Below are 57,671 nucleotides of genomic sequence, written 5' to 3'. Positions count from 1 at the left end.
ATCGAACTTTTTCGTACTTATGTAAGTAATTCATTCGTAATGAGGTAATAAATTTACGCTGATAATGTAAAATTATGCAATTGCGGTCTTGGTTATCATTTTATAATGTCATTATACCAATGCCTGTCTATTTACCACACCAGAACTAGTCACTATCATTATTGAATGATTTGTATATTTTGGGGGCGATAATTATTTAGATAGATTAATCACTAATTGATATACCACCCTAATTCAAATCGATGACATATCAACAGTGCTTAAGTAGACAGAAGCACGAAAAAAAACATAAATTTTTCTTATTGATTAGTGTGCTTAGTGTGCTAGCAATATATTAAAATGAATACAGAATTTATAACTCAATCACTTAACAGTTGTTTGATTACTCGATTTTCATGAGCTTCAAAATAATTAATTATCAATTAAATCAATTAATTTCACTTAAATTAATTTGGTGAACTTTATACGTTCAGCCGGTTTTTTATTGAATGTACATGGTAGAGTTAAACAATACTGATGTAATTATTGCCAATAAATAATTTATGATTAATATGTTAAAATAGACAAAAAGTAACAAAATGTAACTATTTTTTATTTCTTTTCCAAAACTGGACTTTATATCTTTAATTTAATCATTATTTGTTTCTTATTAGATTTAATCGCCATCTTAATTTAATTATCCGATAGTGATTTTTATGTGCAATTATTTGTTTATTAAAAAAAATTTTTAATTATTATCTAAATGTAACTAGATAAGAGAAAAATGATTGGAATTCATATTATATTTGACGCTTACAAATATATTTAGTTAGAATGTACTCATATTTTGCGTCATTTGTTTTCTGAATGTTTACATTTTACATATACTAATCTAGTAATGAATGAAATTATTTTTAGATTAAAATTAAATAATCAATAGTTTTAAACGAGTTGCATCTAATGTTTATATAATATATAACAAGTACTGTTATGATTGAAGTTGATTTTATGGGTGAATTTGATTTATTTCATAATTTACATTGATTTACAACATTAAAGCTCAGATATCGACGATCATTAACTGATGATTGATCGAGATAACCTATCACAATAGGCTATCTCGATCAGAACTAACAGTTTTACTTAAATCAAATCCTTAATTATTATCACCATAATATTTATCTTTTTGATGCAATCGGAATTAGAGGTTATTATTTTGATTAATTATTTATTGATGAATGAAAATAATAACTTTCAATCTTCATTTTATATATTAAATATAATATCTATTTGTTTGTAATAAAAATTAGTCACGATAATCAAGGGCGCGCGGATCAGCAATTAGGGATTACTGGGCGATTACTTGATAATGCTTTGACCTACCAATTAACGGCGAGTGGGGATAATCAGGCTCAACACCACAACAGCACGCTAAATCTGGGTTATCAAGGTGACAATGTGTATTTGGGGGGGCGGCTACAGTTATGGTAGTGAAAGTCAATCTTTGAACCTCAACGCGAATGGGGGACTCATTGCTCATGCCCACGGGGTGACATTTAGCCGCTTTATGGGGACCTCAATGGCAGTAGTTGAAGCACCTGATACTGTAGGAAGCACATTAAACGGAGGAATAGCGACGGTTGACTCTGGTGGGTATACGGTGGTGCCTTATTTGATTGATTACAGTAAGAATACCGTGAATTTAGACGTGAATACGCTTCTTGAAAATATCACAACGGAAGAGACTTCCATCAATCTTTACCCCACTAAAGGAGCAATTGTGAAAGCCCATTTTCAAACGAAAAATGGGTATTAAGCCTTAATGACATTAAAAATGTGAGGCCATGATACCGTTGGGAGCGACAGTGGTTGTCCATAGTGACAACGACTCTGCTGAACAAAACACCAGTATTGTTGGGGATGGTGGTCAGGTGTACTTATCCGGTCTATCTGAGATAGGGTACCTTGATGTAAAATGGGGAAATACTGATGTTCAGCGTTGTCGGGCTGAATTTAATTTGGCAGAAGCTGCAGAGAACCCGTATTCGTCACTCCGTCAATTGAGCATTCCTGGCTCCACTTATTCCAATTCATTACGTTAAGGTGTTATTCCATGAAATTACTATTGCAGTTGATATTTTGTTTTCACCACTATATCAAAATATGCTGGGCTGGATTAATTTTAATGGGCTATTTGCCTTATGCATACAGTTATGATTCTTTTGTAGTGCAAAATGGCCGAGGCTTAGTGGGAGTGATGAGGGAATCATTTTCAGTCAGACTCTATGGAAATACGCTTAATGAGGTTAGTTTTCTTCCTAGTGCCTACGTACAATTGACTTTTTATGGAGGTAATACTGCTTGCAGACTCGGTGAGTCAGATTTAATGGAAATTGATGGAGTTATGGGGGTACCGCTCAATTCTCAAAAAACACTGATGTTAGTCCCTGAGGTTATATATACGGATAATCGCAGTTGGAATATAAGGGGTAATAGCTTCCAAGATACGGTGACCGCGATATTTAATGGCTATGGGTCTACAACCAGCCAACACTTAGGAAATCCGAATGGATGTATCTGGCTTCCCAATCAATCTACTCCGAATAATGGGAAAGATGGTTTTTCAGTCTATCATAATGTCAGTGCTACAGGGCGTGTCTTAATATATGGGACAGGCGAGCAACGGTCAGGTTGGATAAATTTACCAAATCCTTTGCAACTATTGCTTCGAGATCCTCGTAGTCCAGGTCCCTTCCCAACAGGAGTGGTAATGCCAGCGGGGCGCTATAATGTTGATGTTAGTGATTTGGGGTGCACATTGATGGTTCCTACGTCGATTGACTTTGGCCCACAACCCGCAAATTCAAGTGCAGGTCAATTATTAGCGACGAAATCAGGTGGCAACTTATTAGTAAATTGTCAACAAAAAACGGAGCCTATATCGGCAACCTTATCATTATCTGCCGGTATTAACGTCCTTTATTATTCCGGCAATGAATATGAAGTCAATTTACTCAACAGTGAAAATAAAGCGGGAGCTTATGTCACGATGTCCATTGATATTGATGGTAGGCCAACAAATATTCCGTTTAATCGAGAATTCATTAATATCGGCAATATTAATGCAAACCAATCAAATACGAATTTTAGCTATCCGATTACATATAATCTCTATTCACGAGGAACGGATATCACCGGTAAAATTAAAGGAAGTGCTGAGCTATCTATTGTATTGAGATGATTGTTATTCAATATTAACAATTCGTAGTGTTATTTTTAAGTATTATCACACCAATAAAGAGTGAAATATAATATTATGATGAAGAATAAAGGCTATCCGGTGAGTATATTAATTGGAAAAAAAATACATTGTATTCGGAAGGAAAAAGGCATCGCAGGTGAGAAACTAGCGAGAATGTTAAACATTAGCCAACAACAAGTGTCTCGTTATGAGCGAGGGGTCAACAAAATTACAGTTGATTTTTTATTTGAAATCAGTGAAATTTTAGGTGTTACACTGTTTGATTTATTGGTTATAGATAAGGAAGAACTGCCTTTTGAATATTTATGTCACCATGTAAGTTCATCGATAATAAAAAAATCATAGTCATGATATGCCTATGTGTAAAATACGAGTGATTTACAAAATATAATTGATTTTTCATTATGGCTATACGATATGTATCATAATTTAAATCAAATAGATGAATGATGAATTAATAATTCAATATAACTCTATTTATTGTTTAAAGTAGATTAATTAAAAACAATAATAACTATTTTACATGATTGGTTTAAAGAATGTTTTGATTTACTGTTATTTGTGCTTAAGTTGAACCTGCAGATAATTTAGTGTAAGTTTCTCATGTATTATTTACAGGTGATTCTTGTTATGAACATTGACATGGGGCATAGAGAGCTCATTGCTGAACACAGCCCTGTAAATAATTCTTTGCATTTATCTTTCATTTAAAGGTGACCGTCTAGGCGGTCACCAAACGTTATAATAAAACGACTGATTGCCTATTTCCAGTTTTGTATTGACATACTCCATTTTTCAGACACCGATTCAATCTCTAAATAAATTACTATCTGCACAAATCCTCGTTGAGGAATACCTTACTTTTTTCAATTAAATAACGAATGACTCTGTTGAGCGATTCAATAGTATTAGTTCTATAAATAGCTTTGCAGATATCATTAGGATAAGCAAAAAATGTATTTAAGTTCCCCCAATGCGCGAACCAGCTTTAGGTAATTTGTGGGGCTTATCGCCAAAAATTACCTAAATGATAAGGTTATTAATTGCCTCATTAGGATAAATTCATGTCACTAAACGAGTTCAATTGTAAACATTTTATACCCACTATCATCACTCAGTTTTTGCGTAGACATGGATTTACATGTATTTGACCCTATATTTCCAGACACTTTATATCACTTATTTCATTATGAATTCGACACCGCAGATATTCTCGCGGAGAACGATAACTCAGTGCACTGTGAGGATGCGATTCATTATAATTCTCGAAGGCTGCCGCAAGATTCTTTACTGCCGTTAATCCGTTAGGTTTTGACATGAGGCTTATGTAATCACGCTTCATGATTTTTACAAAGCTTTCTGCTATTCCATTACTTTGTGAACTCCGCACCGCCGTATGTCTAGAGGGGATAAACCAACTTGTTTAGCGAACCACCTTGTTTCATGGGCTCGATACGCTGAGCCATTGTCTGTCAACCACTCAACTGACTTTGAAGGCAACCCGTTACCGAAACGATGCTCCACTGCACCTAACATGTCATTTTGCACGGTTTCACTGTCGAAGCCTCCCGTGCTGGCTGCCCAATGAAGGGCTTCGCGATCAAAACAGTCTAAAGCGAACGTAACGCGCAGTTTCTCTGCCATTATCACATCGGAACTCAAAACCATCTGAACACCAACGTTGGTTGCTTTCACTCACCGACACTTTTCCTGTATGAGCTCGCGTTGAGACTGGGATTTCAGGTTTACGTTCCAATAATAATGCGGATTGCTTCATAATTCGGTAAACGCGTTTGGCATTTATAATCGCGATACCTTCATTTTCAGATTGCCGACGAAGTATTGCCCAGACACGGCGATAGCCATACGTTGGCAGCTTATCAATCACATTGTGTATACGTGCAAGGGCATCATTATCACCTTGAGGGTACCGTCCTCGTCCATCTTTACAATCGCTTTTTCGTTTTACTAGAACGTATAACTGCGCTCGTGACACTCGTAGCGTTCGGCTCACTAAACTTATTTTCCATCCTTGGGTAATAAGGGCGCGAGCGCAGTCCGCTTTTTTTGCGGTCATACTCGACAGCTTCTTTAAGAAGTTCATTTTCCATTGTTTTTTGGCCGAGTAAACGCTGTAGCTCTTTAATTTGCTTTATTGCGGAGGCTAGCTCAGAGGCAGAAACAACTTGTTCACCTGCGGTCACTGTGTGTCACCTCAGTCAGGCTTACTTCTTGATACTGCTTACGCCAAAGGAAAAGCTGGCTTGCAGCAACACCATGTTGGCGAGCAACCATGGAAACACTCATACCCGACTCAAAGCTTTGCTGAAAAATGCGATTTTTTCTTGTGGGGAACGTCGTTTTCTGCCTTCAGGACCTAATATATCGATCATGTTATCTCCAAGAACTAGTCTAAAAACTAGTATTAAGATTATCACTAATTTAAGTGACTCCAACTATCTGGAGATCTAAGGTGCCAGTCTACTACACCGTTAAGCTATACAACATCAGTGATTGTTCTACGCAACAAAATGAGGTCATGCATTCAATATGGAGATCACTTCAATAAACGCTCTATGAAGGTGCAAATTATCAAGCGGCAAAGATGTTATCCGCCTCGGCAAGAGTATTTTAACAGACGAACAAGCAAATTGATGCTGATATGAAGGGCTCTATCAGTATCACAAATACTGGCATTATTCTTCGTAAGATAAATAATTTTATCTTTAGTACCGGGAGTTGGCCGGTTCGATATTCATAATCCGCTTGGAAGCTTCAGCATCAATTTTAGCAGCAATAACGTTGATGTCGTGTTCTCCCTACACCATATTTTTTCACTGAAGGAGTTCGTTGACAAAATGGGCACCTTACATAGACCTAGGTTATAAATACTCACCATAAATTACCGTATATTACAGATTCCACACCAGATTGAATACATAACCGGATATTTTCTGTTTTCTAAGTAGCTCTCAGGAATATACAATTATAGAACATACATTTTACGAAAAACAGGAAGTATATTATTCTATAATTAATAGAATAATAAATTTATTAACATTAACTTACAAGTGAAAATGGTTTTTAATTATATTTTATCCGCAAATACACTTATAATAAGTATAAATCAATTACCTTGGACACAAATATGAAAAAATTATTACCGCTCCTTATTTCTTCTACAATGGCTTTATCATTTACAGCTTCAGCCATAAATGTTGGCTCTATTGATATTAGCGTAACAGGTCGAATTGACCCCGCAGCTTGTGAATTAGATATTGCGGGTGGTGGGAATATCGATTATGGCCTAATCGATCCTGACACATTATCATTTGAAGACGGCGCTTTTGGCGGGAAATTTGCTGCATTACCAATACAAGAAGCTAGTTTTACAATTCGCTGCTCAGCTAATGCACCCGTTAAATTATCAGCCGTGAGTAAACGTTTAGGTACCGTTGCTGGTTCAACTGAAAATTCTCGAGGATTTGCAGCTCTTCCTATTAAATTATTAGGAATTGGCGCAGGAAATGCTTCAAATGGCGTGGCTGGATTAGGTAAAACCTCAACAGGCATAAATATTGGTGGATATATTGTCCGTTACAAAGCTAATAGCTTGAACATTAGTTCCTTGGGCGAAAATAATACGCTAACCACGCTTTCAGGCAATAAAGTTCAGAATATTTATTATAATACAATAAGCAATATGTGGTTGCTTTCAGGTGGGAACCTATTTTCAAACAGTATGGATTTAGAAACGTCTTTTGCAAAAGCAAATGAAACAACTCCTATTGAAGCCAGCATTTATGACGGAATTTTACAAGTTCAAGCGTATGTAAGTCAAGAAGCTGCAGAGTTTGGTAAAAATAAACCAGTATTACTCAATGGCTTATCAACAATTGAATTAAATTATATCTAAATTTTAGAGGTAACTAAGTTAAATTAATTTAGTTACCTTATTTAAATGATACCGCTAAAATGAAAATAAAAACATACTTATTACTAATAGGCTCATTATTAACCCCTCTTCTATCATTCGCTTCAGGTATACTGCCTGCAACATCCGTTGCTATTGTTAATGAAAAAAGTCAAGATGGTGAGATAGTAGTGACTAATACAGATAACTATCCTGTCCTATTAACAACAGAATTAGTAAATGTCGATCCTGAATATCAAGATCTAATTATTGCGACCCCGCAACTTATCCGGGTTGAGCCTAAAGCTAAACAATTAATCCGCTTTATGCTCACTAGTAATTCAGAGTTAAAACATGAAGTATTGATGAGAGTTATTTTTGAAGGGATTCCACCTCAAGCAAATCCCGATGCCGATCAGGTTAAGTTTACTATTCGCCAAAACCTTCCTCTTATTATAAAACCTAAAAATCTACCAGAAAATGATACGCCTTGGGAGTTGTTAAAGTGGAAGTATGAAAAAAACGTATTAATCGCAACCAACCCTAGTCCTTATATCGTCAGGTTAAGCAATAGTGTTGTGAGTTTGCCTGGAAATATTCAGTGGATCTTGCCATCCAATTATATTTTGCCTAATCAATCTATAGAGTTAACGACAACTCAACACCTTCCCACACTAATCGATGAAGTCACGATACAACCGTTTACTCAGTGGGGATATTCAACCACTCAAAAATACACTATAAAGATAAATAACCAGCAAAATGATTAGAAAAAAGAAGCTTAAAATTGTTACAATTTTACTATTTCTAGCGACTTATTCATACGCAGAAGAAGTCATTTTCGATCAAGATGTTCTAAAACATAAAGGTATACCAACTGATGTTGCGAAGTTGTACAGTGAAAAGGCGCATTTTCCTCAAGGTGAAAGTATTGTTAGTGTTTTCTTGAATGATAATTATATTGGTCAAAGCTCTTTTTTATTTAATGTTAAAGGAGAGCTTTGTCTTAATACTCAGTTTATTGACACTACAGATATTGCTCTATCCAAAAGTAAATCAACGTGTCCAACAATAAAAGAGTACAATAACTTAGAGATAGAACTCATACCGGGTGATTTACGGGTCAATATATATGCATCACCATCACTGTTAAGAAATAAAAAAAATGATAATTGGATCCATACAGGAAAATCCGGTGTTCTCAATTATGATATAAAATATTTTTCTTCTAAAAGTGATTTTCATTCTCAATCATTCTTGAATTCAAATTTCACAGTAGGGTTCAATATATATAATTGGATTGTACGAAGCGATCAAACATATACCCATTTTAATGGTAAAACAAGTTTCGATCATCAAACCTTATATGCAGAAAAAACACTAGAATCCTTGAAAAAAAACTTGCAGATAGGTCAGATTAGTTTACCTAATTCATTTTTTAGCTCTGGGCAAGTTATTGGTTTTCAGTTATCTCCTGAATTGGCATTAGATAACTCATCTCAAGACGGTGGAATTGTCAGTGGCATCGCATATGAACGCTCTATTATTGAAGTCAGGCAGGCGGGGATTTTAATATATACAACAACGGTACCGGAAGGACCTTATACATTGGAAAACCTACCGCTATTAAATAATAGATTAGATTTATCTGTAACAGTAATAAATCAAAGTAATAAAAAAAATACATTTATTGTCCCTGTCAGCTCATTTATATTAGCCACAAATAATATGAATAAAGATATAAATTTTGGTTTTGGTAAGGTTAATCAAAATAATGTAGATAAAAAACCCTATGTTATGAATATAAGCAAAGGATTTAATTTACGTCCTGATATGCTGATTTTTGTCGGAGGACTTGCATCAAAAGATTATCAAGGACTAGGGTTAAGTAATACTTATTCGTTTCCGAATTTATCCTTAGCGACGATAACAACTAACATATCTAAAGATAGAGATAAAAAATATGGTGAATATTATACATTAAGCTATAATTACCCTATCGCTGCTAACGCTAATTTAGTGGCGAATTCGTTATATCGGAGCAAAGAATATAAAGACTTTAATGAAACATTAAATAATTATGATACAAATATTTATTCAAATAATGTAAAAAGTAGTGAAACTCAATATGGTATTGGTGCAAACTCACACGTCAATAATCTAGGGTCGTTTTCGTTAAATTGGAACCGTTCTATTGGTGATAGAACAATAAATTATTATAGTGCAACTTGGAATAATTTATTTTCAGATAAATACAACGTTTATTTAGGCTATGAGCGAAGGTTATATAACAACACAAATGATAATACTATTTATTTGAATGTAGATATTTCGTTAGGAAATAGGCAAAACGTATCAAGTTGGATGAATCATTACGGCGATAATAAAAGTTACGGAACAAGATATAGTAATCATAATAATGATTACTTAAGTTATTCTGTTAGTACAATTAAAAATACTTATCCTAGCAATCAAAGCGCCTCATTAAATGTTAATTATACGACCCCAGTGACTTTACTTTCGGGCAATGTTAGTAAAGGTAATAATACCAACAGTTACTATGGGGCACTATCAGGCGGGATGGTTTATTTTGACAATGAACTCATTTTTTCATCAAAACGAATATCGAACACGTTTGCTATAGCAAAAACGGAAAATCAGGAAAATATTCCAATACAATCGTCATCAGGAACCGTGATGACGAATAGTAAAGGTTACGCGGTAATCCCTAGCATAGATAGTTATAGAACTAATTATGCCAAGATAGACTATCAAAAATTACCTAAAAATATGAATGCGCCTTATGGGATCATAGAATTTCAACCTGCCAGTGGAAGTGTTCCCTTAGTTAATTTCTACGTTAATAAAGTTAACCGCGCTATTTTGATCCCATCTTTTAATGGGAAAAAACTCTCAAAAAATTTAAGAGTATATGATAAAATGGGTAATTTACTGACAATAACTGACAATGCTGGACGAATTATTATTGATAATTTATCCCTACCGACTAATTACTTTGTTGAAATAGATGATAATAAAAAATGTACTATTGATCTTAGCGAAGATATTAGCATTTCAAAAACTGAGCTATTTACAATAATAAATCCCATTTGTTTTGTGACTGACCAAAGGATTTAGAATGATAAAATTAATTGCAGGACTACTTACTTTCCTATCTTTTAGTGCATTCGCATCGGATAGCCACGGAACATGTAACATCCGCTTGGGAGCTAATGAGATTAACTATGATACCTTGGCTGATTTTAATACAAAAAAACAAGATGGCGCAGTATATGCAGGAACCCGAATTGTTCCAGTAGTAATAGAATGTAGTGAAGAAATTACTCCATACCTTGAGTTTTCTAAAAGTAGTAATACATTTTCAAATAATACATCTGAAGCTATTTTAAATATAAATAATGCAATGCTCGATGGGAAACCTATTTTATTAGATGCTATTGAATTAAATAGTTCAAATAGAATCAACTCATCACAAAGTGATATTAAAGTTCACCCCAACATACGTATTCAACCCGCTCAGGATAAAAAAGGAAAAGTATTTTCCTTCAATTTAGTTGTTGATTTAAAAATTAATTCATTGAGTAAAAAAGGTGTTATTGTTAGAAGCCAAATACCTTTACAAACGCTAGGTGGAACTACAAGTTTAGCTATTAGCTATTCAGAAATGACCACCGCATGTAATCTTATTGTTGATTCGACCTCCATTGATTATGGTGTTATAAATAGATATGAGCTAAATGACTATTCTTATACAATATTACCTGAAAAAAACATTAACTTTACTGTACAATGTGATTCAGGAAAAACGGCCATAGCTATCCAAGTTTCTAATCAAATGAAACCGTCACTAGCTCCAAATAAACAAGAAGGCATTAACGGTTATGGCCTCCCTCCTGTTCAGTTATTGAGCCACTCTATGATGGCCGGGGGGCTAGGTAATACTCAAGAAGGTATTCCTATTGGTGGTTATGCCGTAGCGTTAGACTTAAATTCTTTATATATCGATAATAATAAGGCTGAAAAAGTACAGCCAATCTCAGGTAATTCTTCTTGTGGAGATCCTTATGTAGTTTGGCAACATACAAATGGGGATCTATTACCAAATAATTCCTCCAATAAAATTACATCTTGGGCTAAATTAGGGAGCTTACAACCTGTTCTTTTTTCCAATATAAAAGGTATAATAAAAGTCCAAGCCTTTATTAATAAAGCCTATTTGCTCAATGTTAATAAAGGAATTAAATTCAAGGGACGCTCTATCATTGAATTATGTTATTTATAAAGACACTATGAAAGTCTGGACTTCGGTTGACAATTAGTTTTTCCTAATTGTCGCCGGAGGTCAGATATAATGAACATTAAAGCTAAACGAGATATTGCACATAAAACAAAAATCTTAAATCATGCCCGTGAGAGCAAAAATATTGCTAAAACTTGTCGTCATTTTGGGAGCAGTAGAGAAACTTTTTATACTTGGAAAAGAGCTTATGAACGAGATGGCGAGAAAGGATTAATCAACAATAAACCCTGCCCTGAAAATCCAACCAAAAGAGTTGCAAAATACATCGAAGAGCCGGTTATTTATCTGCGTACGACTTGCCATTTTGGTCCTCAAGGTGTGAAAATAATTTCATTATCAATAACCTTAGTAAAATAAAACCCGACATCTAATTTAAAGATGTCAGGTTTTATTTTATTAATGCTACTTAGTCTTTTTTAAGTAACATTGAGGAAACCTTAGAGTATCAATATGATTATTTAAATAATTAAATAGCTTCTACCGGTAAGTATACTGGCCACCATGCTGCAGTTCTAACAACTTCCACTTCTGAAAGCGTTGGCTCCACTTTTGCCACGCCTTGAGATTTTGCCATTCTCATCACTTCTAATGCCACGATACTGGATGTAATACGCAAATCTTCGTTAGATGGCAATAATGATGCGCCTTGCGCTCCTAGAGTTGCTTGACTTGCGACCGCTTGTACCGCAGAGAAAATCATTTCGTCAGTAATTTTTTCAGCTTGCGATACAATAGCCCCAAAGCCTAGCCCTGGATATAATGCTGCGTTGTTTGCTTGACCAATCTTATAGCAAACATCTTTATAAATGACATCATCAAAAGGGGCGCCTGTTGCAACAAATACGCGACCATCAGTCCATTCGATTAAATGTTGTGGTGTTGCTTCGTGTAATAATGTCGGATTCGATAAAGGGAAAATAATTGGATGTTCAACATTACTTGCCATGTTACGCACGATGCTTTCGGTAAATGCGCCTGGTTGGGTAGATGTACCAATTAAGATGGTGGGTTTTACTTGCTCAATGACAGAGGCAAGGTCAATGATCCCTTTAGATTTATTGTTTTTGGCCAGAATGTTCGCCATTGCAGGCCAGCGTGTTTGTGCTTCCACAGAAACATCAACAACTTTTCTTTGATAGTTGCTTACGCTTTGGATATCTTTAACGTAGTCTTTTTGGAAGTACAGTAAGTCATCTGTCATGTCTGATGTTAGCAGACCTGGCAGATCAACGAGCCAAATACGTGAAATTGCTTCTTCACGCGTAAGTCCGCTGCGGATCATTTGGTCACGGATCTGGTCAGCGATCCCACAACCTGCTGTTCCTGCACCAAATACAACAACACGTTGCTCAGTCCACGATGTTTTGCTCAATTTAACGGCGTTTAATAGACCTGCAAGTACGATCGCTCCTGTACCTTGTACATCATCGTTGAAAGTGGCAAATTGTGCACGGTATTTATCGAGTATGCGGCGTGCATTGGTTGAACCGAAATCTTCCCAGTGTAAGACGGCATTTGGGAAAAGTTTTCTTGCGGCTTTAACGTAGGCATCAACAAAATCGTCATATACTTTGCCTTGAATACGTTCATGTCTATTACCAACGTATGAAGGGTCGTTTAATAGTTTTTCATTGTTTGTACCAACATCCAGAACAACAGGAATGACGCTGTGTGGATCAACACCGGCAGCAACGGTGTATACCGCTAATTTACCAACAGAAATATCGATACCGTTTGATCCCCAGTCACCAATACCTAAAATTTCTTCTGCATCGGTTGTTACAATCAGTCGGATGTCATTGCCTTCTGCACCAAATGCACGTAATTTCTCTTCAATTAATTCGGGCTCATTGATGCTTAAGAATAAACCTCTTGGACGTGTTATCACTTCGCTATATTTTTCAATGGCTTCACCAACAACAGGGTCATATACGACAGGTAACATTTCTAACATATGGCGCTGTAATAAAGCGTAGAATAATGTGACATTATTGTCGTGAAGTCGCCACATATAGATGTGTTTATCGAGGTCTGTACGACATTCGCGATAAGCGCGATAAGAGCGGTCTAATTGCACTTCCATATCTTCTGTAATAACAGGAGGAAGAATACCGTTTAAGTCCAGTGCTTTTCTTTCTTCTTCAGTAAACGCGGTTCCTTTATTTAAGGATGGATCTCGTAATACTTGATATCCTCTTGCTGTAGTTTTTATTTTTCGAATGTTATTCTCAACAACGATTTCAGCTTGGCGGTTATACATATAAAAACCTCATAATTGGATTATTTAAAAATAAATTAAGCACCAGATAAACCATTACCTGTCATATCAATAGGATTGACGTATTTGTTAAAGTCCTCTTCGCTTATTTTTCCTGAAGAAATAGCTGATTCTTTTAATGTGATGTTTTTTGCAATCGCATTTTCTGCGATATGAGCTGCATTTTGATATCCGATAATTGGAGAGAGAGCAGTGACTAGCATCACGCTATTATTGACGTACTCAGTAATTTTGGTGTTATTTAATTCAGTGCCTTCAACAGAATACTCTCTGAATTTATGGCAGCCATCAGAGATGATGCGAATCGAGTGTAATAAATTATTAATAATTACAGGGCGCATTGCATTTAATTCAAAATTACCTTGGCTACCAGAAATAGATATTGCAGAGTCATTTCCCATCACTTGAATACCAATCATGACAATCGCTTCACACTGTGTTGGATTCACCTTACCTGGCATGATTGAAGAACCTGGTTCATTTGCTGGTAAAATCAATTCGCTTAAGCCACAACGAGGACCGGAGGCTAGCCAACGCATGTCATTGGCTATTTTAATCAATGCAACCGCAAGTCCTCGAATAGCCGCATGAGCACGTACTAATGCATCTAAAGAGCCTTGAGCAGTAAATTTATTTGGTGCTGTAACAAATGGTTTTTGTGTTAATTCTGCAATTTTTTCAGCAACATCTTTTGAAAAGCCTTTTGGTGCGTTTAAACCCGTACCTACCGCGGTACCACCTATCGCAAGTTTATACAGGTCTAATTTACTGCGTTTAATGTCTTCCAACGCGTCTTTGAGCTGACCTGCCCATCCATGCCACTCTTGGCCAACGGTGAGGGGAACTGCATCTTCTAAGTGTGTGCGACCAATTTTAACCACGGCCATCCATGAGTCAGCTTTTTTTTCAATAACTTGAATTAAACTTTCAATGCTTGGAATTAACTGTTCATCAATCGCAAAAATTGCAGCGATATGCATTGCAGTTGGGAATGAGTCATTTGACGATTGCCCCATATTCACATCATCATTAGGACCTATAGGTGATTGAGTTCCTAATGTACCGCCTAATAATTGGATTGCTCGATTAGAAAGTACCTCATTGACATTCATATTTGATTGCGTACCAGAGCCTGTTTGCCATACATAGAGAGGATAATGGTCATCAAGCTGACCACTGATAGTCTCATCAGCAGCCATAACAATGGCATCTTTTTTCCAATCGGGTAATCTGCCAGCAGCAAAGTTAACTAACGCACAAGCTTTCTTTACATAGCCGTAGGCGTGGTAAACCTCTTTTGGCATGAGGTCATTACCGATATTAAAATGTTGTAATGAGCGTTGTGTTTGGGCACCCCAATAGCGATCTGCGGGAACATTTACTTTTCCCATACTATCGAATTCTTCTCGTAGTCCAGTAGCATTAGTTCCTATAGGGATATTCTTATTAAGCTTGTATTCCATGAAATACTCCTATAATGATTAAATTTATAAAAAAGACAATCATATTTATGGATATTTACATATTTATAGATATTTAGCATTTAAAAAAATGAAATAGAATTATTAAAAATAAATTTATGAAATACATTATCATAAATTAAATCAAAAAATCAAAATGTCAAAGATAAATTATAATTAAAGTCAAATATAGATAGTCAAATATCGACATTAATTAATCACATATAGTTTAATTTTAAAAAAAGATGTCAAAAATAAATGATATATTTGATTTTATTTTACTAAAATCAAATAAAATTCATGTTGATAGCTTAAATTGTAAGTATCCCGGAAAAAAGTCCCATTCACTTTCAGAGATCTTCATCCATACTGATATGTATCCTGAGGAGATCGCTATGCGCAATGATCTGCTTTAATCAAACAGGACACTTTAATAATGGAATATAATCCAATTATTGAGGTGTTAAATGAAAAAACGAACAAACAAGTTTTATACTACTGAGTTTAAGCAAGAAGCGGTCGCATTAGTCACCGAACAAGGTTATAGCGTCCCAAAAGCGGCAGCTTCATTAGGGATCACCGATAAATTACTTTATAACTGGAAAGCAAAATTCGACGCTGAACAATCCGGTAGCCGCTTGAATGCCGATGAGAGAGCTGAGCTATTAAGGCTTCGAAAAGAAAATAAAGAACTTAGGATGGAGAAAGAGATCCTAAAAAAAGCCAGCGCCCTCCTGCTAAAGGAAACCAAGTAGCGTTTAAAACGATTAAGCAATTATCTTCACAGTTTCCCGTGCTGAAGCTCTGCAAGTTAATGAAAATAAGTCGTTCTGCCTACTATTCTTGGCTTAAACGCCCAGCAAAATTGATCACCGCAGAACAACTTAGCCTGTGTCCACTCCCCTTTAATTGAGACACGTTAAATTAGAGTTTTCTAACTGTTGACGATAGGCCTCCGGTGGGAGGTGATTTAAACTTTCATGGGTTCGATTTTGGTTATAATCTTGCAGCCAAAACCACGCTAATTCTCGCACTTGGCTTAATGATTCAAATAAATACGCATTTAAAAACTCTCGACGGAACGAACCATTAAAACGTTCGATAAACCCATTTTGCTGCGGTTTTCCCGGTTGAATATGGCACAGTAAAATTTGGTTATCTTCACAATAATTCAATAAGTTAACTGAAATGAGTTCAGGGCCATTATCGACTCGGATCTGTTTCGGTAACCCTCTTTCGGCTTTTAAACGTTCAAGCACCCTGATGACGCGTTCAGCCGGTAATGACGTATCAACCTCAATCGCCAAGCATTCACGCGTTCCTTCATCAATAATGTTGAGAGTTCTGAAGCGATTACCGCAATATAAACTGTCGTGCATAAAATCCAATGCCCATTGAATATTCGGGACTTTTTCTATCACTAATGGTCTTTTTTCACGCTTCGGAAGCACTTTTTTAACCCGCCGTTTCAGGTTCAATCCTAATCGACAATAAACGCGATAAACTCGTTTATGATTAAAAGGATAGCCTTGAAATCTCAGTCGGAAATAGCATTTCCAGAATCCCGATTGTGGTGATTTCGCTAACACAGATTGTATGGCATCGATCACTACTTGGTCTTTTTTACGCCAATCTATTTGCTGATGGTAAAACGTGGCTCGTGACAACGACGTTAGCTTACAAGCCTTAATGACTGATAAGCCTGCCTCTTTTAATGATTGAGCACAGGATCTCTTTTCAGCCACTACCAACCCTTTTTTGCGAAAAGCTCCTTCATCGCGTGGTTTTCAAGGCTAACTTCCGCAAAGAGCTTTTTCAGTTTCGCATTTTCATCTTCAAGCTCTTTTAATCGTTTAACATCATTCGCTTCCATGCCACCATACTTTGATTTCCAATTATAATAAGTGGCGTTGCTGATCCCATTTTGGCGGCAAATATCTTCCACTTTCATACCAGAATCAGCGAGTTTTAAAATATTAACGATTTGAGTTTCAGTAAAACGAGCTTTTTTCATCATGACCTCTGCAAATTTTAGGGCAGAAAATCTAATTATAGCTGTCTTATTTTAGGGGAAGTGGACAATGGCTACGGTGCTTATGATGGATTAACGCGAGTGAGCAATGTGGGTTGCTTCGCGCATGCACGTCGTAAGTTCATGGAGGCGAAGAAGCTTCAGGGTAAAGGTAAATCGGGTAAAGTCGACGTGGCATTAGCGAAAATCCAAAAGTTGTACGCCCTTGAATCTCGATTAAAATACGCTTCGGTAGAAGAACGTTGGTCTGAGAGGCAATCGAAAGCCAAACCGATGCTCTATGAACTTTATGACTGGTTAACCTCACAGAAAGTCATCGAATCGAGTCCGCTTGGTAAAGCCATCAAATACACCTTGGGTCAGTGGCCTAAGTTGATACGCTATGTTGAAGATGGGCATTTATCTATCGACAACAACCGTGCGGAACGCGCCATCAAATCGTTGGTCATTGGCAGAAAAAACTGGCTTTTTGCTAATAATGCACATGGTGCCGATGCCAGTGCGCTGCTGTACAGCATCATCGAGACAGCAAAAGCTAACGGGCTAATCCTCTACGATTACCTGGTGAGATGTATGAAAGAGCTGGCAAAGTCAGAGCCAGATATCAACTCACTTCTTCCCTGGAACTTCTTACATTAAAACTAAAGCGCTCCGTGGGATCATGGGGCGCTTACTTTCCACTAACTGGAGGAATACAGATAGACGGTCTAAATGAGTCGCTTACGCTTATCTACAAAAATTAAGAAGACATATTGCCTTCTTAATTTTTTTGGTTTGGACTAAAATAGAGAGTGTTAGTTTAATGTTACAACTAATGTGGAGCTTCCTGTATAACGATCGGGGGCAATCGTTCCTGCTGCAGATAATGTAGAAATAACATCAATATAAGTTAATATATTTTTATCTATTTTTTGACTATTATTACTTCCTGGTGAATCACTGATAGGTATATCCATACCATTTCGTTTTAACGAAAGGGTTGATGATAAGTTTGTCCCCAATTGTAATGTTGTCTCAGTAAAACTGAATGAGACAGATGCATTTTCGGTACATTTAACACCTATCTTCGCTGAGGCTTGATTACCATTCAATCGACCAGTACTGACTATTCCATGGTCAAGATTTACTGTATCACCACCTGTTGGGCCAGTGATCTGACATGACATAGGTATGGGGTCAATTGGAGTGTCTAAACATTCCAGGTTATTAGGCGGGTCGAATAGAGTATTATCTCGCGAATTTAAAAGAGCAAAACAGCCAGCGTAACGATAATCCTTACCGAGTCTGTCATTATGATTCCTTATCATTGCAGCTGTGCCACTCGCACCAAATGTCGCGATAAAATCCCTATATGCTTGTCCAAGTGTTTGCCCATCTCTAAATCCTACTGTATAGAGTGAATTAATCCCCATTCCATTATATCCGCCTCTAAATCCCCATGTAGCAGTTCTTCCTGTTGGGATATAAGTTTGCCTATAAACAAATCCCCATCCGCAAAGATTAGAAATAATTGCTGGACAATAAATTATACGATTCGCCTCTTCATCAGAAATACTAAATGAAGACCAAGAAATTGTGTGAATTACCTTATCAGGAGAATCTGGAGCTACTCTTAACACTGAACTTGTCACTACTGGTTTTAAATTTTCAGAGTTTGCATTTGATACAAAAAAAATTAAGCTCACAAAAATCAAAAAATATTTGGCATAATTAAACATAATAATAATATTCCTTACTTTCACCTGATTTTTCAATAAAATCAGCATATAAATATATCCAAGAAGGATTATGACTGTCTACTGGTGTCCAATATTTTACTATTTTAATTTTATTGAATTTTTTCACCATATCGTCTCTCCATAAGCAGCTAAATTACTACGCAGTCATTTATTCATCAATACTAAATCCGATTCAATCCACTATATACCATATAATGGTAAAACGATATTAATCTCTCCAACCATGAGTAGAATGAAAGAATACGTTACTATATGTCTGAATCCTCCAAAATGAACTATTTTTGTTGTTATACTTATTACTCATAATTTTAATATTTGGCATTCATCTGTAACTTAACATAATAGTAAATAAAACATAAAAATTAACATTATAGAAAAGATAATCTCTTTAGTTATTTTTATAAAAAAATACTTTATTCATAATTTAATATCAAGCTAGCAGAAGCACTAGTAAATTCTCCACCATTTAAGTTTGTAGCGTACTCACTTAGCTTAGGTTTAACCGTTATCAACGGGATTGAAGTTAGTGTGAAATTAGGAGATGTACTATTCAATGCCCATTTTTGGTCATTGATATAAAACTCAAAACCTAACGCTGAAATTTCATTAGCTTTTAATAATGTTTTATTAAAATTCGCTGGTGTGCCTGTTAATTGCAAACTTAACGATGGTGTATTATTACTACACGTAATTTTTATTGGAACAGACAATTCATAATCGCCATTATCAATTCCTTTCTTTGTTATAGTTTTAAAGTCAACAGTTATATCATCCTTATTATCTGAACCACTAATATCACAAGTAACGGCTTGCACAGTGACACTAACAGTAAGAGGCAAAGTCCCCCTGCTACCAGGTGAAATCTCTACAGCCTGAGTTGGAGAAACCAAAAAAAATATGCAAATTCCACCGATGAATTGCTTTAATGCTCTCTCCATTTTTACGATACCTTCATATTTATTCATTTATCTACCTATTGTGAATCATATCGCTGGGAATATTTATCTAACACTATATGATTTATTCAAAATTGATAGTGTAAAATAATGTCGCAGTAAATTGACCAAGTGTAATAGAATTATTTTGTATAGCTTCAGGAGTTCCTTGAACGAAAGCATATAAAGGAACACTCATTGTTCCTGATTCTGTTAGTCTAGGTGACAATTCCTTACCAATCTGAACACGAGATAATTTATCATCCGCAATTCCTATCACAGCACCTTTTGCTTCACTACCTGTATCAAATTTTAGGTATCCATCAGGCGTAACATTTCCTGAACTACCATTAAGTGTTATTACTATAGAATTAGCTAACATAGGATCACAATCTTTTAAGATTAAATTAAATTTTTTATTAACTGAGTGACCATGTAAATAGATTTGTTTATCGATTATGGAGCCCATATTAACTTCAATAGGAGTCTCATCATCAATAACGCAAGCCAGATTAACTAGAGTACCATCATAATTAACTGAAGTTGTATTATTACCCCAAGTTAAACTACTCGCTAAAAAACAACAAGCCGCTATTGTAACTAGATTTATTTTTATCATATGCCACCTTACGGGTAATTTAGTTCTAATGTCGCAGATGCTGTAAATTGACCAGCAGATAATACAGATTTACCACCTTTAACAGGAACAGAGTATAAGGGGATATCTAGTTTTCCACCTTTAGACATGACTAAAGTATATGGCTTATTTAACTCAACAACACTACCATTATCAGAACGATATAGCCGTATACCTAATCCAGGTTTATCAGTTACTAGAGCTTGGGTATCAAACCCACTATCTTCTCCATTATATTTCAATTCAATAGGAACATTTGCTCCTAGGGTACCATCACATGATACTTTTAATATCCAGTTTTGTTTAAATCGATTCCCATCAATTCGTTGTATACCTATTTCATTAAAATGAATATGGATTGGCGAGCCAACACCATCACTGCTATATACATCGCATGGTGGAAAATCTAATAAATTACCTGTCATATTAATTTTAACATCATTACTCGCTATTGACGTTCCAACATTAATAAAAAATGCCATTACACTAATTATCACTGCACTAATGAAGGGCATATATTGTTTTTTTATGCATTTTTTCATCCTAGCCACCTCATTTTCAGGCTTTTGATAAAATAACCTTAATCATATAACACTATGAAATAATGATAAAACTTGATTTTTATCATTAATAAGATAACAAGCTGTCATCCTATTTGAATTTTATTTATGTTCACTAGCTATTAACTTCAATTTTTAACTAAGATTAGTCACTCATACTCAGCAATTAACGTTGCTGTGGCATTAAATGGACCCGTTTTTATTACCGAAGCCCCCGCATTACGGATCGGTACAACATAAAAAGAAATAGTATCACCGACTAAAATACGAGCTCGCCGGTTAGTGGTATTATTGGGAATAAACGTTCCTCGCCCTAAATTAATAAACTGGATCCCAACATCGTCATTATCGGTACCTAAAAACTCCGAATTAAAACCTGAAGTGGTACCCTGTATTCTTACTCTCAGTGCTGTACCATTTTCGGTATCGCCACAGTCTAATTTTAATGGTAAGAGAGTTTGATACATTGCTGTAGTTGCATTTACATTAGCAGCTTTAGTTTCCATTTTGCGGATTATAATATCTTTAAAGTCCACATTAATAATGTCAGCTCCTGTTGTAGAGGTAAAATCACAAGGAGGATTAAGAATCAAATTTCCTTTAAGATTGACATTCGCGCCATTATTTGCCATAACCGAAAATGCGATACTAAAGAGAATTCCTCCACAAATACCCATTTTTTTAAATTTAATGGTTCTCATCATTAACTCACTATTTGGTTAAAATTAGCCAAAGCAGTATAAAGCTTATGGGTAACTAGCTTCCAATGTAACAGTGCTTATAAATGCACCTCCTTTGATACTCTTAACCGCAACGCCAGGATTTAATAATGGATAAGCTCTTATCGTTGGACGCTGGCTATTTGTAAATCGAATATCTGTATTCAAAGCAAAGAAGGTCGGGCTACTACCTGATACAGTAGCAAATCGTATACCTAAATCATCATTACTTGTCCCAAGTACGTCAGTATTGAATTTAGCACCGTCCCCCTTAAATCTAAGAGCAACGTTTGTAGCGCCATCAGCATCACACTTTAGCGTATATGGCACAGGCTGTGGAAAATTAGTACCGGTAATCGTTCTAATTACCATATCTTTAAAATCCACCTCAATTGGGCCATTACCGACGCCTGAAATCTCACATGGTGGATTTAAAATTAAATTACCTTTAATATTAACTGTAACTGAATCTGCTGCTAATGTAGATGATGTAAATAGGCAACTAACGACAGTAAAAGCAATTTTAAGTAGTCCTCTATGCATCGTATCCCCCTTAAATTGATTCATTCTTTTGGTAAAATAATTAGTCATAACTCAATTGAAACCCCATAACACCATAGAACTCGCCTGGTGAAACCATGTGCTGTAAACGGATTGGAGCAACAGTATAAGTCAACTCAGTCTGGCCTACTGGTAATAACTGCGGTGATGTAAATCTACCTAATTTCAATGGATTACCATGAATGTCTTTTATCACTACACCTAATCCAGTACCTCCACGTAATTGAAGATATTGGCCGCTAGAATCTGTATCCGCTCCTGTAAATCGAATATTAACTCCCGGCTGATTAACACTCCAAGGCAACAATCCTATTTGGCGATCCCATTGGGCATTTTGTACAGCCAAACACCCCGTTAAACCAATACGTAAAGTTGCACCTTGTCCTACTGCCCCAATATTAGGCAAATCACCAAGACCAACAATTCCTAAATTAATCGTCTGATCAGTACTCTCCATCTGTAATCGGCAGGGACTATCTGTTAACGCACCTTTCACACGCAAAATTCCGTGTTGCCCATCCACATTATTGTAGTCTATAGCTTTAGCCTCAGATCCCAGTAACTTTTGAGCAGCAGTTGCAGGTACACTTAGGCCTATAGTTATACAACTTCCCAGTAACCATATACATAACATGGTCGTATTCATTGATTTTCCTTTAACCACCGCGTACTCTCCTGGCATCCTACAGTTAAGGTTTTGTTTTAGTCACATTACAAACATTAGCTTTACAGCTAAATTCCAATTCAGGGCGGCCACCATAATCATTGATATAAATCAGAGAAGGCTTATCACCTAATTTTGCGCTAGTAATGCCTAAACTAGCTTGCCCAAATGGAGATACCATGACTGGTGAAAAATCATTATTCTTTGTTTGATACGTCAACGAATGAGCATTAATAATTGTTACATAAAATGGTGTAGGGTTTTTCACCATTGCCATTTGAGCACTTTTATCAATTGTTATTTTCTCTTGCCATGGAGAACTTTGTTCCCCAGGAATTATCGCTTTAGGGCGATAAAATAGTTTTACTCTTGTTTGTAAAGCCACTTGTAATACATTTGATTTTTCGCTTTTAGGCGGAATTTCTCGTAAATTAAAATAAAATAAAGTTTCCCTATCTTGGGGCAATGTATTAACCGCTGGTAATGCTTCAATTTTTATTTGGCTAGATTTTCCAGCTTCTATGCGTTGTACTGGAGGGAGAACAACTAATGGGCTACTAACCTTTTGTCCTTTATCGTTTTCAAGCCACCCTTGAGCTAAGTAAGGTAATTCTTTATTATTATTCCCAATATTTAGAGTGATAGATTTTTTATCTCCTTCAAAAATAACTCGGGTACGATCCATCGTGATACCAGCAGTTGCCAAATGGGTTATAAAAACACCCGATATAACTAGTCCTGTTCGCTGTATTGTTGTCAATTTCATCTCAAGTACCTTTTATTTTTTAATCAGTTAATTATTCAACTCTAAAATAGACTATATACCGTGTTACTACATTTTTTTAGTTGTCTCTGAAGGAATATTTTCACATGGTAATAATATTGATTGCTCTAAGTTTGGTAATTTTTGAGGAAAAGAAATACTGCAAGCTCCTTCCTCACCCCAGGATACCGTCATTTTTCCCATAGGGACAATACCACTTAAATAGGTATTTCCATTATCAGCAACAATACCAGTGTTCTTACCTTCAGAATTTTTCACCTGTGCACCAAAAGGAGGGAAATTACCATTTTGTAAGCGAATCACAACCATTGCTTTCGCGCCAGACAATATATTGAATTTACGGTATCCAACTGCCCCTTCAGTTAAAGTTGCTTGAACTACTGACTGCTCCGCATCAACGTTATCTGGTAGATTATTTAAATCTACTTGAGCAATATTACGATAGTAACTATTCACATTGGTTATTACTGCTTTACCAAAACGGTTTGATTTAACAGGAGCCCCAACACCTAGAATTGGTACATTAGCCGCACCATCAGTATCAACAAGTAATCTCGTACCACCTAATTCTCCCCCACGATGTAAAGCACCGCCATCAGGGGTTAATGTTATCCCACCATTAGCAGAAAAACCTACAGCTTGATAATCACTAGTTATATAACTAGCATTACCAGAGAGGAATACATCATCTCCTTGATAAGAAACGAATCCACTGGTTGATGCTCCTCTTCTATTCTCTCCTGCGCTTATTTGGTAGGAAAATCTATCTGTAGGGCTATTATAATAAGATGCCCTATTATTTATACCGCCTCTACGCTTATCTCTGACATCCATGGCATAACTTACACTACTACGACGACTCCAAGGAATAGATAAAGAAAGATAAGCACTATCATCATTAACTCCCTGATTAACTTGGCGGTTTAAAGATAAAGAAGCACTTATATTCTTAAAATCACCCAAATCAAAATATTTTGATAACATTAAATTATAATAGTTATTTTCAGGCCTATCCCAATATGTTTGGTGGTTATAACTTAAATATAGAGATAAACCAGCATCTACGAAATTTTTATTAAATGACAGAGTATACAGCTCTTTGCTACCACCTAAATGAATTCCAGATTTTTTAGACTCTAAAAAATCATTCAAACTCATGAAATCTCTCTCAGAGAAGCGATATCCTGCAAACGCTATCTGACTGTTATATTCTTCAAAATTTTTCGAATAACTTAATCGATATGAGCCGCCACTTAAAGTTGACTGGTTTGGTAGTTTAGATCGAGATTGAGTTATATCAAAAGATAATGCACCTAATGCTAACAAATCTCTACCTAAGCCAGCAGATAATGCTTGATAACGCTGGGTACCTAATAAACCACCAAATAATGACCATCCATTTGCTACCCCCCATGAAAATTCACCTGAAGCAAAATTTTCCCCCTGACTATGCCGTTCATAATCAGTTGGCTGTCCTACCGCAAGTTTATATTGAACTTGCCCTGGGCGAGTTAAGAATGGTAAGTTAGCAGTATCAACATTAAATTCTTGCGTTGTTCCATCTTGCTCTGCGACAGTTACATTTAGCGTTCCACTAAGAGCATCTGAAAGATCTTGAATGCGAAAAGGACCTTGCGGGACTTGAGCTTCATAAATAACACGACCTTGCTGACGAACTGTCACGGTAGCATTTGTTCTTGCCGTACCTGTGATTTCTGGAGCGTATCCCCTTAGATTTGGAGGAACCATATTTAAATCAGTACGAATTGCAGCCCCAATAAATCGAAATGAATCAAAAACTCCTGAATCGAAATAATCTTCGCCTAAAGTTAATTTAGCTTTTAAAGCAGTTAAAGCACGATATGCATAAAAACGATTCCATGTCATATCGGTATTTGATTGACTATTTTCTCCCGCAATATGAGTAGATTCAGCTTGCCAATCACCACGAAAACGCCAAGCACCTAAATTAATACCAGCAACCCCATTTCCGGATAAAGTATAGGTTTTTTGGTTGACTTTTTTCGTGTCCATTATACTACCATTTAAGTTATAATCGAACAGGAATGCATTAACTCCATTATCCCACCTAGAAGGAGGATCCCAATCTGGAGAACTATATTCTAAATAAGCTTGTGGTATATTAATCAATAAAGATGATGTTGCTAAATCACCAGTAAGTGTAACTCCAGGTAAAGTTGAAGGATCCCAACATTTATCTTTACTTTCTAAACTTGACCATTTTAAGTCTTTAATAGAGGAAGAATTAAAGCCGATTAACTCTACTATATCTGGTGATACGCATACACTACTTCCAGTTTCACTTTCTTTATCTTCAATAAACGGAACAGAATATTCACCTATGCTATATTGATTAACTTTAACTTCTAAAGTATAAGTCCCGGGCATAATATGTCCGGCTCGAGAAAATTGCTCTAAATTAATATTTTCTTTGTCTTCAATATCTAATACATCCATATTAAATACGATATCTTTTGCAAATACATACGGAGTAACACTGCTATAAAATGCAGCAGCTATAAGTATATGCAAAGAACAATAACGCCAACGCGTAATAGAATTAAAAGACATAAAAAATCCTTGTTCAAAACAACTTGCCAAATAGCAATGGTTTTATTTTTATTATCAGTTGTAATCTAGTTTAAAACTGAGAGTACTTTGAAAGTTCCCAGGAATAAACGTCGAGTGATCACTTACCATACGTAACCCATAATTAAGTAATCTATCTCCCTGAGATATACTTCCAAGGGATATAGGATGATTGGGTGTTACCCTTTGACCTTTTTCATCTTCTAATCTGAGCGCTATACCTGATACATCGCCAAAAACTAAGAAATTATTATTTTCTGAAGGGCCAGCGAATGTTATTGAAAATGTATTCCAAGGTTCACCAGATAGTGATGATATTCTACAATCTATAACCTTTATGCTAAAAGGATGGCGCGTTCCCTGCCCAAATTGTTTCAAAACACTTATTGGCTCCACGCCTAAATCAATACTTTGATCGATTGATTCCATCGCAATGGCGCAAGGGGTTTCTAAGATACTACCATTCATGGTAAGGATCCCTTTAAGTTCAGCGCTTACCGCTGATATTGATATACTTAAATATAACCCCAATATTTGAAACACAAGCCTCATGCCATATTCCTTATACATAACAGGAGGGAAAGAGATAACTCTTTCCCCACCTCACCAATAACTTATTAGTTGTATGTTAAAACAAAGTTAGTTACTGCAGAAAATGCGCCTGGAGTTACAACTGTACCTTGAACACCTTGTAGGGCTGCTTTGAAATTCAATGTATTATCACCAGCAACAAAATTTTGATTTGCAGCCTCATTAATTTTGATAGCGTTACCTGAATCATTCATCAATTTAACACCTGCACCAGCACCAGTACCTGTAATTGTGATTAAACCAGTGTCATTCCACTCAGTGCCAGTAAATGTTACGTCAACAGTATTTTTATAAGTTTTCTCTACTTCCTGACCATTCTCAGTTACTTTGTATGTCGCATTTAGGGTACAGCCTTCTAATCTAATATTGAAAGGTTGAGCTGAAGACATACCGCCATTTTCAAGAGTTACATTAGATATTTGACCTAATGGCACTTCTTGGCTTTCATCACCAGGGGCAATTGAACATGGAGCAGTGATGATTGAGCCAGTAAACTTAACTTGTCCTTTCCCAGCATCTGCGGCAAATACGGATGAACTCATAGCTACACCACATACCAGAGTTGCAAGAATTACTTTTTTCATATTACAAACCTTTAATATATTTATATAATAATACTCTCGCTCAATTGAGCCGAGATGACTTAAATAAAATAGAGAAGAATTATCCTATTTTCGCCCTAATTTATTTTCCAATTACAGCCAATTACCCTGAAATTAGGATTTCAGTAGTAATTGGAAAAAAAATAAGTTAAAAACAAAAAAACATCATTAATAATCTAAGTTAATCTAGTTAATTAAGGATACGACATCCATCAAGTGAATTCTCACTTTTAATGACATCACATAAAAATTCATCCCAGGTTTTATCTAGTGTTTTTAAAATTAGATTTAATCGATTCACATCAATGGATGTAACTCCATTCTCGTAGCGTGAAACTTGCTGCTGACTAACATTTATTAACTTACCTAACTGATGTCCTGTTAATGATTTATTTACCCTTGCTTTTTTTATAAAAAATCCAATTTTTTTCTGTATTAAAATTTCATTAATATCACTCATAACAACTCCTAACTTTTACTAACTCTTAGCTTGAGATTTAAAATAAAATTACTAAATAAAGCAAAAACCTGTATAATGAGTTAAAACACCAATAAAGAGTTAACAGTCCATTTTATGAATAATATATCCTTTTATTACGTACTTTTTCATGTCTAAAATTTCATTACACCCTGAATAAGAGTAATAATAGATTTAAACTCTAATGGAGTAAAATAAAAACAATCTATCAATAAATAAAGAACAATAGGCAGGATAAATCAAAACATCAATAACGCTCACTGAATTATGCTTATTTACTTTATTTTTCATACACATAATCCAATTTTAAATATTAATATATTTTATGAAACCATAAAATAAGTAGGGTTTTAAATATAATTACCCAGTATTTATTTTCATTTAGTTACAAATAATATTATTAGTGAAACAATTAACGTATATTATGTCTGGCAACTCGTACTAATAATGTGAATTATTTTAGAAGGAATTAACTTTATAACTGTACTTTAAATATTATCGCTTTAAAAATTAATTATTACATACTTTCACTAATTTAATTGAATATTACAAAATATTACTATTTCGACCATGCCTCACATACCGTTAACATTATAGTGATAAGCTGTTTTCAAACATAATCATTATGTATGAATATAAATACGCCTTTGGCGTGAGCATCGTGGCAGCGCCTCTCTATTTCAAGGCAGCTCCCTTCTCCTCTTTTATACTCTGCGCTATGTATATTCCCAGACCTGAAAAACTATTATTTCAATATGATTGTCAATGATCTTCAAAAAACCCACCACAATGATCATTGAAAAATACTCCACCTAAAACCTAAATATATCGTCAATCTCGGTGTTTAAAATGATATGATTCATTACCTGTTTCTAGAATATGGCAATGGTGGACTAATCTGTCTAATAGTGCGTTTGTCATTTTTGTATCGGTGAATAATTTTGCCCATTCAGAGAATTCTAGGTTAGTCGTAATGATTAAACTGGTTTGTTCATGTAATTGACTGATAAAGTGAAATAGCAGTGTGCCTCCTTGTTGACTAAAAGGTAAATAACCTAACTCATCGAGAATGACGATATCGTGTTTCTGCATTTGAGGGGTTGGTTTATAGTTCTTACCATCACTGTCTAATTCCAGTTGGTTTACTAATTCGAGAACATTCCAGAATCGAACTTTATACCCTTGAGTTGCAGCATGAAACCCTAGCGCTGTAGCAAGGTGAGTTTTTCCTGTCCCTGGACCACCAACAAAGAGAATGTTCTTTTTTTGTTTCACATAGTCACCTGCCATCAATAAATTGAGGTGGGCTTGTTCAAGTGGGCTGTGGTCAAAATTAAAATCACTGAAATGGCGTTGTTGAGTAAAACAAGCGCGTTTTACTCGGGCTTCTATTTGATTGATTTGGCGTTGAGTGATTTCTGCATTGAGTAATTTTTCTATAATGTCCAATGTGGGTCTTTTTCGCCTAACACCATCAATCACGATTTCATCAAAAGCCTCAGCCATCGTACCGAGCTTGAGTGTTTTTAGTGCATCAATATAATCTTGTCTTTCCATGGTTATTTCCTTACTAATAATTGGTCAAAATGATTTAACGTGGCCACTAGGGGACAATTTAATGGGAGTTGCTTAGATTCAAGCGTCGGGATCGTCGGTTCTGTTAAACGAAGGATAATATTCAGCACCGCTTCTACTGTAGGAACACCTTGTTCTAAAGCAATCTCCGCAGCTGTAATGCCAATATTCTCACCAAAATCGGCAATTAAACTTAAGAGTCTCACCATTGCTTTATCGCCTCTGGGTTGTGACATCAACTGTTTTTGCAGCGTCTTGATACAATCAGGTAAAGGCCAATGTATAAACGGTTCACCATGACGTAATGCACCGGGTTTTTTAGCTAATGCAGAGAGATAGTGATAAAGGTTGTACGTCGTTTGACCTTTTAAAAAGCTACGGGGGTGTTGGGCAACTTCTTCAAGCTCATAAAAATATGCAATGCATCCGCGGTGATTTGAACCGTCACCGCTTTCCCAACGAGATGGCAAGGAACACTATATCGAGAGAATCAAACAATATCAGAGAGCATGTGTTCACGAGCAAACGCTCTGTTCGGTATCCTGAATAATGTATATAAGGTGAAAATAGGCGTTATTCTTCTATCAACCTATCATTAATCGTTTGATATTTATCTTCTTTCCAAGGTTGCTCTAACCGTTTTTGGCACTTTGAATGTAAATACGTATTCAATTCATCCACGGAATCGAAAGCAAGCATCGGTAAAAAGAAGCGTTTTCGTAAAGTTTGAACTTGGCGTTCAACTTGCCCTTTTTCCCACCCTGCAGCAGGCGTACAAGCAACGGGATCTATTAAAAAATGGTTCATCATGGCAAGAAAAGCATCATTAAAAACCCGTTCCTTACCTTTACCGATCTTTTTCACAATCGTTTTGGGATTGTCGTAAATACCTCGTTTGGGAGTTCCACCGAAAAATTGGAATGCATGATTATGAGCATCAATCAGCATTTCGACGGTTTGTCGTGGATAAGCCCGTACAAAATAGGCTTGAGAATGGCAGAGCCTAAAATGACCGATATTAAGTTTAACAATTTCCCCTTTGATACTGACTTTTTCGTGGCTCCAGTCAAATTGATAGGACTCGCCACAAGGAAAGGATTGCGGAATAAAAACGACCTTAGGGGGTTGATAATCCTGATTAAATTTTTTGATAAAACGGGAAATACAAGGGTATTTACCTTCAAATCCGAGACTGCATAGCCATTCAAAATGTCGAACAGCAGAGAGTCGTTGATGCTTAGGCAGCAGCATTTGAGCTTCTAACCGTTCAATGAGACGAGTTTTGAAAGGACCTAACTTTGGTGAAAGGGTGTTTTCACGCTGATAACGGGGAAGTTCATTTGAATTTAAATACTTACGGACGGTGCGTCTATCAAGTTGTAATTTCTTAGCAATCTCTCGCTGAGAGAGCCGGTCTTTATGAAAAAGAGTCGGACTTTGGCGATGGTTTCCATACAAAGCATTCCAAATTATCCCTTGCAAAAACAAGGAGTGTAGCAGAGCTATCAGGTGGATCATTTTTACACGATCTTTCCTGCCTAATTTGGTGGAGTTTTGCATGATCATTAACAATGACGTACATATCAGAACAGTTGATGAGTACTCAAAGGAAATCAAAAAAAAATCACCTAAGCTAAAGCTATTAATTGCTTTAGAATTATCTAAGCAACCATATAATACTTAATAAAATTATTATAAAGAAGTAAACCTATACAAAAGCTAGGATGACGAAAATTATCCTAGCTTTTAGCTATTGCTCTGGCACTGTTGCAAATAAAGAGATTAAGTTAAGTTTTCGGCTCACAATGAATTATAGGTCAAAAGCGAGGTTCACTAAACACACTTCGCCTAAGGACTGACCACTTCACTCTAACTACCAAAATTAATCGTTTCGGAAATTACGGCTGTTCCAACGTAGAGCCTCTGTTCTGCACAACTAAATCAGGACACTTTTCTTGGGCTTGTTGCAAATAATCGCTATGACTGTTTTTTGCTCAACTGTGTAGTGGTCAACTAAAACAGTCTCTACATTGAACAATCGATTCATAAAGGCAGATTTCTCCCAAACTGCCCCCTGAAAGAGCGCAAAACATCGCTAAACTCATTGAGCTAGCGACGTTTGCGTTAAGCATAAAAATGAAAAAAGAATAGAGTCAGACTACTGCAGGGAAATGAGCTCTTCGCGACTTAAACCAGTACTTTCAACAATAAGGTCAAGACTAACCCCATTTTTAAGCAAGTTACGTGCCATCATAATCTTGGCATCACGCATACCTTTTTCGATACCTTGTTCAATACCTTGTTCAATACCTTGCTCTAGACCTTTTTCCCAGCCAATCTTCTCGCCTTTATCTTGTAAGCGTTGTGCAATATTCATTATTGCCTCCTTATGCCTTTCTGCCTGTTCACTCAATTGCTGGACAATATGTTCAAAGTTGGGGGAGTCCAGTGCAATGAACAGGTAATTGAGGATAGTGATGATGTCGTTATCACTATTATACTGTTGATTGAGCGCTTGTGCCAATAAGGGGATAATCGTGTCAAATTCATCCCGCAAATATTTGTGCTTCATCGCCAGCTCCATCACGGCCACTTTGCGATGATTCACCAACTCATTATCATCAATCACCGTTACATCAACCAACGGGAACGGCTGGGTATATAATTCATTAGCCATATCAGCTAATGGAAAACAATCGGTCCACAATTGAGAATAGGGGTAGGGTGAACGACCACCGTGATAAAACAGTACCGGCACTACTAACGGTAACGTTTTATGCCCTTGCTGAAGATGTTGGTTCATGGCTAAGAAAGCATAGTGCATGAGTCTCCAGGCCATGAGTTTATCGGGCGTGGACTGGTGCTCGACGAGAAGATAGATATACCCTTCACCTTCCGTTGTTTGCACCGAATAGAGCACATCGGATAAGCGAGAGCGCAGCTGTTTATCGATAAACGAGGAATTTGTCAGTGCCAATGTGCTGAAATCACACAACGCTTTGATGTGCTCAGGCAGGTGAATGTCAAAAAAGTCCTTTGCGCTGTCAATCTGCGTCATAAACCCTTTAAAAGCCGCATCATGGGCAGTCGGCGTGTGCTTAGGTTTCATTATTCAGTCACTCACTCCTCACGAAAGAAGGCTTATAATAACGCAGAATCGATTGTCTGTCCGTATTTCGGTTTTCCATGTTCACGTGAAGCCTAATTTGTATTCTCGCCCACACACCCAGTGCATTTAGTGACGTCATTTCAATGAATTAGTGAAATCATGGACGATAAATAAAAAATAACACTCGTTTTCGTCCAGCTCATCATGTCAATCAAATCACGTAAAATGTTAACCTTATTCACCAAATGGTCATGGGATTAAGCAAAATTGATAACCCTTAATGTCTAAGTGACAAACCATTCAGGGGATTGGCTTTACATTTCATTCCATAACCGTGGGGCGGGGGATTGGGTGATGATCAATGTCACCGTCAAGATAATAAAACAAAAGATCAACGTGTTTAAATATTTATCTGACCCGCCATGTAGACGTGAACGAAGATACACAAATAACATCAAGCAAAACACGATGACTTGCGTCGTCATTAAAATAATAAACACGCTTAACTCCTCTGACAAATGTACATTATCGGATCTTACATTCTCGTTCTACCGTGATACTAACAACGTATAGTGTGGCAAATTTTCATCGAACTGACCGCAAAGATGGTGTTGTTTGCAGACTTCGCTAAATTGTTTTTTATCACCCAGCACCCAAAACTCGACCGAGTTAATCTGCTTCCCCTCATCACTGAACCCTGTGGTTAGCGCAGAGGCTGTGACATAGAAGGTGGGTATGCCAGTCAATATCGGTTTTTTCATTGTCAGTTTTTGCCAGCGGTCATCACTGAGTATCACACTGTCCCATCCCAAATCTTTAAGCAGCTCCATCGCGTAAGTTAAGCGAAACAAATCACTTTGGCTGGCAATATCACAACAACACGAACGCCACAGATATTCTAACCGTGATTTTAATTTTGAGGTCATTAATCGTTGTTGACCCAGGTGGATGAGCCATTCAAAATCATGGACGACACAGCGGTGAAAGCGTTTTTGTTTCAGGGCCGTTTGTAACCAGCGAAGCAGAAAAAGATTTTCGGACTGGGCGTTTCGGGCAGCTTTTCCATCCCACTGCGCCAGTTTGAGTGCGACTAAAGCAGCAAAGGCTAATTTACCTAACCAATGATTTTTTTCTTCAACAGAAATCGTGGAATTTATTACTTTTGTCATGTGCTTCGCGATTGTTATTTAGCGAGTCTTTGTATGCGTTTTAACGTATCGACAACATCCGATTCCGTGACAGCCCCGTTAGGCTGACCGTCTTTATCATAGCGTACTGCACCAGGCATAATCGTCGTGCGATATTTGACACTGTGACTAATGGCCGCCAGGCTGCGTTTCAATTTTTTATATGAAATAGGCAGTTCACGGACTTTTTTGTCCGCAAATAAGGCCTCTCGTGTCCCCACTGCCATGGGTCGAAGTTGTCCATCGGGAAAGAGTTGTGGCCAATAGGCTGAAATATTGGCAATCGCCTCCTCTAACGGCAGATGTTGTTTTGGTGGCGTTGGCGGAATAACTTTCTTTTCTAACGGAACGACAACCGCTTTCTGTTTTTTCGCGGGCGGAGGTGTCACTTTTTTAGGAGGTTGAGTTGGCGCTGTTTTGGCGGGTTTATGGGGTTTACGCTGTGTATTAACGACCACTTGTTTACGGCGACGTTGAATAACCGGTTCGGTACTTTCCGTGCCGTTTTCCGTTGTCGGACGTTTTAAGGTTAATTTTTTGCGTTCCATACATCCTCACACCGAAATCACGTTTAGCGTCAATACATTAGTGGCAGATTATCATGAAATTTAACCGAAATCACTCGCCCGGAGGGCGGTAGACGGCAAAAAGGATTATAGAGGGGCAATGAAGGTGAGGGCCGTCGAGACCCGCGTGAGCGGTTACGAGCTGTTTAATACCCCAATTTCCCCCCTGTCCTGGTAGAGCCAAAGATATTAACACCATTATTTAGGTTATTTGCACCTTTGAAAAACGCAGTGAGACGGGCGAGAGGCAGTGCCTCGATGAACGGCTGTAGCTGCGCGTTAAGGTGGCCAGAGGCCAGCTTTACGGGGGCAATGGCACAATGTTGACACTATAATCTGAGCGACAGCCATTTATGGCTTGTAAGCGAAGGCTTTATTGGGTTTATCTCTTTAGAGTGTGCGGCTTGAAAAAACAGAGCCGCAACTCCTTTTATTTAAAAGGACGTTTAGTTCAGAAACTAAAAACGAATTTAACCATAAAACACGAATGCTATTCGAAGTTAATTGCAGAGAATAAACGCATTCGAAGTTAATGGGGTAAATATCCAGCGAAAATGTTCCCACAGTCATCATCGAGATGAATGGTGAGATTGAGATACCGATTTTACTGTTCAAAAAACACGCTATTCAGATTTAGGGCGAACAAAACCACCGCCAGTCAAGGCGGTTAATTTAGGGTGGATGAATTAGGAGTCGGGTAAGTGTTCTAGGTAATGCAGGTAAATAGCCTGCCCTTGAACACTCGGATACAAGGCTTTCATTTTGCGCTCAAAAGCCATGACCGCCGCAATGGGCTGTGTCACCTTCCACGATTCAAAACGACGCCAGGCGGCATGTTCTGCGCTTTCTGGTGATTCCAAACTTTTGGCTAACGCTTTCTTTTCCTTCAAGGCCTTCGCTAAATGTTTTTTCTCTTGTTTGAGCGCTTCATCTTTCCCAACCACGAGGGTTTTAAGCTTGTTAAGCAGGTTGCGGAGTTTGTGCTTAGTCTCCAGTGACGCCACGTTCGCGCGCGCTAGTCGCAACACATGTTGGGCGTAGCGTTTTTGGTAGCTCTCTTTTAATCCCTTTTTTTCCATCCAACGGCTAAAACTGGCCACCACATCACGTAATTCCAGTTTCGAAAAACCGAGGCCGTGAAAAAACTCTGGGCGTATCCAAATCCGCATGGCTTTGTATTGTTTGGCCTCGATATCAAAATCACGGTCAATGACAATCAGGTTGGCTTGTTCCCAGTCGCGCAGCGCATGCAATATCGGGTCATAACTTTTACGACCACTGTCATAACGATACAGCTGGCCACACAATTCTGCCAACTTCTCCACTGAGCACATCACTTCGAACAACGCATCACTTTCGGGGTTGTAATCCGCATAGGCAATCATAGCCATTGCGAGCGCATCAAAGGTTTCGCGACGCTCTGAGCGCACGGATATCCGCTGCTTTCGACTATAACGCAGTTGGTAAATATGGGGATTGCGGTTCCAATCATGACGTTTTAAGGCCGCCGCAAAGCGACGTACAGGCACTAATTTCGGTAATTGCCCTAAAAATTTTGGCGCATAATGCCGATGAATTTTGCCGACGGAACAAGGAATTGCAGGAATTGAGATCCCATTAGACATGTCTCTCCGCACTTATGTTGTACGGAAGGAGTTGAATTTTTTTGCGCATAATTCTATACTCCCCGCTAGGAGTTCAACATTACCCCTAGTGGAATTACTCTGATGACCCCTGATAATCTTTTCGACCCGCCAAGATTGAAGAAGATTACAGGGGTTTTCTATTTGGGTTCACAGCACATTTTTGTGTGTTACATCCCATTTCTTGCCACCTTTCGGCGTGGCGACCACAAAATTCACATCAATTGTCGGCCAATTTAGCACTCTATGCGCATTCAAGCAACGTCTTCACGATAAAGACGCGATTTATTCACAAAATTTGTGATAAAACTTGAGGTTCGACGCGGGAGAAAACTAAATTGAATTGGCGGAAATCGCCGACAAGGCGGGTTAAAACAGAAATAACAGGGTGTTAATCACCAAATTCACGGTCTCGGGATTTTTCCATCACCATTTCACGCTCTTGTTGACGCAAGACGTCCCGTTGTTGTTGCTGATGTTCACGTTCAAGCTGAACGGCCTTTTCAATGACTCGCTCTTTCGCCTCCATTAAGTCATGTTCCCCTTTCAGCAAGCTATCACGCTCTTGTGCCAACACCTGCCGCAGTTCGTCTTCGTTCAGTTCTGGCACCTTAGACTCGCTGTTTGCTTGCTGACGTAGGGCTGCTTCAGCCTCTTTTAAGGCTTTATCAATCGCCTGCTCTTCTGGCGTTTGCAGATTTTTCGGGTTACTGTCTGCTTTATTGGTTTGCGCGGTATTTTGGTTGGAATAGGCGTTATCCACTTCCCCTTGCGTGATTTTTTCAATCATGGCCGTGTGTAAACGTTCATCAGAATTGAGTTGCACCACCACGCCCTGTTCGGGTTGCTGTGCCATCGTCTCAAAGGCGGACGCTAGACTGTTCACAATCACGGTTTGCCCGTTTTGACTGGGTTTCACAACAATAAATTGCGCCTGCTCACTCCCCAGTAAATGCCCTTCAGCGCGAAGCCCCTGCAATTTATCCCCATCGAGTTCAATCGCTTGTAACACTGTGCCTTGGGCTTTACCGTGTTCATCAAAAGCGGGCCACGCCACATGCGGTTCGGGGTGCTTGGTGGACGGGTAAACAAACTTTCCTTCGTGTGACTCACCCAATCCCATTTGGCGGCTTAATGCGCGACCAATCGCCGTGTCATTAAGGGGTTTCGCATGGTCAAACAGTTGATTACCCACTTTGGCGGCATAGTCTTGTTCAGCCAACAACACATCATGAGCCGTCTTTCGGTTGCCCGGGTTTGTAATTTTACTTGTCCATTTATCCAAATCATCACTGTAGGTTTGGACATGGGCTTTAGTACGGGACAAAGCGACATACGCATCACGCAAAGTGGCGAGCATACGTCGTCCTAATTGGACGCCCCCTAAGACAATCACATACGGACTACTTGCCCCTTGCGCTTTATGTGCGGTGCCGGCATAACCGTAATCCAAATGTTGGTCAGTCAATGCTCCATTCGGGTCAAGCACGCGTGACTCCTCACCATTAGTCAGGGTGATTTGCCCGTGTTCATTAACTTCGCTGACTGTCCAGTCACTGTTCGTCACGCGTCCACGCTCTTTGTCTGTACGAGTAAAGGTGATTTTTTCGCCAACGGCAATGTGACGCCCTTCTTGGCGGTAAATACCAATATCTCGTAAGCTACTTTCAAAGGCCGAGAGTAAATACCCTTTCCCTTCTTCATCAACCAGGGTTACAACCCCATCACTTATCCCTTCCTCTGTCACCGCAATCCGATAGTACTGCTCTTGAATGAGTACAATTTTACCCACATGCTCAGACATCCCCGCGGTTGATAACAAGGCTTCGGTACGGGTATTTTCGCGCACTAATATCGGTACGGCTTTTCCCACTTGCAATTGTCCTTGCTCAATTAAAATGTCATGAATACCGCGGTTAATAACATCTTTATCGACATTCGTTTGCACGACAATGAGTGTCTCTTTTTGGGCTTCAGGCGTTCGACTGCGATAATCATCGAGAATATGTGTGATAACCTTATTGCCTGAGTCTACCACCGACTGTTCGGGCAATTTTGCGCCTGCTCGACGAGGAACCACATCCGGTGTCACGCTATTCATCGTATCGATAGCCGTTTGAACCTGACCCGCGATGATGGCTTCAATGGCAGGGCGAAGCTCGGGATTTTGTCGCACAATTTCTTTCATAATGGCGGTATCGAGGGCAGAACGGTCTTGTGCAAGTGCAAAGGGAGCACCACTGTCCACTGACAATAACTGAGCCGTATCCCCACTGAGTACGCCTCGCCCCCCACCCTGAGCAATGATTTGCACGACTTCACTTAAATTTCGGTTGCCTATCATGGAACTTTCATCAACTAAAAACAGGGTATTTTTAAAATCCAGTGTTTCACCTTGTTGTTGACGTTGGTTGGCATCCATCAAAAAGGCATGCAAGGTTTGCGATTTTACGCCGACTGCCGCCATTTCCCCGACGGCACGGTGCGTGGGCGCAAGACCGATGACTTCTGGCCGCTGCGCAGCAGGCAGTGTTTCCAGAGCCTTGAGAACAGCTGTAAATTGCGTGGTTTTCCCCACCCCGGCATAGCCTTGTATACCAACAAATTGGTCACGACTGCCTAAAATCAGCTCAGTCGCCGCTTTTTGCCCTGAGGTTAATCCGTTCAGTTGCGCCTCGGGCACAGACGCCATCAACGGAGTTTGTGTGTCTTTGCCCGCTAAAATCGTCGTGAGGATTTGCTTTTCCATCTCCCAGGTACTGGCCGTCACGTAGTGTTGTTGGGCCGCCCCTTTACCACTGGTCACGGGGATGATGGTTTTTTGGGCGACTAAACGGTCAAAGGCTTTCCCCAGCGATTGACTGTCGAGCGAGTTGTGTAATGGTAACGCTTTGGCAATCGCATCGATGCGCGAGAAAAAAACTTGACTCTCTTGCGCTAATGTCATGCCTTGTTGCAGGGCTTTTTCGGGCTTAGACAATAACGCTTCCGTGGCTTTATCGGCCGCTTGTTCAATGGCTTTGCTGTCTAATCCTTCAACCCCCGCTAACTGTCGCGCTTGCTGATAGACTGGCGAACGCGATAAACGACGCTCAGTTTCCATCTTATCCAGTGGCGTATACACGGTAATATGTTCACCACTGCGTGCAGCGGTATTCAGTAAGGTCGGCTGCGTATCCCGCGCAGACGCGGCCAATAACACTGTGCCCGTATCGTTAGCCTGTTGCCCTGGCGCGGTAACATAACCATAATCGGCCTTGATACCGTCCCGTACATCAATACGGTGCGTTTTGCCGTTGAAATTGACCATAATGGCGTTTGGCATAAACCCCGATACCGTGACCCTGTCACGTGCAGAGAGCTTATTTTGCTTCGCCAGTATGGTTAACTGTTCACCTTGGGCGATTTCCATCGTTTGACGCTGATACGCACTCCACTGACCATCAAATTGCTGCGGTTTCATCACCTGTTTTTGCCCTTGACTGTCAAGCAAGGTGACGGAACGGGTTTCAGGGGTGACGCGGTCAATGGTAAAACGCTCAACCTCTTTTTTGTCCGCATTCCAACGCTCCATCACCATGCCTTCACGGTAGCTGTCGATTTGCTTGCGAGAATGGCTGTCGAGCCACACGGGTTTGAGCTGGGTCAATGTCACCGTTTTTTCACTGAGCATTCCGCGCTCGGTGAGCGTTTGGCGAATGGTATCGGTCACGATTTTTTGCTCCCGAATTCCACTGACCTGCGCAACCACGGGTTTCATGTCGCTGTGCAGCTGCGCGTAATCCGCCGCCAGTGCCGCATAACGATGATTTTTATCGGGTATATGCGCGGTTTTCACCGTCAAGACAGATGAAGCCTCGCCTTGAAAACGCGGCACTCCCGCATCTTGTAACGTTGCCAACACGTTTCCCGTGCCTTTACGTCCGCCACTGTCCATCATGAGCACCTGCACATTGGCAGATTGCGCACTTTCCAGTAGAAATAAGGCCGATTTTAATGACAGTTTTTCGGCATTGGCAACCACTAAGGTACTGTTGGGTTTAAGTGGTTGACCATCACCCAAAGTCATTTTCGGCACATATGCAAAACGCTTATCATTGGCAAAGGCTTTACCGCTGGTCGCATCAAGGGTCATCACCGCCACTTCTCGTCCTTGTGATTGGGCCATCGTAACACCGTCTAATACCCCATCCCGCTGCGCTTTACCCAGTCCCTGACTGACCACAATCGCAATATTGGGTAAGGTGTCCGCGACTTTTTCCATCACGGGACTGATGGCCTCTGTTCGCGCCTGAAAACTGACCGTGCGGTTATGTTGCTTCATGTCAGTGGCAATTTGTTGCAGCTTCAACTCGTCCATCAAATGAATGGAGGAGGTAAACAACCCTTTTTTCTCATCCAGTGGGATAAGTTGACGCTGTTCAATCGCGGCATCAATCGCTTCACGTACCTGTGCTATCATGCCCGCACGAGCTTCCAATCCCCCAAGCGTTTTAGCCAATACTTGGCTGTAAGTCATACTGAGCTGCTTATCACTGAGTAACGCTATCGCATCGGTGACAGCGCGGGTGATATCGGGCTGTATCTCCCGAGAGGTATCCCCCATATCCCCTTTAGCAAGGCGCTGCTCGGCTTCAGCGTAAAACGCTTTGCGTTCTTCAGGGCCAAAGCCATTTTTCTCCAAACGGTCAAACCAGTCGGTTAATAACTCACTTTTTTCAGGGGTTGTTTTGGCTTGACGCGTATCGAGGGCGGCCACATCACGGGATTTCAGTGAGGCTTCATGCCCCACCGCATCCATGATTTGGTAATGGCGCTGCGAAAAAGGCACAACGGGCACACCCACGATTTCCCATAATCCGTTCTTGCCTGTTTCATGGGTTTGCATGCCAAAGCTTTCGACTCGCTCACGTAAAGCATGGCGGTAGATTTGCCCTAATGATACTTGCAATGCATAAACCGCCTCACTGAAGCCGCTTTTTTGCTGTGTATCACTGGATAACGTGCGCCACTCGCCATTGTGTTCGGTCATGTTCATCACAAGGGCATGGGTATGGACTAAAGGGTCGTGCTCGCGGGACGTATCATGGTTAAATGCCGCGATAACCAAGTTTTTGGTCATTTCAAGTGAGGTTTTGCCGTCAACCATCACTCGCGTTGACGCGAGGCTCTCCACCTCTTTCAGGGCGACCTCGACCGCATGATTATGTGCGTCAATCATCCGCTTATCACCCAGCACAAGGCCTAATACAGAGACACTTTTCGGAGCTGAAAAGGTTAAATCTTGCCCTTCACGGTGCACATTTTTACCGTTTTCCATCCGCTCAAGACTTTGGCCATTGGGTAAACGCCCTTCCAGGATTTCCCCTAATTGGTCTTTGGTGACTTCCCCCTCTAACCCGAGCGATTTAGCGCCTTCCCCCATCCAGCGAGCTTCAAGGTTGCCGAGGAAATAATAATTATCTTCATGGGTATAATAATTTGCCGCATTATTGGCAATCGGTGCAACCGTCAGCATCACCATTTCTCCCAATTAGGATCATCATGTTCAAACTCTTGTGAAGAATTCATTTTTTTAGCATGGGGGTCACCCAAAATTTCCTTTTCTTCCTGCCGCATGCGTGTATAACTGTCATATTGATCATAGGGATTCTCTTCACCATCAATCACGCGTCCAAGAACCTCCCCTGTTTCGGTGTTCACTTTGACGTTATCAATGATGACCTCTTGACCGCCTTGGGTTTCAGGTGGATTATCGGATGCTGCGGTTTCCGTTGTTATCGGCGTGGAGTTTTGTGTGACTGACTTCGATTCAAGCTCAACGATAGGCTGTGGTTGAGTCTGAGCCACTTCCGGAGCGGTATTGTTTTGTGCTGTATCAATGGGTGTTTCAATCGGTTTCCCGCTAATTAAGCTATCAATGGCCTGATTAACCACGTCAGGAAGCGCCCCCATGCTTAACCGCTCGTCAATTTCAGCTTCAATCTCTTGATCTAAGCTGTCATTGACTTGTCGGGGGATAAATTCTTCCGCGACAACTTTCAGCTTTTCATATTTCATGGCGTGTTTAATGACCGGGTATTCCCCAGGCAAGGTGATATAACACGTTAAATCCGGCAATTTTTGCACATCGGAGTAGTTGACTAAATCCACATCCTCTTGCTGCTTACTGAATGACACACCGTCTCGTACCGTTTCAGGACCAAAGCTATATTGCTCACTGGCCACTTTTTTACGGGTTTGCCCGAGCTGACCTCGTACCCAATTGGCGATACTTTCATCGGGAGAACGAAAGAAGAAACGCGTATTAAGCAAATCCATCATCGCATCGGCATTTTCATTCCCATAAGTCACATTCAGTTGCGCCTTATTTTGAAAACCAAGAATAAAACACCCGCCAAATTTACGGCCTTGTGACAAAATAAGGGGCAAATTCGGTAACTGGTGCAAGGAAATCAATTCGTCGTAGATGAACCATACACGGCGCTCGCGGTTATCACCCATTTCCAGTAACGTATTAGCGGCTTGCGATAACCACATGGAAATTAACGGTTTTAAGGATTCATGTTCACGCTCATTACTGGTGATCCATAACCAACCGTGACGTTTTTTCGGTTCATTGACGGTTTTCATCCATTCACGGATCGCAAATGGGGGTTTGCCATTACGCTCAATGCCTTGTAGATAGCGTAACGCTTTAACGTAGTTAGTCAGAACGCCACGGATTGAAATCGCGGTTTTTTCCACCTTCTCTTCCATCAAGTTACTGGCTTCAGTACCCGCCACATAAGCGCGTAACGTTTTGAGATCAATGGCGAGCAACGTCCGTAATAATTTGTTATAACTGCGCTTTGGATCAGCACCCAGTTTTGATGCCACCGTTGTGAAAATAGTCCGCGCTGACCCCGTCCAAAAAGGGTCTTCTGAGGTACTTTGAGGGATAAGGGTATTGGACGCACTGTCAAAATCAGGTGTCGTGACACATTCACTCCATAAATCCCAGTTTTCACACCGTTTATCTAGTGGGTTCAGTAACTTATCAATATTCTCATTGTAATGCTGTTTGATTAACGAACACCCTTTATCATAAACAATGACCATGTCTCCCCGTTTACGGAGCTGGATCAGTAATTTATTGAGGGTATTTGATTTTCCTGAGCCAGGCGTACCATGCATTAACATGTTTTGCACTTCACTGTTAAGCTTCAGGGGTAATCCGTCAAAAGTAATAGGCGACGCTTCGCGCCGTGCATGAAGCAAGTTGCGAACGGACTTAATGTCTTCTGTGAGTGTACGACCGCCTATCACATCATCATTCGCTTGACGCTTACCTAATCCATGAAACACTCGATAGATGACAAAAAACAGCACAATGATGACAATACACGCCCATAATAGGGATAGTCCCAATTCTTGTAGCACGATATTTCCGGCATAGATCATGTAGTCGTCTTTTAATATCGCATCAGACGTAAACCGATAAAGTTGACCATCAAAATCCACTTCATAAATTGGTGCTACGCGATATAAGGCTTTTTCACCGCCTGCGGTTAAATATAACCACCAATATAATCCGCCATTTTTAATTTCTTGTAGCGGTACTTTAAAATAAAAAATGACCGGAAAGATGATCAAGAAAACCAGAATAAGCCAAAAAGATATTCGCTTATTCACTTGCATGAACATGCCGAGCATATAGCTAAAGACTTGTCCACCCTGCGTAATATGCTTGGTAGAACTCATAATGAAATCACTCTAATTAATAAGGAAAAGGATAGAATTTAAAGCTGGAGATGGAAGAAAACTTATTTTGTTAATCCCAATTTATTTTTTAGCTGTTCAATATAATGCGATGAGGCTATTGCACAAAAGGATTCGTCCTTATCTCTATTTGCATTATTGTTGAATAATACAAGGCCTAATGTGGGTAAGGTGTCTTTAAATTTAATGATTTCTTGTGAGAGAAGCGTAATATCCTTTTTGTCTATTCTCAGGCAATCCAAATAAGTTGTTATATTTTCATCAAGCGTTCTATCGGGATATTGAGTACCAATCACATACTCACTGCATTGAGATAATGTAAAATAAAGCATAACTTCATCAAGTTTATTCTTTTCTTCTGATGAATAGGTGATATTTGACAAAAATAGTAACAATAAAGCGAACACCGCTTTATTACGGATTGTTTTTTTCATTGTAACCTCAATAAAGATTTTAAGAAAAAATTCGATGATATTTATGTGGAGAATAATTATCTGGAACGGCACAACTCTTGACGCTCGACACAACGCACACAGTACTGAACGCCAGGTAACGCGACTCGACGAGCAAGCGGGATATTATCACCGCACTCAACACACACTTTTGCACTCTGTCCCTGATATTGAGCACGTTGACTCAATCTTAGAGACAGCAAAAAATCGCTCTCAGCTTGAGAGACATCAATTTCATCAGCCATTGGAAACCTCTTGAGACGAGACGGTCTATTCCCCTGAAAAATTTATTATTTAGGGGAATAGATCGTTAACAAACGAAGTGCGTTAGGATTATAAATGACTAAGATCATTATCACGTTCTTTTTCTTTTCTTTTATTAACACTTTTATTAACCAATATATTGTATTCTTTGTTTACATAAATTAGATCTATATACTTACCTCCGTTACTTTTTAAGAAGATCATATCGCCATCATTTTCAAAGGTTGTCAACTTTGAGACTACATTATTCTCTTCGCTAATTAGCTTGTACTTTGATTTCAATAACTCATTCAAGTAAGAATACTTAGAATCGTAAAATGTAAAACTTACAACTTTCAATTTCCCTTCATATATAACAACACTTGCTTCAACAACATCTTGTATTGGTACTTTGGAAGGATCAAGTTTATATCCTAAGTCTCCTTTCCTTTCAGTTTCATATAGCTTATTCACATCCTTCAAAGTAGATTGATTAATTGTCAAATTTATAACTTTTGTATCTGAAATGGAATTGAAACTAATGAATAGTGAAAACATGAAAAATATAAAATTAATCACTATTCGGATATTTGTCATACTCATCTTTATTCATTACTCCATTATTAGGCTTACTTTTATCTAAACTTGGATTATTATCATAAATTAACCCTGATTTAATTTTATGAGATTTTTCCTGTTCCATTTTTTCAGTATGATTTTTCAACTCATTCTGATGATTATTTTCTAAAGCTTTCTGCTGCTTCTCGACTTCATTTTTACCTTCGACTATTTTATCTTTAATATTAGCAATATTTTCTTTTGTTGACGTCTCTTTTGATAGTACATTTTGAGCTGTATCATGTTTTATTTCTGCGCCTTCACTCATCACTTTAATCCGTTTATCATTAGATTCATGCTCTGCAACTAAATCACTTGATGAGGGTAGATTTCCACCGGAAGTCGCTGCACCTTTAACTTCGATATTTTCACGATTCTGAGTGTATTCACTCTCCAGTTTTGGTAGTAACCGCTCTTTGACAAACGATTGAGCCAAAGCATCCCTTTCTTTTGCCACACGGATATCACTGGTATTACTGAGTAATTCATCCGCTTGACTTGGGGCTTTTTGCCTGACGTAGCTGGCAAACTCTTGATCTAAATTACTGTCAATCTGTGCACTGTTATTTTGAGCAAAGCTCGCCATATCACTTAACTCCTTACTTTCGGTTAAGCTATTCGAGTATTGCTCATATTGGTTTTTCGCCACATTCAGCGTTGCAACAAACTGATTAATTTCTGAATTCGCCTCATTGTCGTGGCGATTGGTTCCTTCTGATACCTTGCTGTTATTGAGCATATCTAAGCCTTCAGTGAAGTCACGAGTCGTTTGTGAACCGGATTCACTGCGTGCATCTTGATGCCTTGAACCCCGATCTTGTACACTACTTTGCGTACTATCTGTATCTCGAGTATTGCCATCGGTATATGCTTGAGCTCCCCCAATAACCGGAAGAGATATCCCGCCTTCTGCCTTCGCCCCCATGGTTTTAGAGACATCGAAATTCTCACTGACAAGCTTAGCGAAAGCTTCTTCATAGCTGATATTGTCATTTTTCGCGCGAGTTTCAGTGGCATTAATTATTTTCTTAAAGCCGTCAGCTTGATTACCACTTAATCCCGAATCCGTAGTAGTTGACCCAGTTGAGCTATTACCAAATTGCTTAGTAAATTGTGACGCTTGATTCCACGCGGAATTCACCGAACTTTGGAACGCACTCAGCGACTGCGCAGCTTGGGTTTTAGCGAACTTCGCACTTTGTTGTAACGAGCTCACCACAGCCTCACTGCCTTTAATGGATACAGGTAATCTCGACATCGCCCCACTGATATCCATGACTTCTTGGCCACTACTGGTTACGGTACTGCTTGCCCCACTGGCAAGTTGCCGCGTCATCTGACCATCACGGAAGCTGGCATTGGTATCCCATTTATTGCCAGCTACGTTGCCTGATTGCATATTATTAAATGACCAGTTTCCGTCCGCTGCTTGTGAGGAAGTGGCTGTCGCCGAACTGTTGATGGCGGTGCCTAAATAATTCCCCGCTTGTGCGATTGCAGGACCTAGCCCTCTCACTATCGCAACGGCAATAAACGGTATCGATATAGATAGCCAACCGGCAATTAACCCGATATCGCTGTGCATTTGTTGGATGCTGGCTTGATTGGCCAGATTAAAATCCAATCCGCCCGTTTTTCCTCGCAAGTAAAAACTGGTCGCATAATTTAAAATGGCAAACATCGGTGGCCACGATTGCAGGTAAATAATAGACATAATGTAATTGAATAACATTTTGACCGATAATGAGTGAATGACCGCCAGTAAGATAAAAATGGGAAATAGCGCAATCACTAACGACAACAAAATGGTATTCAATATCGGCACAAAGGAAACCGCTACTTGGGATGACGTCGCCCAACTTAATCGCATTTTATTGTATGACGACGTGGAGGCTAAGTTCACTAAACTGGCGGTGTCGCCACTTTGTGCGCTGTAGGCGCTGATGCCATTTTTAAGTGCGTTCATCACCACGGAATTTCGCATCAACTGACTGGCGGTTTCTGACCCTTGGTAATAAAAGTTATAGCTATCGCCCATCATATTACTGTACAACACATTGGCATCAGGACGGCCGCCAAAGATTTGTTTCACCATGTAATTCCAGGTTTTTCCACCCGTTTGTGTATCGATATTGAGTTTTGGCATTAAGACATGTTTTGCTATATCTGCACACGTCCAGAAACCACTTTGTGCAACACCATTAGCGCCAACGGCAGCGGTGTTACCGTAGGGCACAATAATGCCGCGTAACGGGCTTGGTTTTTGGAAAATGAGCGTGTAAGGGTCGCGGCTACTCATCAGCTCTTGGAATGAATATTTATGGTTAATTAAAATATCCCCGATAACACAGTTTTTGGTGTAAAGCCCCATCAATTCCGCCAAATCACCATCAACCATCATTGCATCACTGAGATTTCCGACCAGATTTGCCCCAAACAACATGCCGGTTTTACTGTAGGTTAATGAGTCAGGGGTATGGAATATCGTGTCATACAACTCAGTCAATCCCGTGCCAATAGAGGTAATAAATTTAGCCGGTGCCGCTAACCCTAACGGAACATTATCGACTAAATAGACGCCTGTGGGGTTAGTGCGGTCAATAATTTGGACTGTCCGTTTTGGCACTAATAACACACTCGATATCAATATAATCATCGCGGTAAATTTAATCAGCTCTTTCGGGTCATGGGCTTTCATAAACGATATCAATACCGATACCGCAGAAATCGATAATACAATGCGGAACATAGAGTCCCACGTATCAGAGCCTATCAATGCAGCGACGCCGTTGAACACTTGCATCATGTATTCACCGCCGCCGAGCACATAGACGGTATCTATCACGGCCATATTGCGGCTCCTTTATTTTTGGGTTTCAGGGGTGACGATATTAAAGCGGGTGTTTTGCATAAAACGTTCTTGCAGCTGACTGGAGGTTTGTTGGCGCAAGTAACTCATTTGCCGCTCCAGCTCAATCAAGACATTGGCCTTGGTGTTGACCATTTGCTGCAGGGATTCCAATTGGCGTGAGGCTTCCGCGATATTTTCCCGTAGCGGTTTCACCGCTTCTTCCATGTAATTTCGACTTCCCATTGCGCCTTTTGCTTGGTCAATCAACTCCTGCAGGTACTGAAGTAAAATGTCGTAGGCTATATAATCGGCCAGAGCCGGTAATAAATTGGCTTGGATATTCAGCTGCATCGGGTCAACCAAGTACTTTAAAATTGGGATAGAGGTACTTTGAATAAAGCCTTTTTCTTTGGCACTTAACCCCTCATCACTGCGTAACTTCCCTTGAATACCTTCAATCATGGTTTTCGTCATGGAGATAAGGCCATTTTTACTGGTAATGGTGATTTTTTTACTTTTAAGCTCTAGACAATCCACGGTAGACACACATCCCTCAATGGTCATGGTGCCGCCTTCCATCAAGGTTTTAATGAGTTCTTGCCGATTCACTTTGGGAATGGTGCTTTTAACATTCCCTTTGGCATCAAAGATGAGTGTGCCTGTCAGGTTCATGACCAACTCTTTTAACTCGTTATCACCGGATAAAAACTGACTTTTGGCTAAGATTTCCCACATCAAGTTTTTATTCTGCATGATTTGGTCTTTCATGTTCTCAGGGGCTTTATTAAAAGCATTGTTCATCTGCCCGCCGACCGTACACCCTTGACGTGAAGCCGCCCAATCTTCAAACAAATTGGTCGCACCTCCAATGTCCTGACAGATTTTTTGTGAGGCCACGGTATTGGTGGGCCACAGCCCGCCAATAATGCCTTGGGCGGCCTGACACGATGAGATATTCATACTATTGATATCTGACGCCATTTTTTGCACAAAATCTTTTGCTGATTTCAATTCAGGTACGGTGGTTTGCAACGCCAAATCGAATAAATACCCCGCACCATTGGTCATCATCTGTTTGATAAATTGCTGCAGCTGCTCACTGTTCATATAAGAAAAAGACCCAAGGTACGCATCAATCCCCCCACACCCCGCATTGATGGATGGCGGTGTAAATGAGGCAATTTGCAACTGCTTCACTTGGCTACGCAGGAATAAATTACCGCCTGTGGCATAACCTGCGGCTTGACCTTCCCAAGCGCGGGCATCGGTGGCATTGCCTTCGAAGCCCAACTTATTGAAGAAGTTATTCATATCACTGTTCACATTAGCAACCGCCACGGTTTGGTTGAGTAATGCCGAACACATAACGGCAATGAGTCCTTTACGCATTAGGGCCTCCGGATTGAAGATAAATAGGCCAACACGAAAATAAGGCAGGGTTTATCGCCTTATTCCGGCAAGGAATAGGGTTAATTAAATCATTCATTGTGGGTAAACCTTATTGAGTGCCATCACCCGCAAGCTATTGCGTGTCGGCATTAAATTTAAACGTGAGATTAAAGGGAGATAACGAGCAAAATAGCGTTATTCCATTGAAGAATGAGAACCAAACTCGGTGATGAGTATCTTCTCGATAACCGCAAAATCATGGTTGATTGACGGCCGCCAATAGCGATAATACCCTCGACGATGTCCACAAAGCCGCAGTGAAAAACACAATTGATAGGTATCATTAAATCCGCCATGAATCATCCATCCCCAGTTTAGCTTGGGTAATGGAGATTCCATATCCTCCCGTAAGCATCGTTCAAGCCGCCCTGCGTGTTCAGTTGTCGATATAAACGCGATATAGGGCTTCCGATAGTCAACAGGCCAACCATGCCCTTGGCAGGAAGCATAAGTGCTAAAACCGCATTGATTGAAGGTTTTCACCAACGGCTCAATCAGTGGGTCGATGATGTGATAATCCCGCTTTTTCATTTGGCTAACTTCTTTTTCAGGCGGATTATTTTTAAATGTGCAAAGGTATATTCAACCCAAGAAATGACACTTATTACAAAGTGTCTTATCGCAAGCCCCCAAAAACAAAACGGCACAACATACATAGCCACATTCCACAGTCCTTTTGTTCCTAAATAGTTAGGGTCAGCGTCGAGTTTACTCTCTGGCCAACACGCCATCTCAAAAACCTGACGCATCACAAACCAAAGAACCAAACCGGCTATAACATAACCAATAAACTCAGAGGTGCTCTGGTCGTAGCATTTCGCTTCACGGGATTGATATCTTCTTAATTCACGAATTCTTTTTTGAAGTTTTGCATTTTGCTCACAATTTATTTCATCATGGTTTTCGGTATCGTCTTGATTATCAATCATCATACGACCTCTATTTTAAAAAGTTAAATATAGGCCAGGAGTTAAAGTACCTATCCCCACAGACCTAACACTAAAAAAAGCACTTATTACACATCTTTTTGCGCTTTACGCATTTTCAGTCACCAACTCTCCTTTATTGTGTCGCCAACATTAAGTTACTGTTGATTCGGTTCATCACGTCCTGCATGTCCGTTAGCCCTTGTAGCAGTGGGTATGTTCGCAATGTGTTTACCTCAACTAAAAACACAGAAGGTGTCACAACTTGCATGCCTGCCCCAAAAAAAGTTTGCACCACTTCAGCGGGGGCGGGTATAGCATTGGGAAACGCCATATCGCCTTGACCATCGAGCGTGTACGCAAAAACCTTAAATCCCGTTTGCGCTGACAGTAAGGCTAATTGCGGGTCAAACTGCTGGCAATACGGGCACTTGGCTTGCATAAACAACACCAGGGTATAATCGTTTAAATTGACGACCTTTCCGTTGGGTAATCGGTACGGTTTAACCGTAACTGTATTGATTTTTGAAGGCGGTGTTTCTTCTTCAATCACCGTTTCACGTTCTGAAGGGGCGGTTTTATGGGCTTCAAGTTCTGCAATATCGTCCATCACACTCGCTTGAACTAGATCGCTGAAGAACAACATTATCGCTAACATCATTATTCTCACGATGTTTTCTCCTCATCCTCCGGAAAAACGGTCGGAGCTTTAATGCGCTGCCAAGCTTTAATGACGGCATAGAACATTCCTGCTAAACACGTCGCCGCCCCGAGCGCAAAAATAAACACCATGCCGGTTTCTTGTATCATTTGAAGGGTTTGCTTTGTAGACTCACTTAAAACGTCGTGACGAATATCGATTAAGTAATGGATCAGTCCATAAAAAATCAGTGAGGCAAAAATCAACGTCATGCCAAGGTAAATCAACGTATTTTCAATTAATCGTTCTTTTATCGTGGGTTTTGTCATGTCTTTATCCTTAATAATTAGGCTTAAAATCTGTAGCTACATCTAAAAAGCGGCGTGCTAACGCATCTTGCGTCATAAACCCATACGCAAGCGGTTGGTAATGTTCACTTTTCGGGTCAACTAAGAACAGGGCAGGAAAATGGGTGATACCCATTTTGGCGACCTGCCCCGTATCGGGTCGCGTCTCAGGCAGTGCTTCACTGCGAACCCCATCCACGGATACGGGTATAAGCGCAATATTGTGTGACTGCGCAAATTCCCGAACAACAGTGGCTAACTGGTTATCCAGTGGGTCTTGTCCGCGATAAAAGAAAAACACACCGTATTGTGACGATAACGACTGAATAGCCGCTTTTTCCTTGTCTTGCAGTTGGGATAGTTGCAATGGCACCGTACTGTTGTAGTGACTGTGCTCCAAGTTGTAATCAAGGGTAGGGTCAAGCAATAACCCTTTTTTTACTGACCGCTCAAATTTACCGGACTGCTCCAACCAAAAGCGCTGATACGCCATGTATCGCAGGGCATTTTGTGGCGAGGGCTGCATAATCGCGGTGTCTAAGGCTTCTTCTGTCAACTTTTGCATGACTTTTTTTTGCACCGTCGGTGGTAGCGTCGACAGCGGGATTTGCTCTGGCTCAGGCGGCTCCTCATCTTCTTCGGGTTGTGGCTCGTTGTACCAGTGCCAACCGACGATGGGCTCATCCACATACGTTCGTGTTTCAACCCTTTCCTCATTGTTGGCCAATCCCGCTCCGGGTATCACCAAACTGATGAGCAATATCAAAATCCGTCTTGTCATTCTTGCCCCCCTTGCCCTTGCAGGCCATTGGCAATTTGATTTTTTACGCGGTCAATCAATTCTTGGTCAGCCGGAATATCGGTGCCCGACTCTAAATCGGCATAGAAATCCGCAAAGTTCAGTCGGTCAAAGTTAATGGCTTGCAATTCATCGACAGTGATACCGCGACAGTCACTGTTTTTGGCGCTACCAAAACCAATGCGTAACTGCCCGCCACGTCCTTGCTCTTGCACGATTTTGGCGAGCTTACTGTCAAATACACAGTAGGCTTCTTTCTTCTGAAGACACACCCCGAGGACTTTATTCGAGCAATAGGAACCGACATAAATAGTCAGATTGCGACTTTTGGCTTTACCCAGGGCTTTTTCTTCACTGTCACAGTGCGCCAGCCCCACATCACTCCCCCAACCGCCACTTTTGCAGCAGTTATTAAACCCTGCAGCGGCTTTACGGCAGGTATAACGCTGGCCTGTAAAGGCCCTGACATTCACTTCATTGAGCTCTGCCACATCTTCGCCTGCCGCTGCTACCGCTGCTAACGCCGATACCGCTTTTTGGAAGCTGTTGGCTTTATCATTTTTGATTTGGTCACACTCGCCGCTGGCACAAATCAGCTCAACGCCGCACATTTTCCCGCCTCCGGTCAGCCCTTTTTCACAGGAAAACACCGCTTGCTCACGCAAACACGTACTGCCAACGGATTCAATACAGGTGGTTTTCACAATAGTGCAAGCGGGATTTTTCATGTAGTCACCGCAGCTGCCATTGTCTGCTGACTGCTTGGCGTAATAATCGGTGTACTGCCAACATTCACTGTAAACATCGTATTTTTTACCGCCCACTGTGACGGTTTTCGTGCCCCCTTTTTCAGTACATTGGGTTTCCACCTTCACTTCCTCGGATTTATCAAACGGGCAATGTTCAACCCATTCAATTTTCGGGGTAATGGTTTTCACGGACGACAGCATTTTCAGTTTTATTGTAATTTTCATTTCATTGGGTTTGGTGTTAAGCGTATTCACCAAGTTATCCGTACCGCTTTCAACAAGCGACCAAATATAAGCAAGTCCCATCGTAAAGGTCTGTTTTCCTTCCTTCACTTCAATAGGCGCTGAATAACTAAAAACATTGGGATTACCGATATCACTAAAATTACAACTCCGACTGTGTAATATAGTACCCGCCAATCCTAGGTAATTGGTTTTATTATCAAAAGGAAAAAGTGGCTCATTATACGGTGCACAATTTCGCGACCAACCATAAAACGTCGCGGTGTGAATTTTTCCTTTTTTGTCTAAGTTAAAGTCTCCTGCGATTTCGCCCTTTTTGATTTTTCGAAATTTAATTTGTGTGCTAGGGATAGTAATCTCTTGCATCGCCCAGCCATCCGTTTCCTCCCATGTAATTTTGGCTGTACGCGTACACGCTAAACTGGCTGCAGGGGTTCGTTCACATTGATGTGACGTGATTTCAGTTTTATCCAGCGTCACATCCTGACAAGGCACCGTGATTTGCCCGCTTTCTGACTCCGCCTTTTCTCGCATATCAATGCCCGCTTTTAAGAACGGGGCGTCCAAATCCAACTTATCTGGCGGGCGATTTTTCATCACCTCCATCGTGGTTTGCCCCGCCTCCGTCTCATTCATGGCTTTCATACCGGCATTTTCTAGCCCCGAGGCTGCGCCTGACGTCACCCCACCGTAATAGCCGCTTTCTGACGGATTAGCGGTATAATTAGGTATGATATTGGCGGGGTTGGTGTTTTTTATCGTGTCTGTACCTTTGTTTTTCAGGCCGCTGGCAAATTCCGATCCGGCTTTATAATCATTGGCCGCAAACCCCAGTGACAAAACACTCACGCCCCATAATGCAATCAATAACCGTTTCATTGCGGCTCCTTCGATACTACCCAATCTCGGGCAACCTCATGACAATCGCCACTGCTGGCAATCCGTTCAATGGCGGATATCAAACGAATATTGCCGTATATCACATCAAAGCCGTGATCACAGCGCACCACCAGTGCAGGCACTTGCGTAATGCTGTATTGTGCAAAGGTTTTCGGGTCGATTTGCACGCCCCCTTCACCACTGTCTTTCGTCAGTTCAAACACGGCACTGGCTGTTTTACGAAAGTCATTGTCAATCAGCCCATTAATCAATGTGGGGATACCAAGCTGCGTGGCCTCTGGCACCATCTGTTTGAGTCCCGCTTCGGGAATAGAAAACGACACAAAATAGACAAACGGAGTTTCCTGAGCTGTTTGCGCTTTAGCCGCATCGGCAACTTGTTGCTGCGCTTGCTGCTGCTTGGCTAATAAGCTATCAATCCAGGCTTTATCCTTGGCCGAGATTTCCGGTGGCTTAAAGCCATCCGGCGGCAAGGACTGTTCCCGCAAGGTCGCGCTTTGGTCACGCAGCTGTTCTAAAAACTGTTGGTCATCCGTTAAGGCATAACCAACTGGCGCAAGCACTAGGCTTGCGAATAAAAAGAAAACGGATTTCATGAAAAGGACCTCGTATTAGAGGAAAACGCAGTTACGTTTACGCCAGATGAGATAACCGAAGTTTTTACGACTGTTGGGTGAAGCATGCCCGGTTTGCCAGCGCATCACGGAACGACCAAAGGGATGACACTGGGCCGTATCGGGGTACATGTTTACCATTTGATAGCGATAACGGTCTTTCGGGATAATCGGGGACGGATAGGTGTAACACACCTCCTGATTTTTCCCGACGCTGTTCATCACCAACCCTTGCCGATGCAACTTAAATGCCATGCGCTCAGAAAGAAGAACCGAGGAAGCCTGCGGACTAAATTCATTGCCCGTATACCCCGTAAACGGATACATACTGCCTTGAGAACCCGCACACCAAAAGAGCGCATTTAAAGGCTTGCTGCCAATACTGGCAATCGCATCTGCGGCGCATGCTCCTTGCGCAATTGGATTGGCAAACACGAAAGCTTCAGGGGCAATAATCGACGACAAAGAGCTGTCATTCCACAGTGGGTCTAACTCGGATAAATAGGCGATATCCATATCCCCACGCTCTAAACAGCCTGCCGAGGTAATGATATTGAGCCAATAGGTCAGTGGGTATTTGTACCAATGCACATGGTAAAACGCCCCTTGGGTTGCAGGGTCATTTTGCGTGCCTTTGCCCCCGCCCATCTTACCAACGTTGATGTTAAAGCCGCCTAAATTCACCATGCAATACGGTGAACGGGTCACATCGGTCAAAGCAAAGGGCTCCCAATAACCAATCGCTAAACCAATGCGGTATAAAATCCCCATCGGGCAAATTTGTATCGGCATCGACGGGTTTTCTGTATCCGGTGCCACACCAGGGAAAACAGGCACATTACCAATGGTCATCGGAAACAGGCAATCCCAACAAATATCGGTGATCGGATTAACAAAATTCCCTTCACACATCACATCGGCTTTCGCTGGCGTTGCTACTGTTACACACCCCAGTACACAGGCACTCAATAACCAACGGGTAAATTTTCTCATCGCCCCTCCTGCATTGCCGCTGAGACGATTTTGAGTTTGTCGCCCTCTTGCGTCACCACCGCCGGAATGTACTGAAGCCCGAGCTGACGACTTAAACTGCCCCCTTGGTCAAAGAACACGCGCGTATTCAGTGCCTCTGTGGCCTCTTTGATATTGCCGTTGGTTAAAATAACTTTATAACGCAAAGTTGCGGGCTGCTGTGCGTTCATCCACGCGATTTGGCGCGGATCATCCGCATCTAAAAAGTACAGGATTTGCCCCAGTGCCACGTGACTCAATGGGTTTATTTTGTCGCCTTGGCGGGCAAACACCACGCCATTGTGATCGGCATAATCCCCTTGAACCGTAAAGGTCGGGTCGTACCACACTGTATGTGCTTCGGTATCCGTACTGAGCCAATCCACAGGCGGTGGACGCAGGGTGTTTTCAATCACGCGATCTTTAAAATCTTGTTGCATCTGCGCGATTTCGCCCGTCCCTTCCATTTGTTTTAACCGCCCTTGGATAAAGTCCAATAGGCTTTGCTCTTGAACGGGGTAGACATCCCCCCATACCCCGAGATCTTTGGCGGTAACAAGACAAGGTAAACAAAACAATACTGCCATTGTAGACTGCCGCATTCGCTTCATTTACCCTCCTTATTGCGCCATTTTGTCCGCAATCGCAGCTTGAATATCGACCGTGATATCTTCCGCCCCCATCACCACCGCAGGTGTGACTAAAATCAGGGCCTGATGTGACTGTTGGTACTCGGATAAACTGTCACTGAGCGCCATTTGAAAACGGTGAGTCGCTTCTGCGATTTGCTGTTCGCTCAATGGGTTTTCGCTGTTAAACTGCATGGCCATTTGCTGCTGATACTGGTTGACCGTGCCTGTCATGTCGAAAGTGACGGTAACGGGGGCAAGCCAACGCACCACAAATACCGAAATACTGAAACTCAGCACCACCGCAATGACCATAAAAAAACTCATGGCTTTTAAGCACTCTTTGCGACGACGGCTCATGCCTTGAGCAGGCGTTTTTACTACCTTGTCGACTAATGTCGTGTTTGACTCTGCCATTGGGATAAGGTCTCCATTTCTTGTGGGAATTTGCGTTGAGCCAGTGCCAATAACGCCGCTTGTTGTGACAGTCCTTCCGCCATGCGGTTTTCACGAAATTGGAAGTCATCCCCATCGGTTGAGTACAATGCCCGGCTAATCGGGTCAGTCAGCAACCGATGGAACGAGGAGCGTCCTGCTATCCGCAGCATAAAGGCACTAAAATGTGCATCCCCTGCGGCAGGGAACCCTTCAATAATGGTGCGTTCAACAGGGTTGAACTGGTCGGGGTTTTTCTGGTTGTATTTACGGAATGTTTCCGTACCTTGGCGCAAGATAATTTTGAATGAGGAGTTACTCCACGCGGCTTTCGCGGCGGTACTGGCATCATCACCATCGAAATCGGCAATCCCTTGTGAGATGGTAATGTAAGAGCCGCCGTATTTACGGGCAGTTCGATAACCGCTTTCAATAAAGTCGGCAACAAAGCTGCTCTTGTTATCTAGCAGTTTCCAACCTTCATCAATTACCGCGAGTTTTTTGATACTGCGCGCCGTTAAATACATCCGTTGTTGGATGAAGATCATCATGGAGAACATCACAGCGGCTAACAGGTCGGGTTTATTTTGCAGCCCACCCATTTCAAGTACGGTAAAGCGCACTTGCTCATTCAGTGCCGGCTTGTCACTGTTAAAATACGCCCCGTACAGCCCTTTGGTGGTGTATTTTTTCAATGCCACAATGATTTCTTGCATCTTATTTTGGACCGTACTTTGGGGATCAAAGTAGCCCATATCAACTTCGGCTTTAAGGTAATCGTGAACATCATCAATCAGGA

General features: G+C 40.2%; 50 protein-coding genes and 5 pseudogenes (1 of these 55 cut by a window edge). 12 read left to right on the top strand and 43 right to left on the bottom strand.

Going from position 1 to position 57,671, the window contains the following annotated elements; translation table 11 throughout:
- Nucleotides 1-1,269: 1,269 nt before the first annotated feature.
- From ACLPIE_RS15750 to ACLPIE_RS15730, 5 genes are all read left to right on the top strand, one after another.
- Complete coding sequence (locus tag ACLPIE_RS15750) at nt 1,270-1,470, top strand: hypothetical protein (RefSeq protein WP_249890881.1); 201 nt, start codon at nt 1,270-1,272, stop codon at nt 1,468-1,470.
- A complete protein-coding gene (locus ACLPIE_RS15745) occupies nt 1,436-1,795 on the top strand; it encodes a fimbria/pilus outer membrane usher protein (protein WP_249890880.1) in 360 nt (119 codons plus the stop codon). Before ACLPIE_RS15750 ends, ACLPIE_RS15745 begins: the two co-directional genes overlap by 35 nt.
- A gap of 28 nt (nt 1,796-1,823) precedes the next feature.
- The gene (locus tag ACLPIE_RS15740) at nt 1,824-2,081 is read left to right on the top strand and encodes a FimD/PapC C-terminal domain-containing protein (RefSeq protein WP_249890879.1); all 258 of its coding nucleotides are present in this window, start codon (nt 1,824-1,826) and stop codon (nt 2,079-2,081) included.
- Nucleotides 2,082-2,092: 11 nt separating this feature from the next.
- Nucleotides 2,093-3,220, top strand: a complete 1,128-nt coding sequence (locus ACLPIE_RS15735) for a hypothetical protein (protein WP_249890878.1) — start codon at nt 2,093-2,095, stop codon at nt 3,218-3,220.
- Nucleotides 3,221-3,295: 75 nt separating this feature from the next.
- Nucleotides 3,296-3,586, top strand: a complete 291-nt coding sequence (locus ACLPIE_RS15730) for a helix-turn-helix domain-containing protein (RefSeq protein WP_430262642.1) — start codon at nt 3,296-3,298, stop codon at nt 3,584-3,586.
- 362 nt (nt 3,587-3,948) lie between these two features.
- Here ACLPIE_RS15730 and ACLPIE_RS15725 read toward each other — a convergent pair.
- The 3 genes and pseudogenes from ACLPIE_RS15725 to ACLPIE_RS22570 all read right to left on the bottom strand — a co-directional run.
- Nucleotides 3,949-4,169, bottom strand: a pseudogene (locus ACLPIE_RS15725) (hypothetical protein); the annotation flags it as partial.
- A gap of 225 nt (nt 4,170-4,394) precedes the next feature.
- Nucleotides 4,395-5,634 (bottom strand): annotated as a pseudogene (locus tag ACLPIE_RS15720) (IS3 family transposase).
- Nucleotides 5,635-5,849: 215 nt separating this feature from the next.
- Nucleotides 5,850-5,996, bottom strand: a complete 147-nt coding sequence (locus tag ACLPIE_RS22570) for an IS1-like element transposase (protein WP_419181757.1) — start codon at nt 5,994-5,996, stop codon at nt 5,850-5,852.
- A gap of 393 nt (nt 5,997-6,389) precedes the next feature.
- Between ACLPIE_RS22570 and ACLPIE_RS15710 the strand changes: the two genes are divergently transcribed.
- The 5 genes and pseudogenes from ACLPIE_RS15710 to ACLPIE_RS15690 form a co-directional block, all read left to right on the top strand.
- Nucleotides 6,390-7,157 carry a DUF1120 domain-containing protein gene (locus ACLPIE_RS15710; RefSeq protein ID WP_249890955.1) on the top strand — a complete coding sequence of 256 codons (768 nt, stop codon included), beginning with the start codon at nt 6,390-6,392 and terminating at the stop codon, nt 7,155-7,157.
- 59 nt (nt 7,158-7,216) lie between these two features.
- Nucleotides 7,217-7,924, top strand: a complete 708-nt coding sequence (locus ACLPIE_RS15705) for a fimbria/pilus chaperone family protein (protein ID WP_249890954.1) — start codon at nt 7,217-7,219, stop codon at nt 7,922-7,924.
- A complete protein-coding gene (locus ACLPIE_RS15700) occupies nt 7,917-10,292 on the top strand; it encodes a fimbria/pilus outer membrane usher protein (protein ID WP_249890953.1) in 2,376 nt (791 codons plus the stop codon). The genes ACLPIE_RS15705 and ACLPIE_RS15700 overlap by 8 nt, the downstream gene beginning before the upstream one ends.
- 1 nt (nt 10,293) lies before the next feature.
- Nucleotides 10,294-11,457 (top strand): DUF1120 domain-containing protein, encoded by a 1,164-nt coding sequence (locus ACLPIE_RS15695; RefSeq protein WP_249890952.1) that lies wholly within the window; start codon nt 10,294-10,296, stop codon nt 11,455-11,457.
- A 66-nt stretch (nt 11,458-11,523) separates the two neighbouring features.
- Nucleotides 11,524-11,796 (top strand): annotated as a pseudogene (locus ACLPIE_RS15690) (helix-turn-helix domain-containing protein); the annotation flags it as partial.
- Nucleotides 11,797-11,941: 145 nt separating this feature from the next.
- Here the strand turns inward: ACLPIE_RS15690 and ACLPIE_RS15685 are convergent.
- Together ACLPIE_RS15685 and fumC are read right to left on the bottom strand one after the other, a co-directional pair.
- A complete protein-coding gene (locus tag ACLPIE_RS15685; protein WP_249890950.1) occupies nt 11,942-13,735 on the bottom strand; it encodes an NAD-dependent malic enzyme in 1,794 nt (597 codons plus the stop codon).
- 35 nt (nt 13,736-13,770) lie between these two features.
- A complete protein-coding gene (fumC, locus tag ACLPIE_RS15680) occupies nt 13,771-15,216 on the bottom strand; it encodes a class II fumarate hydratase (protein WP_249890949.1) in 1,446 nt (481 codons plus the stop codon).
- Between the two features lie 464 nt (nt 15,217-15,680).
- On the opposite strand from fumC, the gene ACLPIE_RS15675 reads away from it, so the two are divergent.
- Nucleotides 15,681-15,968, top strand: a complete 288-nt coding sequence (locus ACLPIE_RS15675) for a transposase (protein WP_249890948.1) — start codon at nt 15,681-15,683, stop codon at nt 15,966-15,968.
- Between the two features lie 150 nt (nt 15,969-16,118).
- On the opposite strand, the gene ACLPIE_RS15670 is transcribed toward ACLPIE_RS15675, so the two are convergent.
- Nucleotides 16,119-17,227, bottom strand: a protein-coding gene (locus ACLPIE_RS15670; RefSeq protein ID WP_420492224.1) for an IS3 family transposase whose coding sequence is annotated in 2 segments (ribosomal slippage) — nt 16,119-16,975 and nt 16,975-17,227 — 1,110 coding nt in all. Because the reading frame shifts where the segments join, the coding sequence is not laid out codon by codon here.
- Nucleotides 17,228-17,293: 66 nt separating this feature from the next.
- On the opposite strand from ACLPIE_RS15670, the pseudogene tnpC reads away from it, so the two are divergent.
- Nucleotides 17,294-17,884, top strand: a pseudogene (gene tnpC / locus ACLPIE_RS15665) (IS66 family transposase); the annotation flags it as partial.
- 155 nt (nt 17,885-18,039) lie between these two features.
- Here tnpC and ACLPIE_RS15660 read toward each other — a convergent pair.
- The 37 genes and pseudogenes from ACLPIE_RS15660 to traC form a co-directional block, all read right to left on the bottom strand.
- Complete coding sequence (locus tag ACLPIE_RS15660; RefSeq protein ID WP_430262640.1) at nt 18,040-19,011, bottom strand: MrpH family fimbial adhesin; 972 nt, start codon at nt 19,009-19,011, stop codon at nt 18,040-18,042.
- Between the two features lie 386 nt (nt 19,012-19,397).
- Nucleotides 19,398-19,949 carry a fimbrial protein gene (locus ACLPIE_RS15655; RefSeq protein ID WP_430262638.1) on the bottom strand — a complete coding sequence of 184 codons (552 nt, stop codon included), beginning with the start codon at nt 19,947-19,949 and terminating at the stop codon, nt 19,398-19,400.
- A 55-nt stretch (nt 19,950-20,004) separates the two neighbouring features.
- Entirely contained in the window at nt 20,005-20,538 is a 534-nt protein-coding gene (locus ACLPIE_RS15650; protein ID WP_249890945.1) for a fimbrial protein, read from the bottom strand.
- A gap of 8 nt (nt 20,539-20,546) precedes the next feature.
- A complete protein-coding gene (locus ACLPIE_RS15645; protein ID WP_249890944.1) occupies nt 20,547-21,098 on the bottom strand; it encodes a fimbrial protein in 552 nt (183 codons plus the stop codon).
- A 167-nt stretch (nt 21,099-21,265) separates the two neighbouring features.
- Entirely contained in the window at nt 21,266-21,820 is a 555-nt protein-coding gene (locus ACLPIE_RS15640; RefSeq protein ID WP_249890943.1) for a fimbrial protein, read from the bottom strand.
- Between the two features lie 42 nt (nt 21,821-21,862).
- A complete protein-coding gene (locus tag ACLPIE_RS15635; RefSeq protein ID WP_249890942.1) occupies nt 21,863-22,378 on the bottom strand; it encodes a fimbrial protein in 516 nt (171 codons plus the stop codon).
- 40 nt (nt 22,379-22,418) lie between these two features.
- A complete protein-coding gene (locus ACLPIE_RS15630) occupies nt 22,419-23,042 on the bottom strand; it encodes a fimbrial protein (RefSeq protein ID WP_283126762.1) in 624 nt (207 codons plus the stop codon).
- A gap of 43 nt (nt 23,043-23,085) precedes the next feature.
- Complete coding sequence (locus ACLPIE_RS15625) at nt 23,086-23,826, bottom strand: fimbria/pilus periplasmic chaperone (protein WP_283126761.1); 741 nt, start codon at nt 23,824-23,826, stop codon at nt 23,086-23,088.
- Between the two features lie 66 nt (nt 23,827-23,892).
- Nucleotides 23,893-26,436: an outer membrane usher protein gene (locus ACLPIE_RS15620; protein ID WP_430262636.1), complete on the bottom strand. Its 2,544-nt coding sequence runs from the start codon at nt 26,434-26,436 to the stop codon at nt 23,893-23,895.
- Between the two features lie 54 nt (nt 26,437-26,490).
- Nucleotides 26,491-26,922, bottom strand: a complete 432-nt coding sequence (locus tag ACLPIE_RS15615) for a fimbrial protein (RefSeq protein WP_430262635.1) — start codon at nt 26,920-26,922, stop codon at nt 26,491-26,493.
- Nucleotides 26,923-27,071: 149 nt separating this feature from the next.
- Nucleotides 27,072-27,629: a fimbrial protein gene (locus tag ACLPIE_RS15610; protein ID WP_283126860.1), complete on the bottom strand. Its 558-nt coding sequence runs from the start codon at nt 27,627-27,629 to the stop codon at nt 27,072-27,074.
- Nucleotides 27,630-27,837: 208 nt separating this feature from the next.
- Nucleotides 27,838-28,107, bottom strand: a complete 270-nt coding sequence (locus ACLPIE_RS15605; RefSeq protein WP_283126861.1) for a helix-turn-helix domain-containing protein — start codon at nt 28,105-28,107, stop codon at nt 27,838-27,840.
- Between the two features lie 849 nt (nt 28,108-28,956).
- On the bottom strand, nt 28,957-29,682 hold the full coding sequence (istB, locus tag ACLPIE_RS15600; protein WP_335674347.1) for an IS21-like element helper ATPase IstB: 726 nt from the start codon (nt 29,680-29,682) through the stop codon (nt 28,957-28,959).
- A 2-nt stretch (nt 29,683-29,684) separates the two neighbouring features.
- A pseudogene (gene istA / locus ACLPIE_RS15595) lies at nt 29,685-31,163 on the bottom strand (IS21 family transposase).
- Nucleotides 31,164-31,858: 695 nt separating this feature from the next.
- Nucleotides 31,859-32,809, bottom strand: a complete 951-nt coding sequence (locus tag ACLPIE_RS15590; protein ID WP_430262633.1) for an Rpn family recombination-promoting nuclease/putative transposase — start codon at nt 32,807-32,809, stop codon at nt 31,859-31,861.
- A 314-nt stretch (nt 32,810-33,123) separates the two neighbouring features.
- On the bottom strand, nt 33,124-33,309 hold the full coding sequence (locus ACLPIE_RS15585; RefSeq protein ID WP_283126880.1) for a hypothetical protein: 186 nt from the start codon (nt 33,307-33,309) through the stop codon (nt 33,124-33,126).
- A gap of 48 nt (nt 33,310-33,357) precedes the next feature.
- A complete protein-coding gene (locus tag ACLPIE_RS15580) occupies nt 33,358-33,978 on the bottom strand; it encodes a DUF2913 family protein (RefSeq protein WP_283126881.1) in 621 nt (206 codons plus the stop codon).
- A gap of 14 nt (nt 33,979-33,992) precedes the next feature.
- Nucleotides 33,993-34,544 (bottom strand): ProQ/FINO family protein, encoded by a 552-nt coding sequence (locus ACLPIE_RS15575; protein ID WP_335674352.1) that lies wholly within the window; start codon nt 34,542-34,544, stop codon nt 33,993-33,995.
- Nucleotides 34,545-35,248: 704 nt separating this feature from the next.
- Nucleotides 35,249-36,187, bottom strand: a complete 939-nt coding sequence (locus ACLPIE_RS15570; protein WP_430262632.1) for a RepA family replication protein — start codon at nt 36,185-36,187, stop codon at nt 35,249-35,251.
- A gap of 409 nt (nt 36,188-36,596) precedes the next feature.
- Nucleotides 36,597-41,723 (bottom strand): conjugative transfer relaxase/helicase TraI, encoded by a 5,127-nt coding sequence (gene traI, locus ACLPIE_RS15565; RefSeq protein WP_430262631.1) that lies wholly within the window; start codon nt 41,721-41,723, stop codon nt 36,597-36,599.
- Nucleotides 41,723-43,948 (bottom strand): type IV conjugative transfer system coupling protein TraD, encoded by a 2,226-nt coding sequence (traD, locus tag ACLPIE_RS15560; protein ID WP_335674325.1) that lies wholly within the window; start codon nt 43,946-43,948, stop codon nt 41,723-41,725. Before traD ends, traI begins: the two co-directional genes overlap by 1 nt.
- Before the next feature lie 62 nt (nt 43,949-44,010).
- On the bottom strand, nt 44,011-44,400 hold the full coding sequence (locus ACLPIE_RS15555; RefSeq protein WP_283126755.1) for a hypothetical protein: 390 nt from the start codon (nt 44,398-44,400) through the stop codon (nt 44,011-44,013).
- Between the two features lie 56 nt (nt 44,401-44,456).
- The gene (locus ACLPIE_RS15550; RefSeq protein WP_283126754.1) at nt 44,457-44,663 is read right to left on the bottom strand and encodes a TraR/DksA C4-type zinc finger protein; all 207 of its coding nucleotides are present in this window, start codon (nt 44,661-44,663) and stop codon (nt 44,457-44,459) included.
- An 88-nt stretch (nt 44,664-44,751) separates the two neighbouring features.
- Nucleotides 44,752-45,165 carry a hypothetical protein gene (locus ACLPIE_RS15545; RefSeq protein WP_283126753.1) on the bottom strand — a complete coding sequence of 138 codons (414 nt, stop codon included), beginning with the start codon at nt 45,163-45,165 and terminating at the stop codon, nt 44,752-44,754.
- 67 nt (nt 45,166-45,232) lie between these two features.
- Nucleotides 45,233-48,130 (bottom strand): conjugal transfer mating-pair stabilization protein TraG, encoded by a 2,898-nt coding sequence (gene traG, locus ACLPIE_RS15540; RefSeq protein WP_283126752.1) that lies wholly within the window; start codon nt 48,128-48,130, stop codon nt 45,233-45,235.
- 12 nt (nt 48,131-48,142) lie between these two features.
- Nucleotides 48,143-49,519: a conjugal transfer pilus assembly protein TraH gene (gene traH, locus ACLPIE_RS15535; protein WP_283126751.1), complete on the bottom strand. Its 1,377-nt coding sequence runs from the start codon at nt 49,517-49,519 to the stop codon at nt 48,143-48,145.
- A gap of 195 nt (nt 49,520-49,714) precedes the next feature.
- Nucleotides 49,715-50,110: a hypothetical protein gene (locus ACLPIE_RS15530; RefSeq protein ID WP_335674323.1), complete on the bottom strand. Its 396-nt coding sequence runs from the start codon at nt 50,108-50,110 to the stop codon at nt 49,715-49,717.
- Nucleotides 50,107-50,511 carry a hypothetical protein gene (locus ACLPIE_RS15525; RefSeq protein WP_335674322.1) on the bottom strand — a complete coding sequence of 135 codons (405 nt, stop codon included), beginning with the start codon at nt 50,509-50,511 and terminating at the stop codon, nt 50,107-50,109. Before ACLPIE_RS15525 ends, ACLPIE_RS15530 begins: the two co-directional genes overlap by 4 nt.
- Nucleotides 50,512-50,641: 130 nt before the next feature.
- A complete protein-coding gene (gene trbB, locus ACLPIE_RS15520) occupies nt 50,642-51,166 on the bottom strand; it encodes a type-F conjugative transfer system pilin assembly thiol-disulfide isomerase TrbB (protein WP_283126758.1) in 525 nt (174 codons plus the stop codon).
- Between the two features lie 5 nt (nt 51,167-51,171).
- Nucleotides 51,172-51,474 (bottom strand): hypothetical protein, encoded by a 303-nt coding sequence (locus tag ACLPIE_RS15515; RefSeq protein WP_335674321.1) that lies wholly within the window; start codon nt 51,472-51,474, stop codon nt 51,172-51,174.
- A gap of 10 nt (nt 51,475-51,484) precedes the next feature.
- Nucleotides 51,485-52,273 (bottom strand): type-F conjugative transfer system pilin assembly protein TraF, encoded by a 789-nt coding sequence (gene traF / locus ACLPIE_RS15510; protein WP_283126747.1) that lies wholly within the window; start codon nt 52,271-52,273, stop codon nt 51,485-51,487.
- A complete protein-coding gene (locus ACLPIE_RS15505; RefSeq protein ID WP_430262628.1) occupies nt 52,270-54,162 on the bottom strand; it encodes a conjugal transfer protein TraN in 1,893 nt (630 codons plus the stop codon). The genes traF and ACLPIE_RS15505 overlap by 4 nt, the downstream gene beginning before the upstream one ends.
- On the bottom strand, nt 54,159-54,779 hold the full coding sequence (trbC, locus tag ACLPIE_RS15500) for a type-F conjugative transfer system pilin assembly protein TrbC (protein WP_335674319.1): 621 nt from the start codon (nt 54,777-54,779) through the stop codon (nt 54,159-54,161). Before trbC ends, ACLPIE_RS15505 begins: the two co-directional genes overlap by 4 nt.
- Nucleotides 54,780-54,794: 15 nt before the next feature.
- Complete coding sequence (gene traU, locus ACLPIE_RS15495) at nt 54,795-55,790, bottom strand: conjugal transfer pilus assembly protein TraU (protein ID WP_283126745.1); 996 nt, start codon at nt 55,788-55,790, stop codon at nt 54,795-54,797.
- Complete coding sequence (traW, locus tag ACLPIE_RS15490) at nt 55,787-56,410, bottom strand: type-F conjugative transfer system protein TraW (protein WP_335674328.1); 624 nt, start codon at nt 56,408-56,410, stop codon at nt 55,787-55,789. The genes traU and traW overlap by 4 nt, the downstream gene beginning before the upstream one ends.
- An 18-nt stretch (nt 56,411-56,428) precedes the next feature.
- Nucleotides 56,429-56,854: a type-F conjugative transfer system protein TrbI gene (gene trbI, locus ACLPIE_RS15485; RefSeq protein ID WP_283126744.1), complete on the bottom strand. Its 426-nt coding sequence runs from the start codon at nt 56,852-56,854 to the stop codon at nt 56,429-56,431.
- Nucleotides 56,830-57,671: the 3' end of a type IV secretion system protein TraC gene (gene traC / locus ACLPIE_RS15480; protein WP_430262627.1), read on the bottom strand. 1,870 nt of this gene lie beyond the right edge of the window; 842 of the gene's 2,712 nt are visible here — the last part of the coding sequence; the start codon falls outside the window, past its right edge; it ends in the stop codon at nt 56,830-56,832. Before traC ends, trbI begins: the two co-directional genes overlap by 25 nt.

Source organism: Providencia sp. Me31A (genome assembly GCF_050487165.1).
Classification (GTDB): domain Bacteria; phylum Pseudomonadota; class Gammaproteobacteria; order Enterobacterales; family Enterobacteriaceae; genus Providencia.
The sequence above is the reverse complement of the archived record's forward strand: the minus strand, read 5'-3'. Positions and strand labels throughout refer to the sequence as shown.

Coding starts and splice junctions, on each gene's coding strand:
- ACLPIE_RS15745 (WP_249890880.1), top strand. CDS start 1,436: ATGTGTATTTGGGGGGGCGGCTACAGTTATGGTAGTGAAAGTCAATCT.
- ACLPIE_RS15740 (WP_249890879.1), top strand. CDS start 1,824: ATGATACCGTTGGGAGCGACAGTGGTTGTCCATAGTGACAACGACTCT.
- ACLPIE_RS15735 (WP_249890878.1), top strand. CDS start 2,093: ATGAAATTACTATTGCAGTTGATATTTTGTTTTCACCACTATATCAAA.
- ACLPIE_RS15730 (WP_430262642.1), top strand. CDS start 3,296: ATGATGAAGAATAAAGGCTATCCGGTGAGTATATTAATTGGAAAAAAA.
- ACLPIE_RS15710 (WP_249890955.1), top strand. CDS start 6,390: ATGAAAAAATTATTACCGCTCCTTATTTCTTCTACAATGGCTTTATCA.
- ACLPIE_RS15705 (WP_249890954.1), top strand. CDS start 7,217: ATGAAAATAAAAACATACTTATTACTAATAGGCTCATTATTAACCCCT.
- ACLPIE_RS15700 (WP_249890953.1), top strand. CDS start 7,917: ATGATTAGAAAAAAGAAGCTTAAAATTGTTACAATTTTACTATTTCTA.
- ACLPIE_RS15695 (WP_249890952.1), top strand. CDS start 10,294: ATGATAAAATTAATTGCAGGACTACTTACTTTCCTATCTTTTAGTGCA.
- ACLPIE_RS15685 (WP_249890950.1), bottom strand. CDS start 13,735: ATGTATAACCGCCAAGCTGAAATCGTTGTTGAGAATAACATTCGAAAA.
- fumC (WP_249890949.1), bottom strand. CDS start 15,216: ATGGAATACAAGCTTAATAAGAATATCCCTATAGGAACTAATGCTACT.
- ACLPIE_RS15675 (WP_249890948.1), top strand. CDS start 15,681: ATGAAAAAACGAACAAACAAGTTTTATACTACTGAGTTTAAGCAAGAA.
- ACLPIE_RS15660 (WP_430262640.1), bottom strand. CDS start 19,011: ATGCTGATTTTATTGAAAAATCAGGTGAAAGTAAGGAATATTATTATT.
- ACLPIE_RS15655 (WP_430262638.1), bottom strand. CDS start 19,949: ATGAATAAATATGAAGGTATCGTAAAAATGGAGAGAGCATTAAAGCAA.
- ACLPIE_RS15650 (WP_249890945.1), bottom strand. CDS start 20,538: ATGATAAAAATAAATCTAGTTACAATAGCGGCTTGTTGTTTTTTAGCG.
- ACLPIE_RS15645 (WP_249890944.1), bottom strand. CDS start 21,098: ATGAAAAAATGCATAAAAAAACAATATATGCCCTTCATTAGTGCAGTG.
- ACLPIE_RS15640 (WP_249890943.1), bottom strand. CDS start 21,820: ATGATGAGAACCATTAAATTTAAAAAAATGGGTATTTGTGGAGGAATT.
- ACLPIE_RS15635 (WP_249890942.1), bottom strand. CDS start 22,378: ATGCATAGAGGACTACTTAAAATTGCTTTTACTGTCGTTAGTTGCCTA.
- ACLPIE_RS15630 (WP_283126762.1), bottom strand. CDS start 23,042: ATGAATACGACCATGTTATGTATATGGTTACTGGGAAGTTGTATAACT.
- ACLPIE_RS15625 (WP_283126761.1), bottom strand. CDS start 23,826: ATGAAATTGACAACAATACAGCGAACAGGACTAGTTATATCGGGTGTT.
- ACLPIE_RS15620 (WP_430262636.1), bottom strand. CDS start 26,436: ATGTCTTTTAATTCTATTACGCGTTGGCGTTATTGTTCTTTGCATATA.
- ACLPIE_RS15615 (WP_430262635.1), bottom strand. CDS start 26,922: ATGAATGGTAGTATCTTAGAAACCCCTTGCGCCATTGCGATGGAATCA.
- ACLPIE_RS15610 (WP_283126860.1), bottom strand. CDS start 27,629: ATGAAAAAAGTAATTCTTGCAACTCTGGTATGTGGTGTAGCTATGAGT.
- ACLPIE_RS15605 (WP_283126861.1), bottom strand. CDS start 28,107: ATGAGTGATATTAATGAAATTTTAATACAGAAAAAAATTGGATTTTTT.
- istB (WP_335674347.1), bottom strand. CDS start 29,682: ATGGAAAGACAAGATTATATTGATGCACTAAAAACACTCAAGCTCGGT.
- ACLPIE_RS15590 (WP_430262633.1), bottom strand. CDS start 32,809: ATGAAACCTAAGCACACGCCGACTGCCCATGATGCGGCTTTTAAAGGG.
- ACLPIE_RS15580 (WP_283126881.1), bottom strand. CDS start 33,978: ATGACAAAAGTAATAAATTCCACGATTTCTGTTGAAGAAAAAAATCAT.
- ACLPIE_RS15575 (WP_335674352.1), bottom strand. CDS start 34,544: ATGGAACGCAAAAAATTAACCTTAAAACGTCCGACAACGGAAAACGGC.
- ACLPIE_RS15570 (WP_430262632.1), bottom strand. CDS start 36,187: ATGTCTAATGGGATCTCAATTCCTGCAATTCCTTGTTCCGTCGGCAAA.
- traI (WP_430262631.1), bottom strand. CDS start 41,723: ATGCTGACGGTTGCACCGATTGCCAATAATGCGGCAAATTATTATACC.
- traD (WP_335674325.1), bottom strand. CDS start 43,948: ATGAGTTCTACCAAGCATATTACGCAGGGTGGACAAGTCTTTAGCTAT.
- ACLPIE_RS15555 (WP_283126755.1), bottom strand. CDS start 44,400: ATGAAAAAAACAATCCGTAATAAAGCGGTGTTCGCTTTATTGTTACTA.
- ACLPIE_RS15550 (WP_283126754.1), bottom strand. CDS start 44,663: ATGGCTGATGAAATTGATGTCTCTCAAGCTGAGAGCGATTTTTTGCTG.
- traG (WP_283126752.1), bottom strand. CDS start 48,130: ATGGCCGTGATAGATACCGTCTATGTGCTCGGCGGCGGTGAATACATG.
- traH (WP_283126751.1), bottom strand. CDS start 49,519: ATGCGTAAAGGACTCATTGCCGTTATGTGTTCGGCATTACTCAACCAA.
- ACLPIE_RS15530 (WP_335674323.1), bottom strand. CDS start 50,110: ATGAAAAAGCGGGATTATCACATCATCGACCCACTGATTGAGCCGTTG.
- ACLPIE_RS15525 (WP_335674322.1), bottom strand. CDS start 50,511: ATGATGATTGATAATCAAGACGATACCGAAAACCATGATGAAATAAAT.
- trbB (WP_283126758.1), bottom strand. CDS start 51,166: ATGATGTTAGCGATAATGTTGTTCTTCAGCGATCTAGTTCAAGCGAGT.
- ACLPIE_RS15515 (WP_335674321.1), bottom strand. CDS start 51,474: ATGACAAAACCCACGATAAAAGAACGATTAATTGAAAATACGTTGATT.
- traF (WP_283126747.1), bottom strand. CDS start 52,273: ATGACAAGACGGATTTTGATATTGCTCATCAGTTTGGTGATACCCGGA.
- ACLPIE_RS15505 (WP_430262628.1), bottom strand. CDS start 54,162: ATGAAACGGTTATTGATTGCATTATGGGGCGTGAGTGTTTTGTCACTG.
- trbC (WP_335674319.1), bottom strand. CDS start 54,779: ATGAAATCCGTTTTCTTTTTATTCGCAAGCCTAGTGCTTGCGCCAGTT.
- traU (WP_283126745.1), bottom strand. CDS start 55,790: ATGAGAAAATTTACCCGTTGGTTATTGAGTGCCTGTGTACTGGGGTGT.
- traW (WP_335674328.1), bottom strand. CDS start 56,410: ATGCGGCAGTCTACAATGGCAGTATTGTTTTGTTTACCTTGTCTTGTT.
- trbI (WP_283126744.1), bottom strand. CDS start 56,854: ATGGCAGAGTCAAACACGACATTAGTCGACAAGGTAGTAAAAACGCCT.